Raw genomic sequence first — 57,671 nt, 5'->3', positions numbered from 1 at the left:
GCGGGGGCGCGACCGGTAGGAGAGCGCGAAGAGCGCGATGAGCGCGACCAGATAGGGCACGGCGAGCACGAGATAGGATGAGATGCCGAGCGTCTGCAGGCGCAGCGACAGCGCGTCGGAGAAGCCGAACAGCAGGCAGCCGAACAGGATCTTCAGCGGATCGCCGTTCGAGAAGATCAGGATCGCCACCGCCATGAAGCCGCGGCCGGACGACATGTTCTCGGTGAACATGGTCGTGTAGCCGAGCGACAGATGCGCACCGGCGAGACCCGCCAGCAGGCCGCAGAGCAGCGACGACACATAGCGGATGCGGACGATCGAGATGCCGAGGGCCTCGGCCGCTTCCGGCTTCTCGCCGACGACGCGGATATAGAGGCCGAGCCGCGAGCGGTTGTAGAACAGGATCAGCACCGGCACGAGAATGAAGGCGAGATAGACCAGCGGCGTGTAGCCGGAGATCATCTGGCCGAACCAGCCGAGATCCTTGACATTGGGCAGCTTCAGCGCCGGCAGACCGACAAGGCCATGGCCGAAGATCGAGCCGCGCGTGCCGAAGATCGCCTTCATCAGAGAGATGGTCAGTCCGCCGGCCAGGATGTTGAGCGCCAGGCCGACGACGACCTCGTTCGCCTTGAAGGTCACCACCATCAGGGCGAAGATCAGCGCCAGCGTCAGCGCCGCGAGGATGCCGCAGAGCACGCCGATCCAGGGCGAGCCCGAGGCGATCGTGCCGATCACGGCGAAGAAGGCGCCGACCAGCATCTGGCCTTCGAGACCGATGTTGAAGATGCCGGCCTTGGTGGTGAAGGAGCCGCCCAGCGCGACGAGCAGGATCGGCGCGGTCGTGCGCAGCGTCGCGACGACCAGCGTGACGTTGAGGAGACGCTCTAGAACTTCCATCGACGCTCTCCCGCGGTCGAATCCGATGCCTTGCGGCGGATGGTGATCTGGGCCGAGACGGCGAGGATGATCAGCGCCTGGATGACGGTGATGATTTCGCGCGATGCGGTGGTGTCGACTTCCAGCAGCAGCGAGCCGCTGCGGAGCGCGCCGAAGAACAGCGCCGTGAAAATGGTGCCGATCGGGTTGCCGTTGGCGAGCAGCGCCGCGATGACGCCGTCGAAGCCGAAGCCGGGCGCGAAGCCCTCCATGAAGCGGTGGTGCACGCCGAGCGCCTCAACGCCGCCCGCGAGGCCGCCGACCGCGCCGGAGGCGATCAGCACCAGGAAGGTCTGCTTCTTGATGTCGATGCCGCCATATTCGGCGAATTTCGGGTTGGCGCCCATCTCGCTGACGGCATAGCCGCGCGCGGTCCGGTTGAAGAACAGATAGACGCCGACCGCGAGCACCAGGCCGATGATCAGGCCCCAGTTCAGCCGCGAGAACGAGAACAGTTCGGGCAGATAGGCGCTTTCGAGGATCGGCGGCGTCTCGGACTGGCCGCCAGGGCGCTTGAACCAGTTGATGGTCAGGTAGGATGTGAACAGGATCGCCACATAGTTGGCGAGGATGGTCGAGACCACCTCGTTGGTCTTGTAGCGCGCCCGGAAGAAGGCGGGGATGGCGATCCAGGCCATGCCGGCGATCACCGCCACCGCCATGGCGAGCAGCAGATGCAGCGCCGGCGGCAGGTTGAACGAGAAGCCGACCCAGGTGGCCCAGAAGCCGCCCATGAAAAGCTGGCCCTCGATGCCGATGTTGAACAGGCCGCCGCGGAACGAGATGCAGGCGGCGATGCCGCAGATCAGGATCGGCGTCGTCTGCAGCAGCGTGCCGGCGATGCGCTCGGGGCTGCCGAAGGCGCCGTTCAGCAGGGTGACGAAGACGCGGGCCGGGCTCTCGTCGACGGTCAAGATGACGAGGGCGCCGAGGCCGAGCGCGAACAGGATGGCCAGCCCCTGGCCGAAGAGACTATCGAAGCGGTCCGACATCAAGCGGCCCCCACGGTGTTGGAATGCGGCTCGGGGACGACGCCGGCCATCAGCATGCCGATCTCTTCCTCGTCGACACGGTCGCCGGAGATCTCGCCCATGATCGTGCCGCCGAACATCACCAGGATGCGGTCGGCGAGCCGGATCAGTTCATCGAGCTGCACAGAAATCAGCAGGATCGCCTTGCCGGCTTCGCGCTGGCGCATGATCTCGCCATGGATCGATTCCTGCGCGCCGATGTCGACGCCGCGGGTCGGCTGGTCGATCAGCAGGCAATCGGCACTGCCGGTGAACTCGCGCGCCAGCACGATCTTCTGGATGTTGCCGCCCGACAGGCTCTTGGCCGGCGATTCCGGCCCCCGCGTGCGGATGTCGAAGCGCTGGATCAGCGCCTTGGTCTGCTCGAGCAGGTAGGAGCGGTTGATGATGCCATGCGTCGACCAGGGGCTCTGGTCCTGGCGCCCCATCAGCAGGTTCATCGAGATAGAGGCGTTGCGGTCGACGCCGCGCACCAGGCGGTCGCCCGGCACATGGCCGACGCCGGCGGCGCGGATCTCGCGCGCCGAGGCTCCGGTGATGGTGCGGCCGTTGAGCTTGATCGAGCCATGGCTGGAGGGCCGCAGGCCCGCAAGCACCTCGGCGAGCTCGGTCTGGCCGTTGCCGGCGACGCCGGCGATGCCGACGATTTCGCCGGCGCGGACGCCGAAGGAGACGCCGCGCAGCGCCGGCAGGCGGCGATCGTCACGCGCCCAGAGATCCTCGACCTCGAGCACGGTCTTGCCGGCGCTGGCGACGCGCGGCAGGCGGTCGAACGAAACCAGGCGGCCGACCATCAGCTGGACGAGATCGGACTTGGTCAGTTCCGCCGTCGGGCGCGAGGCGACGTTCTTGCCGAGACGCAGCACCGAGACATTTTCGGAAACCTCCATCACCTCTTCCAGGTGATGCGAGATGAAGATGACGGTCATGCCCTGGGCGACGAAGCCGCGCAGCGTCTGGAACAGCTCGCGGCTTTCCTGCGGCGTCAGCACGGCGGTGGGCTCGTCAAGGATGATGATGCGCGCGCCGCGCGCCAGCACCTTCAGGATCTCGATGCGCTGCTCGATGCCGACCGACAGCAGGCCGACGCGCTCGGTCGGATCCACCTGCAGGCCGAACTGCTTCGAGAGCTCGGCGGTGCGCTTGATCTGGGCGGCGTGGTCGATCAGGCCGCCCTTGCGGATCTCCATGCCGAGGAAGACGTTCTCGGCCACCGTCAGCGACGGCACCAGCTTGAAGTGCTGATGCACCATGCCGATGCCGGCGGCGATCGCCGCGGCCGGATTGGGCAGTACCTTCTTCTCGCCGTCGATCCAGATCTCGCCCTCGTCCGGCTGCAGCAGCCCGAACAGGACGTTCATCAGCGTGGTCTTGCCGGCCCCGTTCTCGCCGATGATGGCGTGGATCTTGCCGCGCTCGACGGAGAGATTCACGTCCTCGTTCGCGACGAAGGAGCCGAACCGTTTGGTGATCGATTTCAGCTCGATGGCTAATGACATGAGAATATGTCCCTGGTGCCCGTGCGCGCCGCCTCCGGCCCGGGGCCCGACGGATCAGCACGTCGCAGCCAGCACTGGATGCGCCGGCAGCACAAGGGGGCAGCCCGTCACGACGCGCCGCCACCCACTCGATGAGGCTTGGAAGAACCGGGCGGCCGGCCCATCCCGCCCGGGGAGAGCGGGCGGGCGGGACCGGCGACAGCCCGGACCTTGTTACTGCGTGGTGGTCGCGACGGTGATCTTGCCCGAGGCGATGTCGGCGCGCAGCGCTTCCAGCTTTTCCTTGACGTCGGCCGGGATCTTGTCGGCGACGCCCGGGCAGAGCAGCAGCTCGACGCCGCCCGACTTGACGTCGGCGGTGTGGACGCTGCCCGGCTCGATCGTCTTGCCGTCGACCACGTCCTTGACGAGGTCGTAGACGGCGACGTTGGCGTTCTTCAACATCGAGGCCATGACATGGCCCGGCGCGACGTCGCACTGGTTGACGTCGACGCCGATCGAGTACTTGCCGGCAGCGGCGCTGGCCTGCAGCACGCCCTCGCCGGTCGGACCGGCGACGTTGTAGACGATGTCCGAACCCTGGCCGTAGAGCGCCATGGTCAGCTCGCTGCCCTTGGCCGGATCGTCGAACGTGCCGGCGAAGACGGCGTCGAGGCGGACGTCGGGAGCGGCGGTCTTGGCGCCCTGCTCGTAGCCGGCGAGGAAGTCACGGATGACCGGGATGTCGCGGCCGCCGACGAAGCCGACGGCCTTGCCGTCGCCGAGACCCTCGATCTCGCTGCCCTTCTCGGCCATCAGCGCGGCGAGCGCGCCGGCCAGGAACGAGCCCTGGTTCTGGGCGAAATTGGCATAAATGATCTTCTTGGAATCGAGCACGCCGTCGATGAACACGAACTTGGTGTTCGGATAGGCCTCGGCCGCCTTCTGCAGCGCGTCGACCAGCTCCCAGCCCATGACGAAGACGAGGTCGTACTCGCCGCCCTTGGCCAGGTTGTTGAACTGCTCTTCATAGTCGAGGGCGCGGTTGCCGGTATCGACCAGCTTGACCTTCACGCCGAGATCCTTCTCGGCCTTCTTCAGGCCCTCGACGATGGCGACGCCAAAGCCCTGCGAGAAGTAGCCGGAGATCGCCGCGACGGAGACGTCCTTGGCGAGCGCAGCCTGGCTGGCGAGCGCGATGACGGAGGCGCCGCACAGCGCGACGAGACGACGAGACCAACTGGACATGATGAAACCGACCCTCTGGAGTGAAACAGGCGTTCGTTGTCGATGCCCATCCTCGACTCGACGCACCCGACAGTTTCCCCTGCACCGGTCACTCGAATATCGTTGATGGCCGTATGAGATTGCGGTGAACGCATCGCGCTGTCAATGCGGAAACGTTTGCGCGAATACGCCCGGTACGGCTGGACTGAAAGATGATGGTGGCAACCCACAAGAATCGAACCGCCGCGATCCAGTTTGGATGATCACCAACGATTTTTTCGGATGACGACGGCAAAGAAGGCGGCAGCCGCGCGGCACCGAAACCCGGCGAGCCACCCTGTCACGGCCAGGACTGCAGCCCGGCGCGAGCCAAGCATGCCTCGTGCCAAAGCCAGCCGAGGCCGCCCATGCGATGGGCAGGTCCCCCAGAGCCTATGGAACAGGCAACGACACGCCTTGGCGAGTCATTCCGTCATCCGGGCATGAGAATTGCGCGCGCCGCCCCGTCCGGGCGGGTCGAATGGATATGCGTTCAGCCGTCTTCAGGCGCGGGCGATCCTGCGCGCGGCCTTGCGCCCCATGCGCTCAGCAAGTTCACGCTCGACTTCCGCTGCACCGAGCGACAGCAATTCGGCGCGATGCTCGATGAGGATCTTCTGGACCAGGGGATTGGCGAAATAGAGCTCCACCGGCTGCCCGTCCGCGGCGGCGGGCGCGTCCATCAGCTTCCAGAACCGCCCGGGCGCCAGTTGCTGGAAGGCGCGCGCCCGGGAAGCCAGCGCCAGGGTGATGTCGCGCCGGCGCACCGCCGATCGATTGACGCCGGAACGAGTTCCGATCGTCAAGCCGGCGACCGACGGCATGGCGCCATACCGGTTGCGGCCGTGATGCCGGTAGGCCGACAGCGGCGTCAGGATCTGAGCAGAGCCCGCGATGGCGTGGTTCAGCCACATGAAATAATTGTCGGTGGCGCCAACATAGGCCTCGGCATGGCCGATCGGCCTCGTCGCGCGGACCAGCGACAGGTCGTGCATATTGGCGGTGCCCGGCGACCATCTCCACTTGGGGTCGTCGCGATCGACCAACCGGATGGCCTCGAGGAGCAGCGCCCGGTCGGTCGCGCCGACGCCCTCGACGGCGTTCGCCTCCCCATCCGCCAGGCGGGCCTGGACGACATTCGAGAGAAACGGGTCATAGCCGGCCGTCAAAACACAGCCGGCGCCATCGACCTCGACGACGCAGGACGAGGTGAACGCCAGCCCGCGCGGCGCCATCTCGTGCGCCAGCACATGCTGGGAGGCGTAGTTCGGAAAAATGAAGTCATCGGCGTCGACGATCGTCAGATACCTGCCCCGGAGATCGTCGAGGATCCTCAGCAGGGCCCCCATCTGATTGAGGTTCCTGTCGAAGCGGCGGATGCTCAGCCGGGCGTCCACGCCCTCGTAGCGAGCCAGCACCTCGCGGCTTCCGTCCGTCGATGCGTTGTCTATGACCACGCATTCGATGTTAGGGTAGTCCTGGGCAAGGACGCTGTCGATGGCCTCGGCCAGATAGTCCTCGTAGTTGTAGTTTATGACCACGAAGCTGACGAGCGGAGCCGCCATCAATGCAGCAGCGCCTTCATGCGCTTCCTGTTTCTGCAGAGACGGAAAATCTTGAGCTGAAGCCGGGCCGGCGCGCGACCGCCAAACCCTTTCGCGATGATCCTTCGCGCATCACGGAAGCCGAACCGGGCGCAGATGTTCTGGATGAAGGCCCTGTCACCCACCGCTTCGCGCAGCGTCGCCGCGTGGCGCTCGAAGATCTCCACGCCCGACGGCGCGCCGTAATAGGCCTTCAGATCGTCCGAATGTACCCGCGTCGAAATATCGACCACGCGCCAGAACGACTCCCTCAGGAGCCAGGCATTCTGCCTGGCGTTCTCAAGGATCGACGCGACCGATTCATAGGATTCGCGACGGCTCTTCGCCGCATACTCGGGCGTTCCGTTGGGAATGCCCAGAAGCGACTCCCGATTGACGAAATAGTTCTCGCCGTGGATGCGGTAGGCCGAGAGCGGAACGTCGATCAGCGCCGTGCCAGCGAAGGCATGGCACAAGGGCAGGAAATGCCCGTCCGCCGAGCGCATGTAGGTGGCGTTCCGATCGTTGAACGCAACCATCTCCAGAACCGAGCGCCGGATCATGTTGCCGGTCCCCGGAGCCCACAGCCAGCCCTTGGTCCAGCGAGGGACGACGGCCGTCAGCGCATGCAACGTCCTGAACTGCTCGTCCGAGATGGTCGACAGCCGGATCACCGTCGACGCGTCGCGAAGGCCTTTCGCCACGCCGTGCCGATCGAGCTGAATCGTGGCGTATTGCGACGTCAGCACGACGCCGGCTCCATCGACCTCCGCCACCCCGCTCGTCGTGACCGCGACGCTGCGCGGCGCGGAGAGATGAACCTGGAGATGCGTCGATGCGAAATCGGGAAAGAGCAGATCGTCGGAATCGACGAAGGTGACGAAGCCGCCCTTCACCTCGCCAAGCGCGACCAGCGTGGCGCCGAGTTGGCCCAGGTTTTCCGGCAGGTGGATGACGCGGAAACGACGGTCGCCGCGCACATGGCGGTCGATGACGACCCGGCTGTCATCGGTCGATCCATTATCGAGAATGACGCATTCGAAATGCGGGTAGTCCTGGGCGAGGATGGAATCGATGGTCGCGCCGATATATCGACCATAGTTCCAGTTGACGAGGACGAAGCTGACGATGGGCGGCCGAAGCTGGGCGGCGGACCGCCCGGCCAGGCTGAGCCCGACCTGGGCCGTCGCGGCGACCTCCGGGATGCGTATCTCCTGATCGGCCCGGCCGTGAAGAACCCGCCCCCATTCGGGCTGGTGGGACGATATCCCGCCTCGCGCACGTTCACTGTCAGAAGATCGATCCATATCCAGTTGCCGTTTACCCCGCCCCTGCGAAAAGGTTTAGAGACTTAGCAATCCAAGCTCAACTGGATCGACGCCACGCATCGGAGAATGTTCTGGCGCCCGCGTTGCGGAGGCTGGAGCTCGACCGGATTTTGCTAACACTTCAATGCTTGTTGCTTCGGGCATGCACCGCCCCGTCCGGGGCGGCGGAATGGATGTACGTTCTGCCACCATCGCCGGTGGCCGAACGCTTCTAGTGGCCGCCGAGTTGGTCGATCGCGGCGCGGATTGATTCGAGCGAGGGGCGGATCACCCCTTCGGTCGGGGCGGCCAGTTCCAGGATCATGAAGATGCCGCCGGCAACCGCGAGCGAGCACAGCAGGAGCGCGGCGAGCGCGGTGGCATTGCGCGGCGCGAACAGGCCGAAGCTCGCGAACAGGATCGACAGCCAGAAGATCAGAAGCACCAGGAACGGCCCCGGCACGGCGCTCTTGTCGTTCTCGATCAGCAGCCAGCGGGCGGTGGCGATGTTGTTCAGGAACTCCAGCGACTGCTCCTGGATGTGGCGCATGCGATCATCGGCGGGACGCAGGTCGAGGATCTGGTCGCTGATCGTCTCGAGCATGGCGAGCGTCCGCATGCCCATTTCATCGCCGCCGACCCCGGCCGCCAGTTCGTCCACCTTGGCCTTCGCATAGGCGTGCAGCGCGTGGCGGATGCCGTCGGCGTCGGGGCCGTAGCGGGCAAGCGAACGATCGAGCCGGACGATGTCCACGGCAAGGTTGCTGATCGCGTTGGTGCGGGCGGAAAACGACGTGCTCGCGGTCGAGATCAGGAGGCCGATCACCAGCGCCGACAACGTGCCGACGACCGCCATGGATATGGTCACGGCATTGCGGGTCTCCGTGTTCAGATGCGGCTCGGGAAGCAGGCGGGCAGCCGCAATGCCGAAGAGCACGCCGCCGAAGATGGCGACGAAGGCGGCGATGCCGACCGTGATCGAAGTCATTCCCACTCCCCTCGGTACCCCCGGAATGCGCCGGGCCGGTTCATCGCGGCGCCTCGGCCAGGCGCCAGGCCGAGGGCGCCAGCCCCGACCAGCGCTTGAAGGCGCGAGTGAAGGCGGCGCTGTCGCCATAATCGAGCGCCGAGGCGATCTCGCCGGCCGTCAACGACGTGACGGACAGCAATTGGCGGGCGATCTCGAAACGCACCTCGTCGACCAGCGCGCTATAGGTCGTGTTCTCTTCCTGCAGCCGCCGGCGCAGCGTCCTCGGATGCAGGTCGACATGGTGCGAAATATCCTCGATCGAGCATTTCTCGCGCAACAAGGTCCCGCGCAGGCGCGCCCGCAGCCGGTCGCTCAGGCTTTGCGGCGCCTCCGTCTCCAGTTCAGCCACCCGGCGTTCGAGAATTCGCCGCAGAACGAGATCGGCGCCGGCAATCGGCCTCGACAGCCAGTGGGCGGGAAAGACGATCGCCGCGCTCTCCTGGTTGAAACGGACGCCGGCGCCGAAGAACTGGCGAAACGGTGTCGGATCGGCAGGAACCCGCCGTTCCAACAGGACCTCGCCGGGTTGCCAGCCGGGGCCGCAGATCGCCCGCAGCAGATTGCACGCGGCCGCGATGACGCTGTCGGCCAACTGGTCGACCGCCTCGACCTCCGGCACGAAGACGGCATAGCCGAGCATCGCCACGTCACCCCGGAAGCGCAGGCTCGGCGCGGCGCCGCGATCGTGATGATGGAAGTGGCGCACGAGCGTGTCGAGCGCATCGCCGACGGTCGGCGAATGCTGGGCGAGGCAGCCGATCGCGCCCAGCGCCGACGGACCCGCGCCGCGCCCGACCAGCAACCCGAAATGCTCGCAGCGCGTCGCCTGCTGGCAGAGACCGAAAAGACGGCCGAGCCGGCCGATCGCCACCCTGTTGTCGGGATCCTCTATCTCGACGCGATCGAGGCCGGCCGCGGCAAGGAGAGGGTCTGGGTCTATGCCGCGCCCCCGCACCAGACCGGGAATCGCGGTCGCCATGCCGACCCGGATCCAGCCGCGCGGAAACAATTCCGCCGGCAAGCGATCGCGGCGATCGGATCGCGCCCGCGGCGCGTCCTCGACCTCCCGGCCTGCCCGTGCAGACAGTTCCCCCCTGGCCCCGACGTCCGCCATAGACCCCCGCCACCCTGGCTTCCCTGCAACGCTAGCATGAAATCCGGCCGCGTCCCGCCGCAGTTTACGCTAGGGCAGAGTGCTTGTCCCGCGAAGACAAACGGCTGTCCTCCAAAAACAAGCAGCCACCCTCGAATTCGGGGATGATTCCGGGCGGATCGCGCTCCGGGGCGCGGCAAGGAGCGTGCGCGGCGTGCCGGATCGGGCGTCGCTGCGGCCGGAGCGAAGTCCGCGGCAACGAAGGAGGGGAAATTGCGATCAAGCTGCCTTTACGTCCCGCTTTTGCTGGTAGCGACCGCCGGGGCGGCCCTCGCCGCGGATCTCGAACCGACGCCGGTCGAGCCTATCGCTCCCAAGCAAGACTGGCGCTTCCAGGCCACCTTCTATGGCTGGGCCTCCGGTGTCTCCGGCGACGTCGGCGTGCGGGGACTTCAGCCGCAGCACATCGACGTGACGCCCTGGGACGCGCTCCAGCATCTCAAGGGCGCATTGATGGCGTCGTTCGGCGCGGAGTACGGCGACTGGCTGTTCCTGACCGACGTGATGTGGGTCAAGATTGGCGACGATGAACAGGTCGGCCGAAACGGCGCCGCGCTCGACTTCGTCCAGAAGCAGCTGACCGCCTCCGCTCTCGTCGGATATCGCCTACCGATCAATGTTCCCAATCTCAGCCTGAGCGCGACGGCGGGCTTCCGCTATCAGCGCCTGACCGCCGAACTCGATCTCGACGCGGCAGACCCGGCATTCTCCTTCGACGAGGAAGGAACCAAGCACTGGATCGATCCGACCATCGGCCTCGCCCTGCACTATGACATCAACGACCGCTGGTTCATCAACGCGATCGGCGATGTCGGCGGCTTCGACGTCGGCTCGAAATTCACATCCCAGGGCTTTGCAACCCTCGGCTACAACTGGACCAAGACGATCTCGACCGCCATCGGTTATCGTGTCATCTATACGGACTATGAAAAGGACGGATTCGTCTTCGATACAACCCAACAAGGTATTTTCACCAGCCTCGGCGTACATTTCTAGAGGGCGTCGGGGCACGAACTCAGGGCTATTGAGCATGGTATTCTCTGCTTTCTCGCGGACCGCGATCGGCGCGGGCATCGGCGTCGCCGCATCATTGTTGCTGTCCTCGGGCGCCATGGCGCAATCCGCGACCAAGATCGGGACGCTTACCTGCGACGTCTCTGGCGGCGTCGGTCTTGTCGTCGTGGAGAAGCAGACGATGACCTGCCAGTTCAAGCCGGAACAGGGCGACGGAACCAACGGTTATACCGGCAAGATCGAGACCTTCGGCCTTGCGCTGGGTGGCCTGGAGAAGAGCCACCTGATCTGGGGCGTGATCGCGCAGACCAACAATGCGCCCGCCATCGGCGCGCTCGCCGGCAAATATGTCGGCGCCAGCGCCGACGCCGCCTTCGGCCCCGGCCTCGGCGCGAACGTGCTGGTCGGCGGCTCGGACAACGCCTTCGCTTTGCAGCCGATCTCGGTCGAGGGCGAAATCGGCATCAACATCGCGGCCGGCGTCACCCAGCTCACGCTGGCGTCCAGCCCCTGACGGGACCCGGGCGAGCGGAAGCGCTCGCCCGCACCATGGCTGCGTGGCGCAGGCAGGACCACGCCCCCGGCTTGCGGGTCGCGCCAGCCTGCGCCCGCTCCGCCGCATGGCAGAACGGCCACGGATGGCGAGGAAAGCGAAGCGAACGCCAGGGCTTCCCATGTCCGGCGCCATCACCGGTCGCTCGACCCTTCATTCTGCCCGAGGAGCCGTGTAACAGTTCCGTCAGAACGCTGGGTTAGGGTGCTGGCGGGTCGGTGTTGCTTGCGGGGGCCGCGTGTCGTCTGTTGCCTGTTTCCTGTCCAGGGCCCTGCTGATCCTCGGACTAGCCCTCGGACTGAGCGCCTGCGCGTCTCGGCCGCAGGGTGTGCTTGCCCCGGTCCAAGCAGATCCCGCCGCCGCCAGCAAGGTCGATCTCCTCGTTGCCACCACCCGCGCCCCCGATCCGGCGCCCGGCGTCTACTTCAACGGTGAACGAGGCCCGAACCTCTCGCTCGACAACATCGTCGTCTCGGTTCCGAACCAGCGCGAGGTCGGCAGCATCCAGTGGCCCAACCGGGTGCCGGGCGACCCGGCGCGCGACTTCGTCACCACCAAGGTGTCGTCGATGCAGCCAAGCGAAGCCAAGGCGTGGTTCAAACGCACGGCCGGCAAGCCGCGGCGCGTGCTGATCTTCGTGCACGGCTTCAACACGCAGTTCGCCGACAGCGTCTTCCGCTTCGCCCAGATCGTGCATGACACCGACGCCAATGTCGCGCCGATCCTGTTCTCGTGGCCATCGCGCGGCAACATCTTCGACTACAACTACGACCGCGAGAGCGCCAACTATTCGCGCAGCGAGCTAGCCACGGTGATCCGCGCCGCCGCCTCCAGCCCGGCCGTCTCCGACGTCACCATCATGGCCCATTCGATGGGCGGCTGGCTGGCGGTCGAAGCAGTCCGGCAGATCGCTTTGCAGGACGGCCGCGTCCCGGCCAAGGTGTCGAACCTGATCCTCGCCTCGCCGGATCTCGATATCGACGTGTTCCGCAAGCAGGTGCTGGAGATGGGCCCGCAGCGGCCGCACATCACGCTGTTCGTGTCGCAGAACGATCGCGCGCTGCGGCTGTCGCGGCTGCTGTCCGGCCGGATGACGCGGCTCGGCGCCGTCGACATCACCAAGGAACCCTATCTGTCGCAGATGGAATCGGCGACCGGCATCACCGTGCTCGACCTGACGGCGCTGCAGAACGGCGACCGCCTGAACCACAGCAAGTTCGCCACAAGCCCCGAAGTGGTGCAACTGATGGGCGACCGGCTGATCAAGGGCCAGCGCGTGACGGATTCGAGCCTCAGCGGCAGCAATTCGCTGGGGGCTACGACACTCGGCGCCGGCCAGGTGCTGGGTTCGGCCGCCGGCGCTGTGCTCACCGCGCCGATCCTCATCTTCGAACGCAACTAGGCCGCTCTTCGGCCTCCAGAGACGCCGGCCCGAGCCGCGCCGACAGCCGCCCGGTCGATCCCGTCGGCCCGTCCGGGCGGCGCCGCGTCACCGCCTGCCCGCTTCGCACCGGGTCTGGATCGGACAAGGCATCGGATCGATCCCGCCTCCCCAAGCGGGGGCTCCAGCGCCTTCGCCAGCCACGCCTTCGGCGGGCCAAGAGCCTGCGCCGCGCTGGTCCGCGTACCTCGCTCGAGCAGCCACAGCGCAAAAAAGAAGGCCGCGGAGTTCCGCGGCCCTTGTTCTTCAAGCAAGAGGTCCGACCCACGCCCGAGGCGCAGGTCGGAGGCTCGATTCAGGCCTTTGCAGCCGGCAGCGGCGCGGCCGGGGACGCGTCAACGGCCGCCGGCGCCGGCTCGCCCTCCTTGCCACGGTAGAACGTGACATAGAGGGTTGGCAGGAACACTAGCGTCAGCAGGGTTGCGACGAGCAGGCCGCCCATGATGGCGAATGCCATCGGACCCCAGAAAATCGTCGCCGCGATCGGGATCATGCCGAGAACGGTCGAGATCGCCGTCAGCATGATCGGCCGGAAGCGCGACACCGTCGCCTCGAGCACCGCATCCCAGATCGACAGGCCGCGGCGCCTTTCCGCCTCGATCTGCTCGATCAGGATGACCGCGTTCTTGGCGATCAGTCCGAGCAGCGACAGGATGCCGAGGATGGCGACGAAGCCGAGCGGCCTGTTGAACAGGAACAGCGACCCGACGACGCCGATCAACCCCATCGGCACGACGCAGAGCACCAGGAACAGCCTGCCGAAGCTCTGCAACTGCGCCATCAGGAACGACACCATCAGGAACAGCATGATCGGTACGACCGCCATTACCGAGGCGAGCGACTGGGCGCTCTCCTCGACGACGCCGCCGACGACGATGTCGTAGCCGAGCGGCAGGGTGCCGCGCAGCGCTTCGACCGGCTTCTCCAGCGCCTCGACGACCGCCTCCGGCGAGCCGCCGGGGACGACGTCGGCCTGCACCGTCAGCGTCGGCACGCGGTCGCGACGCCAGATCACGGGATATTCCTGGCCATACTCGAAGGTCGCGAACTGGCGCAGCGGCACGGTGCGGCCATTCGGCAGCGGCACCTGCAGGGTCTGCAGGTTGGCCAGCGAGATGCGCTGCTCGTTGGTGGCGCGGGCCACGACATCGACGAGGTAGATGTCGTCGCGGACCTGCGTGACCGTCGTTCCCGTCACGACAGAGTTCAGCGCGGCGGAAAGCGCCTGCGAGCTCAAGCCGAGCAGGCGGGCCTGGTCCTGGTCGATCTTGACGCGCACCATGCGCGCCGGCTCCATCCAGTCGAAATTGACCCGGCGCGTATCGGGATTGCCCGAAACGATCTGGGCCAGGCTCATCGAGATGTCGCGGACTTTGTCTACATCCGGACCGCTGACGCGATACTGCACCGGCCAGCCAACCGGCGGGCCGAGTTCAAGCGGCGCAACGCGCGAGACCGAATCCGGGAACTGTTCCGCCAGCTTCTTTTCGAGACGCTCCTCGAGCCGCAGCCGGGCATCGACGTCCTTGGCGATCACGACGGCCTGCGCGAAGAACTCGTTCGGCAGCTCGACATTGAGCGGCAGGTAGAAGCGGATGGCGCCGCGGCCGATATAGGTGCTCCAGCGGGCGACGTCCGGGTCGTCCTTCATGATGGCGTCGAAGCGCGCCGACACATCGCCGCTCTCGTAGATCGAGGCATTCTGCCGAAGGCGGAGATCGACCATCAGCTCGGTACGGTCCGAAGCCGGGAAGAACTGGCGCGGCACGTGAGGCGCAAGCAGGATCGCGCCGACGAAGCAGGCGAGGGTCAGGCCGATGGTGACCCAGCGCATCCGCATCGCCGTCAAAAGGATCGCGCGGAACACACGTACGATCACGTTGACCTTGTTCGGATCCGCCTTCTCCTTCGGCGCCTTCAGCAGCACGGCGCCGATTAGCGGCGAGAAGATCACCGCGCCGAGCCAAGACACCACCAACGCGATACCGACGACGGCGAAGATCGAGAAGGTGTACTCGCCGGCCGAACTGCGCGCGAAGCCGATCGGCACGAAGCCGGCGGCGGTGACGAGCGTTCCTGTCAGCATGGCGAGCGCCAGCGTCTGGAACGTGTTCGCCGCAGCGGCTTCCTTTGTCTCGCCGGCCGCCAGCCTCGATGTCATCGAGTCGACCGTCGTCATCGCGTCATCGACCAGCAGGCTGAGCGCGATGATCAGCGCGCCGAGCGATATTCGCTGCAGGTCGATGCCGACGATGCTCATCACCACGAACACCATGGCGAGCGAGATCGGGATGGCCAGCGCCACCACCGTGCCGGCACGGATGCCGAGGCTGACGAAGCTCACCACCGCGATGATGGCGATCGCCTGCCAGAGCGAGGTGGTGAAATCGCCGATCGCCTCGTCGACGACGACGGCCTGGTCGGCGACCAGCGTCGGCTGGATGCCGAGCGGCAGGTCGGCCGTGATCTCGGACATGGCGGCGCGGATATTCTTGCCGAGCGCGAGGATGTCGCCACCGTCGCGCATGGCGATCCCGAGGCCGATCGCCGGCTGGCCGTTCACGCGGAACTGCGGCTGCGGCGGGCTGGCGTAGCCACGGCGGACTTGGGCAATGTCGCGCAACCGGACGAGCCGGCCATTGGCGACGAAGTTGATGTCGAGAAGGTCCTGCTCGTTCTCGAAGGCGCCGGAAACGCGCAGCGAGATGCGCTCCTCGCCGGTCTCGAGCACGCCGGCCGGGCTGACGACGTTCTGCGCGCGCAGCGCATTCAGGAGCGCCGAGCGATCAATGCCCATCCCCGCGAGTTGCTCGGTCGAGAACTCGACATAGATCTTCTCGTCCTGCGCGCCGATGATCTCGATCTGCGAGACGTCGGGGACGTGCAGCAGGCGAGAGCGCGCGGCCTCGACGTAGTCGCGCAGTTCGCGATGCGTGAAGCCGTCGGCGGTGAAGCCGTAGATGATGCCGAAGGTGTCGCCGAAGCTGTCGTTGAAGAAGGGTCCGAGGACGCCGGCAGGCAGCGTCTGGCGGATGTCGCCGATGCCCTTGCGCACCTCGTACCATACTTCGGGAACCTCGGCCGAGGTCACTTCCTGGCGCAGGTTGACGAAAAGCGTCGTGCTGCCGGCGCTGGTCGAGGAACGGACGTCGTCAACCTCGGGGATTTCCTGGATCTTGCGCTCGAGCCGCTCGGTGACCTGGTTGAGCGTGTCCTCGATGGTCGCGCCCGGCCAGACGGCGTGCACGATCATTGTCTTGATGGTGATCGGCGGATCTTCGTTGCGGCCGAGATTGATGAAGGAGGCGATGCCCGCCACCATCACCGCGATCATCCAGTAGACGACGAAGGAGCGATGGTTGAGCGACCAGGCAGAGAGGTTGAGGCCACTCATTGCGCGGTCGCCCCAAGCAGACGGACCTTCTGGCCCGGATGAAGCGCCTGCACGCCGGCGGTGACGACGATCTCGCCCGTATCGAGGCCCTGCGAGACGACGACTGTAGCCGGATCATGCCGGACGATATCGACATTGCGCAGCGAGACGGTCGAGGTGGCGGGATCGACGATCCAGACCGCCGGATTCTGCTCCGAGGTGGTCAGTGCCGTCGCCGGGATCGCGATCACGGGCGAGGAATCCATCACCATCGTGCCGGTAACGGTCGAGCCGAGCAGCAGGGCCGCCGGCGGATTGTCGAGGCCGACGCGGACGGGGAAGTTGCGCGTCTGGGCATTGGCCTGCGGCGCGACCTCGCGAACGCGGCCAACGGCGGAGACCGAGGGATCGTCGGTCAGGCGGACGCTGATGATCGGATCGGCCGGGGCGGCGCGCAGCACCTGCGCCGGCACGTCGAAGACAGCGTCACGGCCATCGCGCCGCGCCAGCTGCACGATCATCTGTCCGGCCTGCACCACTTCGCCCGGCTCAGCGCCGCGCGCGGTGATCGTGCCGGAAACGTCGGCCTTGAGCTCGGTGAAGGCGACGCGGTCATGCGCGATCTCCAGCTGCGCCTCGGCGTCGTCGACCTGGGCCTGCGCGGTCTGCTGCGCCTGCGCGGCCTGGTCGTAATTGGCGCGCGTGGTGAAGCCGTTGCGCAGCAGGTGCTCCTGCCGGCCATAAGCGTTGCGGGCCTGGGTGAGCTGGCCCTGCGCCGCGGCGAGCGCCGCCTGAGCCGAGCGAAGCGCATTCAGCTCGTTGACGGGATCGAGTCGGGCCAGCAGCTGGCCGGCCTCGACATGATCGCCAACATTGACGGGACGCTCGATCATGCGGCCGCCGATGCGGAACGCCATGCTCGCCTCGTTCTGGGCCTGAACCTGGCCGGTCAGGACCACGGTCTCGCCGACCTTCTCTCGCGCTGCGACGACGGTCCGCACGGGACGCACTTCGGGAGCCTCGGCCTCGCTCTCGCGCTGGCATGCCGCCAGGATCGGCGCGGCCACGAAAAGGACCGCGGCGATGCCGATCACGCCACGCCCACTCGTCCGACGATCAGTCCTGTTCGTCACGAAACATCCCCCGAACCAGAATGTCCGGAGGACGATGGCTCGGGCGGGATCGCACCTCGAAGCCACGCGTCACCCGGAACTCGCGCGCCCTTGCGCGCACCATGGACTCTTCTCTGAAGCCAGACCCAAGGGCAGTCAAGTGAGGAACACTCGCCGCCATCGCGCCTCTCCGGGCCGAATGAGCCGCCCCGAAAAACTCCAGATTCTCGCGGCGGAAGCTATCCGCTCGACATGTCAAAGTGATGAGCGCTGTGTCTCGTCACTATGCATTGCATCCCAATCGGCGGACAATTTTGGTGCGTTGCAATATCAGCACGCCGGGCCCGCCTTCCCGGCCCGGTCTCAAGCGCAGAGCCGCCGAAGCATTTCGCCGAAATCGGCGCCCGCGTCGCCGCCCGCGCGCCGCATGGCGGAGGGTAGCGGCGCACCAACGACAGCGGCGAGGCGCGCTTCGCTCGGGCTGTGGCCGAATTCCTGCTTGAAGGCGCGGCTGAAGCCGGAGGCGTCGCTGAAGCCGAGCGCCTCGGCGATCTGGATGATCGGCGTCTTGTTGGCGACATCGGAGAGGGCGGAATGCGCCGCCACCAGCCGCTGGCGATGCACATAGCGGGCAACGCCTCCGAAAGGCTCGAACATCCGGTAGAGCTTCGAGCGCGACACGCCGAGCGCCTGGGCGAGCCGGTCCGGCCCGAAGGTGACGGAGCCGAGATTCTGACGGATGACGACGCGGGCACGCTCCATGAGCGTCGCGACGATCGCATCATGAGCGACCTCCACGCGCTCCATCGACGGGCGGACGCAGGCGGCTATCATCGCCCGCGTCGCCTCGACGACCTGCGGCAGATCCGCCACGCCGACACCCGGCAGGCGCTTTTCGAGATTGAGGAAATAATCGCCGAGCAGCGCGCCTAGGCCGACATCGGCGATCACGCCCGAGCCGCGGCCGATGCCCATCAGCCCCTCGCCAAACAGTTCGCGCGGCGCATAGAGCGTCAGCACGCTGGTGTCCCTGGCTGCCCCGTCGAACGGCTCGGCCAGGGAGCGGAAGAAGATCTGGCGCGGCTCCGGACGGCTCGACGGCACCGCCGGGCCCGTACCGTCATTCACCAGCACGAAGCACCAGTGATCGAGCGGATTCTTGCGGATGTGCTGCCAGACGCGCAACTGGCCGTCGGCCGGCATGCGGGCCCGCGTCAGGGCGAAACCACCGACGTCCCACACCCTCTGCTCGGCCGGGAACCCGCCCTCGCGTCCGTCGGGAACATCGAAGTCGATCACCGGCGACATTAGGTTGCGCCAGGCTTCGAACTGGCTGCGAGCCGGCAATGCGGCGGTGCTGAATACGATCGGCTGGATCAAAGGGGACGGCGCCGACACGGGCTCCACAACATCGGTCATGCGCACTCCTCGTCACCCGATCCGGCGCCAGCGGCGGCACGGGAACTCATCTCTTCTTACTAATGCAGGTTGCACGTGACAAATGATCTGGATCAATATCGCAGTGCAGCAATACCGTTAGGTCACAGTGTGCGGCCGCGCGTTGCGATTCGCACACACCCTGCCCCCTTCGTCGTGAGCCCAGAGATGCCCTCTACCGCGCCGACCCGTGCCAAGCCCGCCGCCTCCCGCATCACCCCCGTTCCGATCGACCTCGCGCTCCAGGGCGGCGGATCGCACGGCGCGTTCACCTGGGGCGTGCTGGAACGCCTGCTGGAAGAACCCTCCCTGACGATCGAGGCGATCTCCGGCACTTCGGCCGGCGCCATGAACGCCGCAGTGCTGGCGGACGGCTATGCCGCCGGCGGCGCCGAGGGCGCGCGCGCGGCACTCGAATCCTTCTGGCGCGCCGTCGCCGACTCGGCGCGCTTCAGCCCGTTCCAGCGCAGCCCTCTCGACATTCTGCTCGGCCGCTGGACCCTCGACCATTCGCCCGCCTATGTCGCCGTCGACCTGATGTCGCGCGTTTTCTCGCCCTATGACCTCAATCCGACCGGCAAGAACCCGCTGCAGGACCTGCTGCTCGAACGGATCGACTTCGAACGGCTGGCGAAGTCGCCGGTGAAGCTGTTCATCACGGCGACCAACGTCCATACCGGCCGCGGCCGCATCTTCCGCAATGCCGAAATCACCGCCGACGTGCTGCTCGCCTCGGCCTGCCTGCCGACCATGTTCCAGGCGGTCGAGATCGACGGCGTGCCCTACTGGGACGGCGGCTTCGCCGGGAATCCGACCATCACGCCGCTGGTGCGCGAGAGCGACGCCTGCGACACGATCCTGGTGCAGATCAATCCGCGCGAACGGCCCGCAACGCCCAGGACGGCGTCGGAAATCATGAACCGCCTCAACGAGATATCCTTCAACGCGCCGCTGATGAAGGAGCTTCGGATGATCGCGCTGCTGCGCCAGGTCGCCGACCCCGGCAGCGGCGAAGGCGCACGCTGGGCGGGAATGCGGACGCACCGGATCATGACCGACATGATGGTGGATCTCAGCGCCTCGTCGAAGCTGAACGCCGAATGGGCGTTCCTGTCGATGCTGCGCGAGGAAGGGAACCGCGCCGCGAGCGCGTTCCTCGACGAACATGGTGGAGACATCGGCCAACGCTCCTCGGCCGATATCGACGTCCTGCTGGCGGAGTGCTGAAAGATGGGCTTGCTCGGCATCCTTCTCGGCCTCGGCCTGCTGATCTGGCTGGCCTTTCGCGGCTGGAGCATCCTGCTGCTGGCGCCAATCGCGGCGCTGATCGCCGCGCTCTTCTCCGGCGAGCCGCTGCTCGCCCACTGGACGCAGACCTTCATGGCGAGCGCGTCGCAGTTCGTGATGCAGTTCTTCCCGATCTTCCTGCTCGGCGCGCTGTTCGGCAAGCTGATGGAGGATAGCGGCTCGGTCACGTCCATCGCCAATGCCATGGTGGCGAAACTGGGCGAACGGCGGGCGATCCTCGCCGTCGTGCTCGCCGGCGCGCTTGTCACCTATGGCGGCGTCAGCCTGTTCGTCGCCTTCTTCGTGCTGGCGCCGATGGCGATCGCCCTCTTTCGCGCCGCCGCCATCCCGCGCCGGCTGATGCCGGCGGCGATCGCGCTCGGCACCTCGACCTTCACCATGTCGGCGCTTCCCGGCACGCCGGCGATCCAGAACGCCATCCCGATGCCGTTCTTCGGCACGACCCCGTTCGCCGCGCCCGGCCTCGGCATCATCGCCTCCGCGATCATGCTCGCTTTCGGCCTCTGGTGGCTCGGGCGGGCAGAGGCCAAGGCGCGCCACGCCGGAGAGGGCTTCGGCGACGAGGACGCAAACCCGATCACGGTCGACGACGGCCTGATCCGCGAACGGGCGACAACGGCGCGCGAATTCGACCCGGCCGAAATCAGCAAGGGCAAGCCGAGCCCGAAAAGCCCGGCCGTCTGGGCAGCCGCCCTCCCCCTCGTGGTGGTGATCCTCGTCAACCTGCTGATGAGCTTCGTCGTGCTGCCGCGCCTCGACACGGCCTATCTGGCCGAGCCTGTCTGGGGCTCGACCTCGATCGCCGCCGTCGGCGGCGTCTGGTCGGTGATCGTGGCGCTCTCGGCTGCGATCCTGACCCTGCTCGCGGTCAGCGGGCATCGCCTGCCAACGCTGCGCGCCACCATCGATGCCGGCGCCAATGCCTCGGTGCTGCCCGCCTTCAGCGTCGCCAGCCTGGTCGGCTTCGGCGCCGTGGTCGCGGCGGTGCCGGCCTTCGCCCTGGTGCGCGACTGGGTTCTGTCGATCGATGGCGGTCCGTTGGTGTCGCTCGCCTTCGCCACCAACATCCTTTCCGCGCTGACCGGCTCTGCCTCGGGCGGCCTGACGATCGCGCTCGACGCGCTCGGCGAAACCTACATGAAGCTCGCCGCCGAGCAGGGCATCGACCCCGCCCTGCTCCACCGCGTCGCCGTCATCGGCGCCGGCACGCTCGACAGTCTTCCCCACAACGGCGCCGTCGTGACCCTGCTCGCCGTCTGCGGCTCGACGCATGGCAAGAGCTACTTCGATATCGTCATGGTTGGTATTGTCGGTGCATTAATCGCCCTGGCGGCAGTGATTCTGCTCGGCTCCGCTTTCGGATCGTTCTGAATACCGCCAAAGATCGACCGAGCGCTCAGAGGGCTCGAGCAGAACAGGTGTTTGCCTAAGTGACGACCGTTACCGTTCCCGGATTCCTGAGCCTGACAATCGCCATCGTCGTCTTCTTCGTCGGCACCGGTCTCAATCGCTGGATCTCGCCGCTGCGGCGCTGGAACATCCCGGAGGCGGTGACTGGCGGCATGCTGGCGGCGCTCGCCACGCTGATCGCCTACACGGTGTTCGACACGTCGATCACCTTCGAACTCGCCGCGCGCGACATGCTGCTGCTCTATTTCTTCACCGGCATCGGCCTGAATGCCCGGCTCGACGATCTGCTCGCCGGCGGCAAGCCGCTGGTAATCCTGCTGGTGCTGACGATGGTCTTCCTCGTCATCCAGAACCTGATCGCGGCCGGCAGCGTCGCCCTGCTCGGCCTGCCGGACGGGATCACCGTGCTGCTCGGCTCCGCCTCGCTGATCGGCGGCCATGGCACGACCATCGCCTGGGCGCCGATGATCGCCAAGCAGTTCGGCCTGCAGAACGCGCTCGAGGTCGGCATCGCCGCGGCGACGCTCGGCCTCGTTGTCGCCAGCCTCGTCGGCGGCCCTGTGGCGAAGCTGCTGATCGCCCGCTACAATCTGAGCGGCCCTAGCGGCAGCAAGCCGATGGTCGGCCTGCCGAAGACCACGGAGCCGGCCGTCACCGACGACATCAGCCATATCAGCCTGCTGCGCACCATCCTCGTGCTCAACGTGGCGGTGCTGATCGGCTTCACCGTCGACGAGATCTTCACCGAACTCGGCATCAAGCTGCCGCTTTTCGTAGCCTGTCTGCTGGTGGCGATCGTACTGACCAATACCGTCCCGCGCATCCTGCCGCTGAAGGTCTGGCCGACGCGGACGCGCTCGCTGGCGCTGATCTCCGACCTGTCGCTGAACATCTTTCTCGCCATGTCGCTGATGAGCATGCAGCTCTGGACGCTGGAGGATCTCGGCCCGTCGCTGGTGCTGGTGCTCGGCGTCCAGACCATCGCCGCCGTGCTCTACATGCTCTTCGTCGTGTTCCCGGCCATGGGACGCAATTACGAAGCCGCGGTGATTTCGGCCGGCTTCAGCGGCATCAGCCTCGGCGCGACGCCGACGGCGATCGCCAACATGACGGCCGTCACCAAGGTGCATGGCGCGGCGCCGATGGCCTTCATCATCCTGCCGTTGGTCTCGGCTTTCTTCATCGACATCGCCAACGCCTTCGTCATCGGCTTCTTCCTGCGCTGAACCGAAGTTCGGGACGTGATGCATCGGTCCGGGACGGAGAGCCGGTCCCCTCTCAGACCCGCCATGCTAGGCTGGCGCGTCGACGCGGCGGATTGCGCCCGTCGCGCGCATGCGTGGCCGGTCCTGTCCCGCGGAATGCCGGCATGAAGACAGGAAGCCGCCCCTCCAGGAGGAAGACCTTGAAATGCTGACCCGACGCTCCCTTCTAGGCGGCCTGCTGGCCGCCGGCGTCCTCGCCCCGCTCGCCGCCGTCGTCGCCCCGGCCGACGCCGAGGCACAGGGCCGCCCGAACAACAACAGCCGGCCTCCCAACAACCATGGCCGGCCGAACCGGCCGCCGCCGCGCGCCCGCCAGGAGCGCCGGCCGCCGCCGCGCCGCGGCTATATCTGGGTCCCGGGCTACTGGACCTGGAGCCATCGCCACCGGAACTATGTCTGGGTCCCCGGCCGCTGGGAGCGCAACCGTCCCGGCTGGCACTTCCGCCAGCCGACCTGGGTGCTGCGCGGCAATGGCTGGGAATTCCGCGCCGGCGGCTGGTATCGCTGACCGCATGAAAGGCCGGGCAGTCCGCGCCTGAGCGGATTGGCCCGATCACGCCACTGCGCCGCCACCTTCGGCGGCGCAGACGCCTTTCTGCAGCTTGGTTCTTGCGCCTCGCGAGACTGGGCTCCGGAGCCGCGGGCCCCGGGTCCGACGCCGCTAGGGCGATGGCGCCTGGGCCGTCGGCGCAGAGGGAAGCAGGCTTTCGATCCGCTCTCCCACGTAAGGGAAGAAGGGGTTCGACGACATCCGCATCAGCGTGTCGAGCCCGACGATCAGCGTGCCACGCTCGCCGCGCGAGGCGATGTCGCCGAGATGAATACCAAAGTCGTCGGCGGGATCGGGATGGGTGCCGTAGAGACCGTCGTTGACGGGGAACGGCAGCGCCACATGCGACAGCGAATAGATGTCGGGCGGATAAACGAGGCCGATCGGTTCCGCCTTTGGCTGCGTCTGGCCCGCCTCCACGATGCGCGCCTCGACCGCGTCGCTGCCCGGTGCTTGGTTCGTGATCACGGTCGTCCGATAGCGCCGCGGCCCGGGCGGCAGGATGCGCTCGACCGCCGTTTCGGCGGCGCTGCTCAAGAGCGGCCCGAGATCGGCGTTGCGGTTGATGTCGAACAGCACCAGCTCGCTGCCGTTGTCGGGCAGGTTTCCGTAGAGCGCCGAAACGATGGCGGGGGCGCTGACGGTGAAATCGACGATCGACTGGAAGGTCAGCACCGGCGCCAGCGTACCGAGCCTGCCATCGCGGGCGAGCCGGGTGATCCGGTCCTGCAGGGCGGCGGTCAGCTCGTAGGACTGGCGGGCGGCGTTGACCGGAAACGAGTTGTACTTGAACGGATTGAATTCCGGCACGATGCCGAGCCAGGCCGTCTTGGCGAAGGCCGGGAAGATCGCCGGCAGACCGGCGAGGCCGGCGAAGCGGGCAAAACGCGTCACGCCGACCATCGGCGAGAACAGCACCAGCCGGTCCGGGCGGGCCAGCGTGCTGTCCTCGACCGCGTCGAGCGCATACATCAGCGCCAGCGCGCCGCCATTCGAATAGCCGACGACATGCAGCGGCGCCGTGCCGCCCGCCAGTCGCCGCGCCTCGCGCACCGCCAGCCTCGTCGCCGCCAGCCATTGCTCCCAATGGACGTTGGTCAGCCCGGCCGGAATCGTGCCGTGGCCCGGCACGCGCAGGCCGACCGCGACGAAGCCGTGATCCCGGTAGAGTTTCGCGATGTGGCGAAGGCTGTAGGGGGAATCGGTCAAGCCGTGCAGCAGCACCACCGCGCCGACCGGCGGACCATCCGGCATCAGGACGAAGGAGCGGTTCCAGTCGGTCTGGAAATTCGGCGTGTAGAGCGGGCTGCCGGCGAAATAGCGATTGGAGGGCTGCTGCTGCGCCGGCTTCAGCTTGTCGGTCACATTGACGCGAACGTCGTCGAAAACAACCGTCTCCGCCTTGAGATAATCCTCCCAGCTGGCGCTATCGAGCTGCTTGACCGACGGCTCGTGCGTGGCGTGCTTGTGCCAGAGCTGCAGCGGCGGGCCGCGCAGCACGTCGACCACCCGGGCGGTGAGCAGCGTCAGCGCGATCACGGCGACGATGATCGTGGCGCGCTTCAGGTAGCGCAGGAGCCGGCGGGTCATGAAGCGGGATGTCTCCGAGGAAGGCAGCCATCAGATCCCGCCCCCCATGGCGGCGCGGCCATGGGGACGGTTTCCCCTTCAATGGGCGACAATCGAGGCGGACGCAACCACGGATCACAGCGCCAGTGAGACCGCAGCGCGACGTCAGTAGTCGACCGCGTCGCGGATATAGAGCGCCACCAGCGCCAGGAACATCAGGGCCGGGTCGCTCGCGAAGATCTGCATGTCCTGCCCCTCGCGCCGGACGAATCGGCGCTACCTGCCCAACATCGCATCAACTATTCCGCTGCAATGCCCGACATGCAGCGTCACGCCGAGGCAGCGCTCCGCCACGATCGGCGAACCGCAGGCGGCGGGCGCCATGGCGCGAGACTTGCTTGCTGGATGGCAGGCTGCGTCGTGAAATCCGTCATGTCCGGCTGCCCACCTCCAAGCCGGAAGCGTCCTGTGTTCGACCTCGTCCTCCGCGATGCCACCCTCCCCGATCGAGGCTCCGGCCCGCTCGATATCGGCGTGATCGACGGCCTGATTGCCGCGATCGGACGGGATCTCGGCTCCGCCCGACTGGACGAGACGGCAGGCGGCCGGCTGGTGCTGCCCGGTTTCGTCGACAGCCATTTGCATCTCGACAAGTCCTGCATCCTCGACCGCTGCACCGCCGAGGGAGCGCTTGCCGACGCCATCGCCGAGGTGGCGCGGCTGAAGCGCGACTTCAGCGAGGAGGACGTCTATGCCCGGGCCGAGGCGACGCTGGTGAAGGCGATCCTGCAGGGCACGATGCGCATCCGCAGCCATGTCGAGATCGATCCCCGCATCGGGCTGCGCTCCTTCGCGGCGCTGAAGCGCCTGCAGCGCGACTTTGCCTGGGCGGTCGATCTGGAGCTCTGCGTCTTCCCGCAGGAAGGCCTGCTGAACGACCCCGGCACGGAGGAACTGCTGGTCGAAGCCTGCGAGATGGGCGCCGACCTGATCGGCGGCTGCCCCTATACCGACAGCGACCCGCAGGCCCATGTCGACCGCATCTTCGCCATCGCCCGGCGCTTCGATCTCGATATCGACTTCCACCTCGATTTCGACCTCGATCCGAGCTGGATGCATCTCGACGCGGTGATTGCCGCGACCGAAAGGAACGGCTGGGCCGGCCGCGTCGCCGTCGGCCATGTCACCAAGCTCTCCGCCATTCCGCCCGAGGCGCTGACGACGATCGGCAACCGGCTGGCGGCGGCCGGCATTGCGGTCACCGTGCTGCCGGCGACCGACCTGTTCCTGATGGGGCGCAGGCACGATCACAACGTCCCGCGCGGCGTCGCGCCGGCGCACCGGCTTGCAGAACTCGGCGTTACCTGCTCGCTCGCCACCAACAATGTGCTGAACCCGTTCACGCCGTTCGGGGACGGATCGCTGAACCGCATCGCCAATCTCTATGCGAATGTCGCGCAGCTGGGCCGCAAGGCCGAGATGATCTGCTGTCTCGACATGGTGACGGCCGGCGCGGCACGGCTGATGCGCTGCGCCGACTATGGCATCGACATCGGCAAGGCGGCCGATCTGGTGGTCATGGACGCGACCGATCCGGCGCTTTCGGTCGCCGAGATCGCGCAGCCGCTGATGGGCTTCAAGCGCGGCATCAAGACATTCGAGCGCGCCGCGCCCCGCCTGCTCCGGCCCTGACGGACGGAGGCCGCGGCCGCCCGCGAGGGCCGGCCGCGCATTGACAAGCAGGCCGGGCTCCTGTCCGATCCGCCGACGGACAGGACGGAGTGGCTCGCGTGGCCGGAGAAATACGCCTCGGAACGATGGCGACGATCGCGATGCTGGTCGTGCTGGCGAGCCTCGGGCTGGTCGATGCGCTCGACCGGTTCGGCGCCTGGCCGGTGCTGCCCGCACTGTTCCCCATCGTGCCGCTGGCGATCGCCGCCGTGGTGGCCGTCCTCATGCGCTCGCTCGATTTCGACGACATTCTCCGCGGCGGCAACATCCAGTCTTCAGGCGTCGGCTGGGCGCTGGGCGGGACCGCTTTGTCGACCGTGGTGCTGGTCGCGAGCCCGGTCGGCACGGCACTCGGCGGCGGACGCGGCATCCTGCTGATCGCCGCCTTCGTGGTCGGCCTGGCGCTTGCGAGCCTGCTGGTCGCGCCGGCGCTGCGCAGCACGCGCGCCACGACGCTGGCCGAGGCCTGCGGCGCGCGGTTCGGCGCGACGACGCGGGCGCTCGCCGCTTTCGCCGTCATGCTGACGCTGCTGCCGCTGCTTGCCGCCGAGACGACGCTGGTAGGCACCATCGCGTCGCGCATGCTGGGACTGTCGCCCCGGCTGGCCGAAGACGTCATCCTCGCTCTGGTGGCGCTTGGCTGCATCGCCGGCGGGCTGCGCGCGGCGATCGCGCTCGCCGCCGTGCTCGGCCCGATCGTGGCGCTTTCCTACCTCGTTCCCGTCGCCGCCGTCTCGCTGGGCGAAACCTGGCTGCCCATGCCGTGGATCGGCCTGGTCGAGCCCGGGACGCTGACGGCGGCGTCGCGCATCCCGAACTTCGTCATCGTCGCCTTCGCGATCTCGCTGGCGGTCGGCGTCGCGGTGATGCCGTCGCTGCTGTTTCCCGCCTGGACCGCGGCAAAGGGGCTGCCGACGCGGCGGCACCTGCTGCTCGGCGTCGGCTTCGCGGCGGCCATCCTGCTCGCCGCGCCGAGCTACGCGGTCTATGGCCGGCTCGCCGGCATCGATGCCGCCGGCGATCCGCTGGGGCTCGTCGTCAATTTCCCGAACCGGGTCGGCCTTTCCGCCATGCCGGCCGTGCTGCTGATCGGCGGTCTGCTCTCGGCCGCGCTGATCACCATCGCCATGGCGCTGGCGACGACGGCGACGACGATCGGGCAGGATCTCTATGGCGGCCTCCTCGAAAGGCGGGCGCCGGCAGGGCGCCGCATCTTCATCACCCGCCTCGGCATGATCCTGGTCATCGGCGCGATCCTCGGCATCAATCGCCTGTCGCTCGGCAGCGTCGCCATGCTGGCCGGCGTGTCGCTGTCGATCGCCGCCGCCAGCCTCGGCCCCCTCCTGCTGGTGGGCTGGCGCCTCGCCGCGACGACGCGGACCGCCGCGGTCGCGGCCATCGCGGTCGGCCTGTGGCTGACCGTCGCCGACGTGCTGCTCGCCCGTTTCGCGCCGGCGTTTTCGAGCGCCTATCTCGGCATGGGCACGGTGACGCCGACCGTGCTCGGGCCGACGGGGTGGTTCGGCCTGCCGGTCGGGCTTTCCGGCCTGATCGGGCTCGTCTGCGGGCTGGCGACGCTCCTCGCCGTGTCGCTGCTGCCGGGCATCCACTGGCCGCTGGTGTGGCTGCGGCTGCGCTATCTGGCGCGCCGGCTGAAGCGGAAATTCGCGGACTGGCGGCAGCGCATCGCGACCCCACCGCCCGTCGCGACGGCCGAAGCCGCCGCCGAGCCGGTGATAGCCGAGGCCGAAAGCGCGCCGGAAGCGCCACCGCCGGCCGCCGACATTCCGATGTTCGGGCCGTTCCCGGAGCTGGAGAACCCGGCGCCGGGCGACACCCGAACGATCCGCCACCTCCCCGGAGTTTGACATGCCGCCCGATTCCTCCGCCCAGGTGCGCCTGCAGCTCTTTCCGCCCGTCGAGCCCTATGCCGTCTATCGGCTCAAGGTTTCGGAGCTGCACGAGATCCATGTCGAGGAATGCGGCAATCCGAACGGCAAGCCGGTGCTGATGGTGCATGGCGGCCCCGGCGCGGGCTGCGGCCCCAACATGCGCCGCTACCACGATCCCGCCGCCTACCGGATCATCCTGTTCGACCAGCGCGGCTGCGGTCGCTCGACGCCGCATGCCGAGTTGCGCGAGAACACGACCTGGGACCTGGTCGCCGACATGGAGCGTATCCGCACCCATCTCGGCATCGAGAAATGGCAGCTGCTTGGCGGCTCCTGGGGCTCCTGCCTCGCCCTCGCCTATGCCGAGACACATCCCGAGCGCGTCAGCGAACTGGTGCTGCGCGGCATCTTCACGCTGCGCCAACGCGAACTCGCCTGGTTCTATCAGGAAGGCGCTTCCTGGCTGCTGCCGGAGGCTTTCGAGACCTACCAGGCGCCGATCCCCGAGGACGAGCGCCACGACATGATCGCGGCCTATCATCGCCGCCTGACCACCGGCGACGAGGCCTCGCAGACCCGCTTCGCGCGGACCTGGGCGATGTGGGAGGGGAATGCGCTGTCGCTGCTGCCGGACCCGCTGCGCGTCTCTGCCTTCGGCTCGCCCTACTACGCGCTCGCCTTCGCCCGGATCGAGGCCCATTATTTCGTCAACAAGGGCTTCTTCGACCGCGACGACCAGCTTCTCGCCGACGCCCATCGCATCGCCGACATTCCCGGCGTCATCGTGCATGGCCGCTACGACCTCTGCACGCCGGCGGCCATCGCGTGGGACCTGTCGAAGGCGTGGCCGGGCGCCGACCTGCACATCGTGCCGGATGCCGGCCACGCCATGTCGGAGCCGGGCAACGTCCACGAACTGATCGCGGCGACGGAACGCTTCAAGTCCCGCTAGCGCCACGGCCATGCGTGGATGGCGGCGTCAGGTCCTGTCGCCGTCCGTCTCGCGCTTCATCTCGCGCACCATGCCGAAGAAGCGGCTCATCAGCTCCTCGCTGAAATTCAGCGCGCGGTCGAGCTCCGGGTCGCCGGAGGACTGCGCGGTTCCCTTCGCCTTCAGCCCGCCCTCGACCGCATCGAGGCGACCGCGCAACGTCGCCACCTCTCGCTCGAGCGCATCGACCTTGCCGGCCAGCGCCACGGCCGGATCGGGCGTGGAAAGCACGTTTTCGGGAATTGCGGCACAGGTCCAGACCGAGCCGGCGGCCGCGTCGCCGCGCCGGCAATGCGAAACAGTCCCGGTCTGCGTATCGAGCCGGACGAAACCGCCCTCGGCCGGCACCATGGTGTAGCGTCCGACGCCGGCTTCATCGGCGGCGGACGAAGCGGCCGGTGTCTGCGCGTTGGGAGCGGCCTCGGCTGTCTGCGCCGAGGCGGAGGCAGCCGACATCGACGCCAGCAAGCCCAGGATCAGGGCGACACACCAGACCGGGCGCGGGCCTTCGCCGGCGCGCCCCGGGGTAGAGATGATCCGCATCGGCTTCCTCCCTAGTTTTGTCCCGTGAGCCCCAAGAGGCAAGCATAGCACGGGAGGAAGGGGGCGCGAACCCGGAGGGTCGTCCGACCAGCGGCGCCGCGCCGCCCGCCTTCCAGAAAACAAGGCCGGCGCCCGCGGGGGAGGAGATTTCCGGGCACCGACCTCGATGGCGCGCCGCCGGAGCGGCGCAGCCAGCCAACCTCGTTCGGCGCCTCAGGCGGCGCCGGCTTCCTTCTGGCGGAGCAGGCCGGCGACGACGTCGACCGTGCGGCGCAGCTCGTCGAGCGCCTGCTCGATATCGACCTTCTGGCGTTCCAGCACGTCGATCTGCTCGTTGAACTTGCGGAGCGCCAGCCGCATCTGCAGCACCTGGCCGTCCTTCAGATCGTAGAGATCGAGCATCTCCTTGATCTCGGTCAGCGAGAAGCCGACCTTCTTGCCCATCAGGACCAGCTTGAGACGCGAACGGTCGCGGCGCGAATAGATGCGGTTGAGGCCTTCCCGGCGGGGGTTCAGAAGGGCCTTGTCCTCGTAGAAGCGCAACGTGCGCAGCGTGACGTCGAATTCACGCGACAGATCGCCAATGGTGAAAGTGGTCTGCTTGTTGCCATCAGAGGCGCCGGCACCATCGATATCGTCGCGGGAAATCCCCGCCAGTTGGGCCATGCTCATCTTGTCATCCTTGTTCTTGTTCGGCGCGAAAGCGGCGGACCGGCGTCGGCCCGCCGAAATGCGTTCCTCAGTCATGATGGTGTCGCTGCGTCAGGTAAAGCGCTTTATCGTCACCTAACGGAAATCTCTTTCCTCATAACTGTTAAGTGGGGCTTCAAAAATCGGATTCCAAGCGGCGAAACCGCGCAATCCGGAGGGGATTGGTTAAGTCTCGTTACCGAAGCGTTGCGGATTGTCCTGCGGGTTAACCCGTTGTTTACCATGATGCATCGAAGCTCTAGGAACACGCCGGAGTGGAATCACGCGGCGCGGCAGCCGGTTTGCAACGGCGCCGCGACGCGGCTGGAACGGGGACGATGCCGATGGTCGGGGCATCCAGGGGTCGGAAGTCATGAAGACGGGCAGCAGCAGGTCGGGCTATGGGGCGAGCCGGCCGGGCGCCGACGCACCGTCGCGTCCCGCGGTCGAATTTCCGCGCCGCGCCGAGCCGGATGGCGCCGAACGCCTCGCCGCGCTTTCGGCCCTGGTCGACAGCCTCTCGCAGCAGATCGAAGTGATGGAAGGCGCCGCGATCCGCGCGCCGGTCCGGCGCGAGCCGCCGCAGCCCGCGTCGCCCGCCCCGGCGTCCGCTCCAGCCGCGACCCATGGCGATCCGGATCCGCGCCACTCGCTCGAAGGCCGCTTCGACGCGCTCGGCCGCCAACTGGACGACCGCCAGTCCGAGCGCTTGAGCGGTATCGAGACGCGGCTCGCCGCCATCGCCTCGCAGCTCGCCGCGGTCAAGGCGGCCCCCGCCGCCGCGCAGCCAGCGCCCGCCGTCGAGCCGCCGCAGGCCGTCCGCGCCCCGGCGGAAGAGCCCGCCCGCCCGCAGCAGAAGCTCACCAGCCTGCAGGCCGCGATCGCCGAGATTTCCAGCCGGCAGAAGGCGATCGACCATGAGGCGAGCGCCCCGGCCAATCATTTCGACGCCATCGCGATCGAGGACGCCATCGCAGCGCTTCGCGACGACATCGCCCTGCTCGGCCGGCGCGTCAGCGCCGAGGCTCGCCGCAACGACGAGGCAAGCCAGACGCTGAAGACCGAACTGGCCGCGCGCATGGAAGCGCTGACGAGCCGCAAGGCCGCCGACCCGGCCCCCGCGCCCGACGCGATCGCCCTTTTGCGCCAGGACCTGGCCGAGATCCGCCAGTCGCTCGACCTGGCTGCCCGCGAGACGACGCTCGCCAGCATCGAATCCGGCTATGGCCACATCATCGAGCGGCTGGACGACATCGTCCGCCGCGAGCCGGAAACCGACCGCTTCGAGCGCCTGGCGCACGAGATCGCCCAGCTCGCTGCGTCGATCGAGACCAGCGCGCCGTCGCGCGAGGTCGAAACCGAACTGGAAGACATCCGCAACGCCGTCGCCTCGCTGTCGATCTCCCGCTCCGACGCGGTCAGCGCCGCCGTCGAGCGGCAGATCTCCAGCCTGCACGCCGCGATCGACACGCTGGCCGCCCGACCGGCGCCGCCGGTCGACCTTTCCGGCATCGAACGCGAGATCGACTCGCTCCGCCGCGACCTCGACGGCCTGTCGCGCGGCGCCGACCCGCTGGCGCTGATCCGGCTGGAAAAGCAGATCGCCGGCATCCGCTCGACCATCGACGAGATCGACCCGCGCCCGGCCGGCCTCGACCCCACCGCCCTGTCGCGGCTGGAAGACCGCATTGATGCTCTCGCCGGCCGTTTCGACGCCCTGGCCGAGCTGCCGACCCTGCGGGCGCCCGACGCGCTGGACGGGCTGCGCACCGAGATCACCCAGCTTCGCGAGGACTTTGCCCGGCCGAGCCGGCTCGACGCCATCGAGGAGCAGATGCAGGCCCTCGTCCGTCGGCTCGACGCGAGCGCCCGCCGCGACGATCATCAGGCGCTGGCGCAGCTCGAGGCCCAGGTCGGTGCGCTCGCCGAACAGTTCTCCGCCCTGCCCGGCATCGATGCGATCGGCCGCGTCGAGGACAATCTCGACCGGCTGCAGGACCTGATCGGCCACGGCCGCCAGGACACGATCGAGGCGGCGCGCGACGCCGCCCGCTCTGTCGTCCACGAGCTGGCCAACAGCCTGCCCGCCCGCAACGACGAGGCGCTGATCCGTGGCCTGCGCGAGGACATGCGCCAGCTGCAGGAGGCGGCGGCCCGCTCCGACCGGCAGACGCACGAAACGCTGGAAGCAGTCCACAACACGCTCGCCAAGGTCGTGAACCGCATCGCGCAGCTCGAGTTCGGCGACGCCGCCGAGGCTCCGTCCGTTTCCCGGCGCGAGCTTCACGAGACCGTCTCGTCGCTGCCCTTCGGCCTGCCCGAGGCGGACCGCCCGCTGGCGCCCGGTTCCGGCCAGCCGGTACTGCCGCCCTTCGTCGAGCCAGACGCCGGCCTCGCCCGCACCCAGGCGACGACGGCGCCGCAGCAAGGCCGGCCCGGCGACCGCAAGGCCGATTTCATCGCCGCCGCCCGCCGCGCCGCCCAGGCCGCGCAGACGGAATCGGCCGAGGCCGTCGCCGAAGGAGGCGATGCCCGGCCGAGCACGCTCTCCCGTATCGGCGACGCCCTGCGCTCGCGCCGCCGGCCGATCGTGCTGGCGATCGCAGCCATCGTGCTGGCGATCGGCGCCATGCAGCTGTCGCCCCTGCCTTCGCGCCAGGCCCGGGAGAACGCGGCGCCAACTGATCCGGTCGCGACCGGCTCCGTCCCGGCCAAGCCGGCGCGTGACGTAACCCCGTCGAGCCCGGCGCCCGCCGCCCCGTCGGCGCCCGCCCCGCATGCCATGATCGCCCCGTCCGCCGATGGCGCCGGCGCGCTCGCCTTTACCCCGCCCGACGCAGCCGATGGCCAGATCGCGGCGCTGGCCAGCGATCCGCCGCCGGCATCGGGCTTCACCAGCTCGATTCCGGACGGCGCGATGGCAGGTTCGGCGCTCGAGACCGCCGCCGCCAAGGGCGATGCGGTCGCCGCCTTCGAGGTCGCCCGTCGCCTCGCCGATGGCAGCAACGGCCAGCCGCGCGACGCGCGCCTCGCGGCCGAATGGTACGAGCGCTCGGCCAAGGCCGGCTTCGCGCTGGCGCAATACCGGATCGGCAGCCTCTACGAGCGCGGCGAAGGCGTCCCGCGCGACCTTTCCGCCGCCCAGGCCTGGTATGCCAAGGCCAGCGAGCAGGGCAATGCCCGCGCCGCCCACAACCTCGCCGTCCTGCTAAGCGAGGGCGCCACGGCCGAGCCGGACTATGTCCGCGCCGTGCAGTATTTCACCCAGGCCGCCAACTGGAACGTAGCCGACAGCCAGTACAATCTCGGCGTGCTCTATGCCCGCGGCCTCGGCGTCGGCGTCGATCTCGTGCAGTCCTACAAGTGGTTCGCGCTCGCTGCCCAGCAAGGCGATCGCGACGCCGGCAAGCGCCGCGACGAGGTCGCCAAGGCGATGACGGCCGACGCACTCGCCGCCGCCCGCGCCGCCGTGCAGACCTTCAAGCCGAAGCCGCTCGACACCACCGCCAATTCCGAACCGGCGATCAAGCCGGAATGGAAGCCGGCGAGCCCGCAGACGACGATGCGCGACACCAAGGCGGGCAGCGCGACGCGCGGCTGACGGATGCCCGGACGGCGGCGACAGCCGCAGCCGTCCGCGCGACACCCAGCCGCTGCTGTTCCCTGGCCCCGCGCCCTGGACCGTCCATGGCCGATCTGTCGTTGACAGAGCGGGTGCAAGCGGCTTTATCGGCCGGGTCGGCGGCGCTGAGGATTGGATCGGCGTGGCCGCGCGCGGTCCTGCCGGGGGATTTTCCGGCAAGGCCATCGGTCCGCCTCGGCCTCCGCCTCCACCCTTCGCCAATGGTTCTGTCGTCGTGCAGATCTATCTCCCCATAGCCGAACTGCCGGTGAACATGTTCATCATCTTCGGCATGGGCGGCGCCGTCGGTTTCCTGTCGGGGCTGTTCGGGGTGGGCGGCGGCTTCCTTCTGACACCGTTGCTGATCTTTTCGGGTATTTCGCCGGCCGTCGCCGTCGCCAGCACCACGGCGCAGGTGGTCGCCTCGTCCTCCTCCGCCGCGATCACCTATTATCGCCGCCGGATGATCGACATGAAGCTCGCCGGCGTGCTGGTTGCCTCGGGCGTGCTCGGCTCTACCATCGGCGTCGGAATCTTCAGCCTGCTGCGCCGCTGGGGCCAGCTCGATTTCGTCATCGCGGTCTGCTACGTGACCTTCCTCGGCCTGGTCGGCGGACTGATGCTGACGGAATCGATCCGCGCCATCATCAACGCCCGCCTCGGCCGTCCGGCGCCGCTGCGCCGCCCCGGCCAGCACAACTGGGCGCATGGCCTGCCGTTCAAGATGCGCTTCAAGCGCTCCAAGCTCTATGTCAGCGTCATCCCGGTGATCGCCATCGGCGTCGGCATCGGCATCCTCGGCTCGCTGCTCGGCATCGGTGGCGGCTTCATCCTGGTCCCGGCGCTGATCTACCTTCTGCGCGTGCCGACCAACATCGTCATCGGCACCTCGCTGATCCAGATGACCGGCACCATGGCGGTGGCGACCGTGCTGCAATCGACCACCAACCACACGGTCGATGGCGTGCTGGCGCTGATCCTGATGGTCGGTGGCGTCATCGGCGCGCAATTCGGCGCCCGCGTCGGCGCGCATGTGCGCGGCGACCAGCTACGCGCCATGCTGGCGCTGCTGGTGCTCGGCGTCGGCATCCGCTTCTTCGTCGACCTCGTGCACGCGCCGGCGGACCTGTTCTCGCTGGCGACACTGGCGGGCGACACGCGGTGACACGGCTCGCCGCCCTGCTGACCCTCTGGGCGATCGCGCTGGCGGCGGCGCCGGCCCGCGCCGAACAGCTGATCGTCGCGCTTTCGGCCGAGGAGGTGCGGATCACCTCCAACTTCACCGGCACCAGCATCACCGTCTTCGGCGCCATCGAGCGCGACGCCGCCACCGTGTCGCGCGCCGAGTTCTACGACGTCGTCGTCACGGTCAAGGGGCCGTCGGAGACCGTCGTCACAAGGCGCAAGGCGCGCTATGTCGGGCTCTGGCTGAACAGCGCCTCGCGCACCTTCGTCAACATCCCGTCCTTCTACGCGGTCAATTCATCCCGCCCGCTCTCCGAGGTGACGACGCCGCAGATCCAGAAGCGCTTCCAGATCGGCGCCGAGGCCCTCGTCTTTCCTGTGTCCGCCGATGACGACGCCGAGACCGCCGGGCCGGACGACGAATTCCGCCAGGCCTTCATCCGGCTGAAGCAGCAGGACGGTCTCTATCGCAGCGAAGCCTATGGCGTGAAATTCCCGGGCACGGAGATCTTCCAGACGGCGGTGCAGATTCCGGCCAACGTTCCCGTCGGCCGCTATCTGGTGACGGTCTACCTGTTCCGCGACGGCGCCATGCTCGCCTCCGACCAGTCGGAGATCCGCATTTCGAAGATGGGCTTCGAGCAGTTCACCTTCGACCTCGCGCACAACCAGGGCCTGATCTACGGCCTGATCTGCGTCATCCTCGCCGTCTTCACCGGCTGGCTCGCCGGCGTCATCTTCCGCAAGGACTGAGCCGCCTCACAGGCTTTCGAGGAAGGCGACGAGCGCTTCCCGTTCGGCCGGCGAAAGGCCGAGCGGCTTCAGGATCGGCGATGTGCGGCCCGCGAACGGCATCAACGGGTTCCTGGCCTCGGCCGCGTTGCGCGGCAGAGTGTGTCCGCCTCCGGTCTGGTAGAGCATGATGACATGCCGAAGCGTCGGCACGATGCCATTGTGCATGTAGGGCCGCGTCTCGCCGACATGGCGGAGGCTCGGCGTGCGGAAGCGGCCGACATCGTCGAGCACGCCGGTCACGCCATAGCGGCCGACATCCTCCTTGGGACGCCCGAGCAGCGACAGGCCGAGATTGTGGAACTTCTCGTCCGTCATCAGCGGCCCGTTGTGGCAATTCATGCAGCCGGCCTTGGTGCGGAACAGATGCAGGCCGTAGACCTGCTGATCCGTCAGCGCCCGCTTGTCGCCCTGCACGAAGCGGTCGAACCGGGTCCGCTCCTCGAGCGTCGCCTCGAAGGCCGCGATTGCTTCGAGCACCTGTTCCGGCTCGATCCGATCGGTTCCGAACACGGCGGCGAAGCGGGCCGGATAGGCGGGGCTGGCCGCGAGCCGGCCGACCACGCCGGTCAGGTCGTGGTTGGCCATCTCGACCGGATTGACCAGCGGCTCGGCCGCCTGCGCCTCCAGATCCGGCGACCGGCCGTCCCAGAACAGGCTCCGCCGCAGCGAGGCGTTGAACAGCGGCATGGCGTTTCGCCGGCCCTGCGCGCGATCATGACCGAACGAGGTCTTGAGGCCGTCGCCCCAGCCGAGCTCGCGATTGTGGCAGCTCTGGCAGGCGATCTGGCCCGAGGCCGACAGGACCGGATCCTCGAACAGCGCCTTGCCGAGCGCGACCTTGGCCGGCGACGGATTCTGCTTCGGAAGCTCCAGCGCGGCCAGTTCGCGGAACTCGACGCTCGGGTCGAGCGTCGGCTGCGGCCAGGCCGCCGGGATGACCTCGTAGTAGCGCCGGAGCGCCGCAAGGGCCTCGCCGTCGGGCTCGCCCGGCAGATCCGAAAGCACCATGCCGCGCTTCTCCAAAGCGCGCGGCACGGCGGCGCTGACGAGCGCCATGCCGCCGCCGGCGACGAGGCATCCCGCCAGAACCACCCAGAAGGGACGCCATGCCGTCGCCATGCTCAGAACGTCGCCGCCGCGCCGAGCCAGACGCTGCGCCCGCGCAGCCACGGCGTTTCATCGGACGCGACCGCATTGGTGGTGTCGTCAAAGACGTTCTGCACCGACAGGTTGACGTCATAGGCACCGAACTTCGTTTCGGCCAGGCGATAGCTCGCGGTCATGTCCAGGGTCAGGCGCGGCTTGAAATCATAGTCCTCGAATATGTAGTGGGTCTTGCCGACGCCATCGCCGGATGAAAGCGGACATTTGGTCGAGGTCGCCGAAGCCGTGCAGGTGCTGTCCGTGTCGCGGACGCCCTCGAACCCGAGATTGAGGTTCACCGTCGCCCCCAGCTTCAGACGCTTCTCGAACCAGGCCGTGCCGACATCCATCGCCAGGCGGACGGGAATGTCCATGTTGCCCGTGACGAGCCCGAACTCGGACAGGGAATAGGACTGTCCATTGTACCAGATGCGATTGTCCCACTCGTCGTCGACATAGCCTTGCGAGGTCGTCTTCTGCTCCGACCACACGGCCGAGGCCACCAGCGAGAGGCTGTCGAGATTGCGCACGGGCAGCTTGTCCCACGACTTTCCATATTCCAGCGTCGCCGAGCGATAGGCGTTCGTGCCGCCATTGGTGAGGCCCAGATTGGTCGAGGTGCTGTCCTCCGCGACCAGGTACTGATCATGGCCCCGACGATCGATGTACCGGAAGCGGAACTCGCCGTCGAAAACAGGTTCCTTCCAGCGGACCGCGCCGGTGAACTCGTCCTTGTAGGGCGTGGTGAGGTCGGAGCCGGAGAAATTATAATAGCGCTTGGTGGTCGGGGTACTCCAGGTATCCGAGACATTTCCCTCGGAATCATGCGTCCGCGTCACGGTGTAGCCGAGCGGCTGGCCGTCGCGAACGGCGTAATAGACCGCATCGGCGTTGTAGTAGCGGTTGGCGCCCGCGACGAAAGACAGTCCCTCGAACGGGGTGTAGGTTGCCGCCAGGCGCGGCGCGATGTTCAGATTGCCGAAGAAGTCCTCATAGTCGGCGCGCAGGCCGGCGCGAACGTCGAACCAGCGCCACTTCTGGTCGAGTTCGGCATAGGCGCTGAGCGAATTCAGCGAAACATCGTTCCGGTAGGCCTCCAGAACGCTCTTCGAGTAGTTGTACTGCTCGCTCGTGCAGGCGGTATCCCCGGCCGGGCAGGTCCAGCCCGAGACGCCGGTCGGCAGGTTGAGCGTCGTGCGGTTCAGCGAGCGCAGGATGTATTCCTCACGCCCACGGAATGCGTCGATGTGCTGATATTCAGCGCCGGTGCTGAACTTGCCCCAGCCGATGTCGCCTTCGAGCGATCCGATCAAACCCGTCTCGGTCTGGCCCTGCTCCTTGTTGCCATATCCGCCTTCCCGGCAGGTGGCGGCGGTTCCGCTGAACGTCACCGGTTCGCGGCACCAGGCGAGCAGTTCCGGATCGGTCGAATGGAACCAGAGGTCCGGGTTCGTCACGCTTGTCGAGGTGCGGGCCAGGATGGTTCGGTAGATGGTCTCGTTTCCACCGCCGTCATTGACCGTCTTGGAGTCGTTGTAGTAGCCGCGGGCCGTCATCTTGACGTTGCCGAGTCCGATTGCCGGAACGACCAGCGCCCCAAGTTCGCGCTCCCACTTCAGTTGAGAAGTCAGGCCCTTCGTTTGGGCGTCGATCTGCGTGTCGCGATAATAGATGCCGTCCCAGACCTTGCTGAAGTCGGTATAGGCACCCTCCAGCGTGAAAACGCCGAAGTCCGTGTCGAGCCGGCTCGACAGGCGGTAGAAGTCATTCGAAGATTCGTCGGATGCCGCCTCGTTATAGAGGACATAGGTCTTCTGCTTGTCCGACGAGCCTGCGCTCCGGCTGTATTGCGCCAGGATCGACCAGTCGCTGGTGAGAGGAATACCCACCGAGGCGGCAAACTGATATTTCTTGAAGTCCGGCTTGGCCTTGTCTTCCGGATTCTCCCCGTCCTCTGTGCCGAGCTTGTAGTGGACGAAGTCGTTGGTCTGGCCGCCGAAGCTGACCGAGCCGCGGATGCGGTCCTTCGGCGCCTCGGCCAGCTTGTAGTCGACGACGCCGCCCTGGAAATCGCCATAGCGCGCCGAAGCGTTGCTGTCGATCACGGTCGCCTGCTCGACGAACTCGGACGGCACGAAGATCGTCTGGGGGTGCAGGCCGAAAATCGCGTTGATGTTGGGCGTCTGCTCATCCGCCGAGAGATCGGACGCGAAAGACTCCTGACTGCCCGTGACGTTATTGATGCCGATGCCGTTCAGGCGGAAATTGTTCTCATAGACAAGGCCTCCGGAAATCGACACCAGCAGAGGCTGCGAACCGATCTCGTCGAACCCGTCCACGCCGGCATCGGTGCTCGCATAGTCCTGATACTGGACGTTCGGCAGATTGCGCAGGAAGCTGTTCGCGTCCTCGCTTCCGCCCGTCATGATCTGGAACGCTTCGCGCGAGACGACCGTCGTACCCGAATTCGTCGACGATCCGTCGCCGAGGCCGACGAAGAAGCGATTGGCGTAGACGACAATCGCCTCGAGCATGGTCGGCTGGGTTGTCGCGGCGGCCTCCTCGGCGACCGCGGGGGCCAGGCCGACTGCCATAAGGGCGGCGCCGACCAGGGCGCACGTTGCTAACTTCGGAATCCAGACACGGATCTCCGAACCGAATCCAACCACTCGCATGTTCAATCCCGCTCAGAATGGACGGATCGCCGGGTCGCGGTCCGCTGGGCAAGCGCGTGGTGTACGTATGTCCGATGGGCGCGTTGGTAATATAACCTGAATATTTGTGTCAACATATAGTCGACAGGATTTACGCCGCCTCGTCAGGGCTTTCACGCGCGAGGCGGTCACGCAACAACACGCGCCAGCGTCCCGCTACGCGCAGGATGCCAAGCCGCAAAGGCCGATGGACCGAAAAGCGCGGCGGCTCAGCCGCCCTTGCCCATGTTGAGCAGGCGGATGACGATCCAGACCGGGATGACGATGACGGCGCCGAGCAGGAAATACTTCCAGATCCACTCGATCGCGCCGAAACCCATGTTCCAGATGCGCCAGACCAGTTGCTGCGCCTTCTCGACGATGTCGTAGGGCGACAGACCAAGCGCCGAAAGCACGATGCCGACGATCAGCGAGATGACGACCAGCCGGAGCAGGACCTGGGCGGGCGAGCCGCCCATGAAGCGTTGAAGACCGTTCATCGTCATCTCCTGTGACGCCGCGCCCGACACGGGCCCGACGCTCGATTCGGTCGGATGATAGCGGAACAGTGCGGCCGGAAAACGGGCTAATTCTTTTGCCGTGCGTCATCCACCTATGGCTCGAGCAGCGCCTCCAGCGTCTCGATCCGGTCGGCCTCGCGCGGCGGTTTGTCCCAGCGCAGCCGGCTGACGCGCGGAAAGCGCATGGCGACGCCGGATTTGTGCCGGGCCGAGCGGTTCAGGCCCTCGAACGCCACCTCCAGCACCAGCCCGACCTCGGCATTGTGGGTCACCTCGCGCACCGGCCCGAAGCGGTTCAGCGTGTTGCGGCGGACGAAGCGGTCGATCTCGACCAGTTCGTCGTCGGTGAAGCCGAAATAGGCTTTTCCCACCGGCACGAGTTCATCGCCGCCCTCGCCCGCTTTCCAGACGCCGAACGTGTAGTCGGAATAGAAGGACGAGCGCTTGCCATGGCCGCGCTGCGCATACATCAGCACGGCATCGACGGTGTAGGGATCGCGCTTCCACTTGAACCACGGTCCCTTCGGCCGGCCCGGCTCATAGACCGAATCCCAGCGCTTCAGCATCAGCCCCTCGATGATGGGCACCGGCGGCAGGCTGCGCTTTTCCATCAGATCGTCGGTCGTGTCGTAGGCAACCAGGGGCGACAGGTCGATGCGCCCGGCGAGCGAGCCGGCGACCAGCCTCTCCAGCCGCGCCCGCCGCTCGCGAAACGGCAGGCTGCGGACATCCTCGCTGCCGTCGACCAGGCAGTCATAGGCGCGGATGAAGGCGGGGTGGCTGGCGATCAGCTTGCCGGAGACGGTTTTGCGGTTGAGGCGCTGCTGCAGCTCCGAGAACGAACCCGGCTCGATCGCCTCGCCCGCGCGCCTTCCAACCAGCAGTTCGCCGTCGATCGCGCCGTCGAAATCGAGCGCATCGAGCATGTCCGGGAAGGTGTCGCCGATATCCTCGCCGGTGCGGGTGTAGAGCCGGCGCACGCCATGGTCCGACACCCCCTGGACGCGGATGCCGTCCCATTTCCATTCCGCCGCATAGACGTCCGGCGTGATGCGCGACAGGTCGCCCTCCTCCAGCGGCTGCGCCAGCATCACCGGCCGGAACGGCGCGCGCGCCGAGGAGACCGGCTTTTCCGCCCGTCCTTCCAGCCAGGCGAACAGCGGCAGGTAGGGCGGCTTCACGCCGTGCCAGAGTTCCTCGATCTCGTTGACCTGCAGCCCATCGACCTTTTCCGCCCCGAAATCGGCCAGCGCCTGCTTGGCGAGCCGGGCCGAGACGCCGATGCGCAAGCCGCCGGTGACGAGCTTCAAGAGCGCCCAGCGCCCGTCGGAATCGAGCGCGTCGAGAAAGGCCGCCACCCGCCTCGGCCCGTCGGCGCGCGACGAGGCGAGCAGCGTTTCGACGATCGCCGAGAGGGAGGGAATGTTGCTGCCATTGGTGGCTGCCGGGGCGGCGCGCATGGTCGGGCCGCCGCCCTCGTCCCAGACCAGAGCGATCGTCTCGGCGAGGTCGCCGACATAGTCATAGGAATAGGCGAACAGCACCTCGTCGATGCGCTCGGCGACCAGCGCCCGCAGCATGGCGGGCTTCACCGATGGCACGTCGAGCCCGCCGGTCAGCGCCGCCAGCGCCCAGCCGCGATCGGGATCCGGGGTAACACGAAAATATTCCGCCATCAGGCGCAGCTTGGCGTTGCGCGACGGCGTCAGGATCAGGCGGTCGAGGAGAGCGGCGAAATCCTGCATGGCGCCAATCTAGGTTTTGCAATCGCCGGCGAAAAGCCCCGGCAGCGTAGCGGGTTGCGCCAGGCGGCCGGAAGTCCTAACTGTGGCTCGCTCGGCCTTGCGGCCGGGACTCGTTCTCAGGGCGGGGTGCAACTCCCCACCGGCGGTAAGAAGGTTTTCCTTCAAGCCCGCGAGCGCCTTTCCGTTCCGACGGAAAGGGTCAGCAGATTCGGTTAAATTCCGAAGCCGACGGTTATAGTCCGGATGGAAGAGAACGGCGAAGACGATGCGAACCGGCCCCCTGCGGCCGGTGCGTGCGTATTTGCTATGCCCTGATTTCGTGTTGTCGAACCCGATGGGAACCAACATGAGTCAGTCTACCCTCACCAAACCCTCCGCTCTCGGAGCGCCCGTCGCGGGCGCCTTCTGGATGATCCTCGCCGGCGTCGCGTTTGCCGGCGTCAACACGCTCGAACAGATCGCCACCGTCAACCTGCACCTGCCGGCGCCGACAGCGGCCTTCCTGCAATATGCCATAGCGCTGATCGTGATCCTGCCCTGGGCGGCACGGCGCGGCCTGCCCTCGCTGAAATCGCGCCGACCCGGTCTGCAGGCGCTGCGCGTGCTGTTCGCCGCCGTCGGCGTGCAGTTCTGGGTGCTCGGCCTCTCGCATGCCGTGCCGATCGGCCAGGCCATCGCGCTGGTCATGACATCGCCCTTCATCGTCACGCTCGGCGCCGGATTGTTCCTCGGCGAAAAGGTATCGCTAGAACGCTGGCTCGCCGTCATCGTCGGCTTTGCCGGCGGGCTGATCATCCTCGATCCGTTTTCCGCAAGCTTCACCACCGCAAGCCTCTATCCGCTGGTGGCGTCGGTTCTCTGGGCCGGCGTGTCGCTGATCCAGAAGAAGCTGCTCGCCGAGGACAGCCCCGAGACCGTGACGGCCTGGCTTCTGTTGTTGCTGGCGCCGGTCAATCTGGTGCTGGCACTTCCGACCGGCATCGCCATTCCCTCGGGCGATGCCTGGCTGGCGATCGTCGCGGTCGGCGTGCTCACCGCCGCGGCGCAGGGGTTTCTCGCGCTCGCCTATGCCAGGGCGGACGCCGCCTATGTCCAGCCTTTCGACCATGTGAAGCTGCCGCTGAACGTGCTCGCCGGCTGGCTGGTGTTCGGCTGGGTACCTTCCAGCCAGCTCTGGCTCGGCGCGGCGCTGATCGTCGGCGCGTCGATGTTCCTGCTCTGGCGCGAGACCCGGCAGCAGGGCGACTACTCGGCCTCGTCCTCGTAGCCGACCATGTGCAGGGGGCGGGCGCGGATGCCGGCCAGTTCGCACCAGCGCACCAGCGCTTCCTCGCGGCCATGCGTGACCCAGACCTCGGCGGGAGAAATCTCGGCGATGGTCTCGGTCAGTTCCGCCCAGTCGCAGTGATCGGAAATGATCAGCGGCAGTTCCACGCCGCGCTGCTTGGCGCGCTGGCGGATCGACATCCAGCCGGAGGCGAAGCAGGAGACAGGATCCGGGAAGCGCCGCGCCCAGCGATCGGCGAAGGCGGATGGCGGCCCGACCACGACGGCGCCGGCGAAATCGACGCCGCTGCCCGACTTGCGTCCTGCCTCGACGGTCGCCTGCTCCAGCGGGCCGAGATCGATGCCTTCCTCCGCATAGAGGCGGCAGAGCCGCTCCAGCGCGCCGTGGATGTAGATCGTCCGGTCATAACCCTCCTCGCGCAGCCGCTTGATCACCCGCTGCGCCTTGCCGAGCGCATAGGCGCCGACCAGATGCGCCCGTTCGGGAAAGGCGGCGAGCGAGGCGAGCAGCTTGTGGATCTCGTTGGTGTCATCGGGATGGCGGAAAACCGGCAGGCCGAAGGTCGCCTCGGTGATGAAGACGTCGCATTGGACCGGCTCGAACGGCGCGCAGGTCGGATCGCGCCGGCGCTTGTAGTCGCCCGAGGCAACGATGCGCATGCCCTTCGCCTCGACGGCGATCTGCGCCGAGCCCAGCACATGGCCGGCCGCATGAAAGCTGACCGTGACGTCACCGATCCGCATCGCCTCGCCGAGCGGCGCCACGGCCTCGCTGCCGGCGAAACCGGCGCCATAGCGCTCGGCCATGATCCGCAAGGTCTCGCGCGTCGCCATCACCGCCTGATGGCCGGGCCGCGCGTGATCGGCATGGCCATGGGTGATCAGCGCGCGCGCCACCGGCCGCACGGGATCGATGTGGAAGCCGCCGAGCGGGCACCAGAGGCCGTCCGGCGTCGGGCAGAGCAGTTCTTCAGGGCGGATCATCTCCCTAGGATAGGGATGGATGCTCGCAATGAAAGCCCCTCACCCGCCCCCTCCCTTGCAGGCCAGTCTCCGTCATTCCTGCGAAAGCAGGAATCCATGCGGCTTGAGGGGCCAGGACGATGGCGCCTCCACCTCCCAATACGGCGGCTGAATGGATCCCGGATCCAGTCCGGCATGACGGCGGAGGGTGTATCGAACGTCGCGCGCAGCCTGCTCGGCAAGCCCCCTCTACCGCGCGCGGGAGAGGGCTGGGGTTAGGGTTTTGCTGCATCACGCCCCCAACATGCCCCTCGACTTCCACATCGGGCGCTCCTACCTCTATGCCGTGACCGAGAGCCTCGACGCCGGAATCTCCCACGATCTTCTGCCCGCCCCCTTCCGCGACTGGTTCGCCCGTCGCGGCTGGTCGCCGCGGCCGCATCAGCTCGCCCTGCTGGAGAAGGCGCGCGAAGGGAAATCCGCCCTGCTGATCGCGCCGACCGGCGCCGGCAAGACGCTCGCCGGCTTCCTGCCGAGCCTCGTCGACCTCGCGACCCGGCCGCCGGCCGGAAAGGGCGGGCGCGGGCCGCACACGCTCTACATCTCGCCCCTGAAGGCGCTCGCCGTCGACATCGCCCGCAATCTCGAGGCGCCGGCGGTGGAGATCGGCCTCAACATCGCCATCGAGACCCGCACCGGCGATACGCCGGCGCACAAGCGCCAGCGCCAGAAGCTGAAACCGCCCGAAATCCTGCTGACGACGCCGGAGCAGCTGGCGCTGCTCCTCTCCAACCCGGACGCCGGCCGCTTCTTCGGCGACCTCAAGACCGTCATCTTCGACGAACTGCACGCGCTGGTGACGGCGAAGCGCGGTGAATTGCTGTCGCTCGGCCTCGCCCGGCTGCGCCGCCTCGCGCCGGAGCTCCGCGCGGTCGGCCTGTCTGCGACGGTGTCGGAGCCCGACGACCTGCGCGCCTGGCTGATGCCGCAACGGGCCGATGCGCCGCCGCAGCTCGCCGATCTGGTCACCGTCGCCGGCGGCGCCAAGCCGGAGATCACCATCCTCGACACCGAGGAACGGCTGCCCTGGGCCGGCCATTCCGCCGTGCACGCGATCGGCGAGATCTACGCGGCGATCCAGGCCAACGGCATGGTGCTCGTCTTCGTCAACACGCGCAGCCAGGCCGAACGCGTCTTCCAGGAACTCTGGCGGGTGAACGAGGACGTGCTGCCGATCGCGCTGCATCACGGCTCGCTCGACGTCGGCCAGCGCCGTCGGGTCGAGCAGGCCATGGCGGCCGGCAGTCTCCGCTGCGTCGTCTGCACCTCGACGCTCGATCTCGGCATCGACTGGGGCGATGTCGATCTCGTCGTCAATGTCGGCGCGCCGAAGGGCGCCAGCCGGCTGGCGCAGCGCATCGGCCGCGCCAACCACCGCATGGACGAGCCGTCGCGCGCCCTGCTGGTGCCGGCGAACCGCTTCGAGGTGATGGAATGCACGGTGGCGCTGGAAGCGAGCACGAGCGGCGCTCAGGATACGCCGCGGCCGATCGGCGGCGCGCTCGACGTGCTGGCCCAGCACGTGCTCGGCATGGCCTGCGCCGCGCCGTTCTCGGCCGACGACCTGCATGAGGAGATCGTTTCGGCCGCGCCCTATGCGACGCTGCCCCGCGAGACCTTCGACCGGGTCGTCGATTTCGTCGCCACCGGCGGCTACGCGCTCAGGAGCTATGAGCGCTTTGCCAAGATCCGCAAGGTTGCCGACGGCACCTGGCGCATCACCCATCCCTCCGTCGCGCAGCAATACCGGCTGAATGTCGGCACCATCGTCGCCGACCCGATGCTGAAGGTGCGGCTCGCCTCGCGAAAGCGCGGCGGACCGATCGGCATGGGCGGGCGAGTGCTCGGCGAGGTGGAAGAGTATTTCCTCGAGACGCTGGTGCCCGGCGACACCTTCCTGTTTTCCGGCCTCGTGCTGCGGCTCGAAGGCATCCGCGACAACGAGGCGATCGTCAGCCGCGCCATCAACGAGGCGCCCAAGGTTCCATCCTATCAGGGCGGCAAGTTCCCGCTCTCGACCTATCTCGCCGAGGGCGTGCGCGGCCTGCTCGCCGACGAGGACGCCTGGGGCCGGCTGCCGCACCAGGTCGCCGATTGGCTCGAGCTGCAGAAATGGGCGTCGGTGCTGCCGAAGCGCGACGAACTGCTGGTCGAGACGTTTCCGCGCGGCGACCGCTTCTACATGGTCGCCTATCCGTTCGAGGGCAGGCTGGCGCACCAGACGCTCGGCATGCTGCTGACGCGGCGGCTGGAGCGGGCGAAGCTGAAGCCGATGGGATTCGTCGCCTCCGACTATGCGCTCGCCGTCTGGGGCCTCGGCGACATGGGGGCAGCGTTCGCGAAGAGGAAACCGGCGATCGGCGACCTGTTCGACCAGGACATGCTGGGCGACGATCTCGACGCGTGGCTCGCCGAAAGCCATCTGCTGAAGCGGACCTTTCGCGGCTGCGCGCTGATCTCCGGCCTGATCGAGCGCCGCCATCCCGGCAAGGAGAAGACCGGCCGGCAGGTGACGATCTCGACCGACCTGATCTACGACGTGCTGCGCTCGCATGAGCCCGACCACATCCTGCTGCAGGCGACCTGGGCGGATGCCGCCACCGGCCTGCTCGACGTGCGTCGCCTCTCCGACATGCTGGCGCGCGTGAAGAACCACATCCTGCACAAGCCGCTCGACCGCATCTCTCCGCTCGCCGTGCCGGTGATGCTCGACATCGGCAAGGAGCCGGTCGCCGGCGAGGCGCAGGAGGAGATTCTGCGCGAGAACGCCGACGACCTGGTGCGCGAGGCGATGGGCGAGGTGATGAAGGTGGAGTGAATTCCGTGTGGCGGAGGGATCTGGCGCGACCGGCCCAATCTCGGCCGCCTCCGCGGTTCGGCGAAAGTGCCTCGCCCTGCCCCACCCTCGCCGTCATCCCTGACTTGATCCGGGATCCATCCAGCTACACCGCCGGGAGTTGCACGCGTCAGGCCTCGGCGGCATGGATCCTCGCCTTCGCGAGGATGACGGCGGGGGTGGGAGCGATACCGCGACAGCTTTCGCCAAGATCAGAGCCATCCTGCGGCGATCGGAATCACGACTTCGGGGTGTCCCGGGCGGCTTCGGGTGCTAGAGTCGCGCCTGAATCGGATGCTTCGGGCGGAATCGCCCCGAGACGAAGGCTGGAATGCAAAGCGCGGCGACGACAGGAAGCGGAACGGAGACGGCGCGGGCCGGGCTTTCGGTCGCCTCGGTTCCGCTGGTGCCGCTCGTCGAGGGCGCGCTCTGGTGGCCGGACGAAAGCACGCTCATCGTCGCCGACCTGCATTTCGAAAAGGGCTCCTCCTTTGCCAGGCGCGGCCAGATGCTGCCGCCTTACGACACGATGGCGACGCTGAAGCGGCTCGCCGCCGTGATCGCCCGCATGACGCCCGCTCGCGTGATCGCGCTCGGCGACAGCTTTCACGATCGCCGGGGCGGCGACCGGCTGAACGAGGCCGACCGCGCCTCGCTCTGCGCGATGACAGCTTCGGCAGAATGGATCTGGATCGCCGGCAACCACGACCCGGAGCCGCCGCGCGATCTTGGCGGCCGGGCGTTCGGCGAACTCACGATCGGGCCGCTCACCTTCCGGCACGAGCCGCGCCCCGGCGAGAACACAGGCGAGATCGCCGGCCACCTGCATCCCGCCGCCCGCGTCGCCGGCCGTGGCCGCTCGATCCGGCGGCGCTGCTTCGCGGCGGACGGAAGGCGGCTGGTGCTGCCCGCCTTCGGCACGCTCGCCGGCGGCCTCAATGTTCTCGACGACGCCTTCCGCCCTCTCTTCGACGGCCGCGCCTTCCATGCCTGGGTGCTGGGCGACGCCGTCCACGCCATCGCCGGCCGCCGCCTCGTCGACGGCTAGCGCCCATCCTCCCAATTCAGAAGGACAGAGCCCCTCCCCATTCGTTTGACCGCGCTCGTCCGAGCGCGGGGCGCCCGCCCTCGCAGCCGCGTTTCCCTACCGGACACGCGCCGGCGCCGCCAACAAGATGCCATGAAAGGAATGCCGCCATGCGCCTGGCCCCGTGCCTGTTCGCCCTGATCGCCGCCGCCCTCTCCGGTCCCGCCTTCGCCGCCGATGCCAGGCTCGAGGAAAGCCTCAGGGAGCTCGACGACACGACGCGCCTGATCCAGGTCTGCGATCTCGCCGTGATGGACAAGACCTCGAGCCGCAAGGAGGGCGTCACCGACCGCGCCTTCATCGACATGCTGCATCGGCCGGAAATCCATGGCGACATCGCGATCGGCGATGGCGGCGCCTTCCGCCGCAAGGGCGAATGGTACGAATTCTCCTATCGCTGCGCCGTCACGCCGGACCATATGCGGACGACGAAACTGAGCGTGAACGGCATCCGCCATGTGCCGCATTCCGAATGGGCGGCGAAGAACTTCTATCCCTGAGCGGCCGGCCCTGCCCGAAACGCGACGACGCATGTATGGTGCCGGCGATTTTCATGAAATGACGGAAGCGCGCGCTTGATACCCTGGGTCCGGCTCGACACGGCAACCATTCCCGATGGCGGCGGCGAATTGCGGCTGATGCAGCGCGGCGCCGAATTCTCCATCATGATCGGCTCCAACGAGCTGATGAACAGCCGCCTGAGCGGCTCGGAGGAGGCGCTCGCCTCCCTGTCCGCCGCGAAGATCGCCGGTCGGCCGAAGGCAAACGTGCTGATCGGCGGCCTCGGCATGGGCTTTACGCTGCGCGCCGCGCTCGCTGAATTCGCTGACGACGCGACGATCACCGTGGCGGAGCTGGTGCCGGCGGTGGTCGCCTGGGCGCGCGGCCCGATGCAGCCGGTCTTCGGCACCTGCCTCGACGATCCGCGCGTGAAAATACATGAGGGCGATGTTGGCCAGCCGATCCGCGCCGGCCGCGGCCAGTTCGACGCCATCCTGCTCGACGTCGACAACGGCCCGGAAGGGCTGACGCGCGAATCGAATGACGGTCTCTACACGATGCAGGGCCTCGGCGCCGCCTTCGCGGCGCTGCGCCCCGGCGGCGTCCTCGCCGTCTGGTCCTCGGGGCCGAACGCCGCCTTCACGCAGCGCCTGCGCAAGGCGGGCTTCGCGGCCGAGGAAGTCGGCGTGCGCGCCCATCGTGGCAAGCGCGGCGCCAAGCACGTCATCTGGATCGCCGTCCGCCCCGGCGGCTGACCACGCTCCAGCCTGGCCGCGCGCTCACGGCGCCGGGTTCGGCTGCATCGGCAGGGATCGCCGGCCGCGCGCCTCACCGGAGTCCACGCTCCGCCGGCGCGGCTCCTGGCCGTGGTGCTGCGTCTTTTCCCAGCGATGCGGCGCGACGAGAAGCTGGAAGAAGGCGCGGTAGCAGGCGAGCGACAGCAGCAGCCAGTAGCCCGGCAGGAATGGCAGCACGCCCGGCTGCCGTTTCTTGCGCCGGAGCCTCAGCGTCGCCCGCGACAGCAGGGCGAAGACGACATAACCGGCGACGAAGTTGAACACGTTCAGGAAGATCACCGCCGCCGCGAGCGGACTCCCGGCGCGCCAGATGACGGTCGGATCGATCGCCAGCGCCACCGCCGAGGCGATGTAGACCGGGTGGATCGCCGCCGCGACGATGGTGCCGAAGCCAGTCAGCAGGAAGCCCAGCATCCGCCGCGAGCCGATCGAGCGCCAGAGCCGCACCGGGTGGCGCATATGCACCAGGAAGGTCTGCATCCAGCCCTTGAGCCAGCGCGTGCGCTGCTTGAGCCAGAGCCGCATAGTGCGCGGCGCTTCCTCGTAGGTGGGACGGGTGATGGTGCCGGAGCGATAGCCGTGTAGCGCGCAAAAACACATGGCATTCCGCGCAAGAACAGATGGCACCACTTTTCGCAGCTAGCCATCCGGGCCTCGAATGATCAGTTCAGCCGCCTTGGTGGCACCGCCGGCCGACACCGAGTAGGTCGTCTCCACCGCCTCGATCGAGAAGCCTTCGAAGGCCGTTCGAACTGTCGGCGTATCGTTGATCGACAGAATGAACCGCCCGGCGATAGAGCCCAGTTGGTCGGCCAGGCGCTCGAAGTCAGTCGGGCTGAAAACGCCCTTGCCGTAGTCGTCCTCTGAACCAGCATAGGGCGGATCCAAGTAGAATAGCGTCCCCGGCCGATCGTAGCGCCTGATGAACTCCGCATAGGGCAGGCACTCGATGACGACGCCGGCCAAGCGCTCGTGGACCGCCTCCAGCAGCGGCACAAGCTTCGTGACATCGAAGGCGCCCGGTCGAGTGACGGACACGCCGAAATTCCGCCCGCTCACCTTTCCGCCAAAGGCGGTCCGCTGCAGGAATAGGAAGCGGGCCGCGCGTTCCAAATCTGTCAACGTTGCAGGGTCGGTTTTGGCCAGCCGCTCGAACTCCCTGCGCCTCGTGATCTGGTAGCGAAGCATGTCCAGAAAAGCGACGTAGTGGCGTTGCAGTACGCGGAAGAACCCGGCGACGTCGCCGCTGATGTCGTTGATGACCTCGGCTTTCGGAGCCCGGCCGCGCCGGAGAAAGACACCCCCCATGCCCACGAACGGCTCGGCATAGGTCACATGCGGCGTGGCATCGATGAGGGTGATCAGCCTTGCCGCGAGATTGCGTTTGCCGCCGATATAGCCGGCGACTGGTTTGACCGGGTCGACCAGTCGGAAACCTTCTTCCATATTCGTTTACTCGAATCGGCCACGTTGCCCTGGCTGTGCACAGCAGCGGCGGGCGTGGCGTTGAGCTGATTGACGTCATGCGGGTTCATGGTTGGTGCCTGTCCCGCAGTTCGGAGTGTTCGCGCACTCCGGGCCGCCCGCTCCTTACAGATACTCCTCGCCTGTGAAGCCGTCGGCGAAGCCGCCGCCGTCCGATCCGCCTCCGCCTGTGTCATTATCGGAATCGCTATCACTGGGTTTCGGCCGACCGTCCTCGGCCGCCTCGAAATCGACGGTCGTCTGGTAGCCGTCACCGGCGAAGACATGTTCAAGCGAGGAGGCGCGCCATTTGCCGTTTGCCCCGTCGCCGAAGCCAATCAGTTTGACATCGGCTTCCGCCCGCGCACTGGGCCGGCCGATGGCCAAGGTCAGGCTGCCAGAACCGGTCGCCCGGTTGAGTGCCGTCAGCTTCGATTGAGCGGCCGCCTGGGCCTCTTCCTTGGTCGCGAACAGGGGACGCAGCATGCTGAAGGGACCATCGCCGCCTTCAGTGCGCTCCTCCATGCGAATGCCTTTCTCTCGATCGAGCCAACCGGCACGCACACCACCGAACTGCGGGCGCGGCTTGGCTTCGATCCGCCATTCCGAGCAGTCCGTTTCCCGCACGACGATGGCCGGCAGGGATTGGCCGGATGCCGTGGTACCGCCGCGCTTCACGAACACCAGGCGCCCGCCAGCAGGCTTTGCGGTGGCGCCGTATCTATCGGCCAGACGGGTCACCAGATCGATTGCCGATTGCTCCACGCGGGCCAGATAAGGGATCTCGACCGACGCCAGCGCCTGGTCGATTGCAAGGGTCAGGCCGTGGCGCTCGGCCAACTCGCCCAACACGCCACCAAGGGTCTGGTCGTCCCAGTGCTCGGAAAGGGGTTCCTTTAGGTCCTCGCGCAGGTCGGCCGGCCGGGCGGTCATACGAAGGTAGCGGCCATCCGACGGCGAACGGCCAATCTCGTAGCCGGCAACCTTGAAGTCGCCGAAGCTCGTGTATGCCTGGCCGAGAAATCCGCCGGACGGCGAGAGGATCGTGCCCTCGCGAGGCAGGGCGATCGTCGCAGCCGCGTTGTCGAACTCGACCTCGAAGCTGTCCGATTCCTGCCCCGCCTCATCCCGAATGGTTGCTTTTTTCAGGGCGGAGTAGAACAGCCCGTTAACCGGGCGGCCGTCGGCCAAGACCTGGAGATATGGCTTCATCTAGGCTCAATCCCACAGGCTTCGCGTCGTCTTGGTCGGCGTGCTGGTGATCTCCGGCAGCCAAATATGTGTTCCCAGTGGGATGAACGGCCCCAGGGCCGCAAGGCCGGGGTTTTCGTTCAGGACGCGCTCCGTCGTGCCGCGCGTTCGGCCATAGTGGCGATGGCAGACCAGATCGACGGTCATCCCTTGGCTGCGAATTTCGATGAGCGGCATTGATCCTCCTCAGAAGAGCCCGAACAGGCCGGCGCCCGGACCGTCCCCATAAGGCGCAACCTCAATCTCGTAGCTGAGAACTTCGCCGGCGCCATTGCGAGCGATCGATTCCTGCCGATCGTGAACCGATAGAATGATGACCCGCCCCCATACGCGGCCGACCGACTCCGTGCCGAAGCCAACCAGCATCACCGGCTCTGCCGCAGCTTGGGTCGCTCGGATGGCCTCGAAGGCGCCCCGGCCACCGAGCGCCTCCGGGAAGAGAACGCCCGAGATCACGAGGACATCGTCGCCATAGCCAACGAACTGGCGAGCCGGGCGTGTGCCGAGGCGCGGGATGCTGGCCCACACCGCCTCGGTGGTGCGCTCCAGCTCTTGGTAATTGAGAGGTAGAACCTCGAACACATGAGGTCCCAACGCCATGAGGGCGTTCATGGTGTCACCCCGTCGTGCAGGGCGCCATCGAGCGAGCGGTCAACGGCTCGAGCCGTGGCGCGCGCCGCGCCGACGACCGGCGCCGGGATGTAGGGGGCAGCAATGCTGAGCGCAGCCTGGACCTTTTGGGCGAGCTGGCTAGCGGCAGCGACAGCCACCGGCGTCGCCTTGATGATGCCTTGGGCCAGATCATTGGCGAGCTTTTCGCCGGCCGGCCCTGCCGCAGCACCGTCGACCGCACCACTCAGATCTGGACCGGGGACGGTCAAGCCCGCTGTCGCGCGCTGCTGCTCCCAGGCGCGCTGGGCGCTCTGCCTGCGATCCAGCATTTCAGGCGTCAGCTCAGTTGTCGTCAGATTGGGAGAGGATGCCTTGCCGCCTTCTCCACCTGCCCCCCACCCCCAACCATCGGCGCTGTAGAGCCATCTCGGGATAATGCCCTCCAGCGTCTCATTCCAGCGCTTGCTTCGCTCGGCACCGGCGCGAAATGTCTCGATCAGATCCTGCTTGTTCTTCGGTAGGTTATTGAGGGCGTCGACCGCAATGATGCCCGTCAGGGTCGCGCCACCGACATTCCGCACACGCGGCCGCGGCGACTTACCGCCTCCGTTTTCGCTCGATTTCGACGGACCCGCATCACCCACGGCGTCCGCGAGTGATCCCGCGACAGACTCGGCTTTCGCTGCCGCGAACGCGGCGGCGACGGCCTTTCCAAGCCCGAAGAGGGCTCCCGCGAGAGCGATCGCCCCGCCGGCGACAGATAGCAGCCAAGGGGCGAGCGCCAGCCCCACGATGTATTTGACTAGGTTGCCCCAGCCTCCGGCTAGCTCCTTCAGGCTCGTCAAACCGTCGGCGATCCCCTGAATCGAGGCACGAACATCCTCCCATGGCACAGCCTTGATCGCCGCGATGATGCCGTCGACCAGGGAAGTGACGGCGGCGGTGATCTCAGGCCGGCGTTGCACAAGGATCGTGCGTAGATGCTCGATGAGCCCCGTCAACGACGGGATGACGGATTGGCCGATCTCGTCACGAACGCCGACCAAGGCCGCTTTCATCCGGTCGATCTCGTCGTTGAAGGCAGCTGCCGCCTGGGCGGCTTCGCCAGTCACGTTGCCCATCAGCTCGCGCCCTTCGGCGCGACGCTGCTTGGTTGCTTCTGGACCATCCTGCGACATCAGAAGCATGTCATCGGCCTGTCCCCCGAACATGGCCTTTGCAGCCGCCTTGCGCTTGGCGATGTTCTTCTCGGACGCGAGCGCCGCGAGTACCATTTCCAGAGCCTTGGCGCTGCCGTCCTCTTGGGTCAGGTCGACCTTTTTCAGGGTCTTCAGCAGCTTCGGGTTGTTCTTGCCGAGATAGTTCTGGATAGGCCCGCCGGGCTTGCGGCTTTTGGCCTTGCCCAGGTTCTCCAGCAACGTCTTGGTTGCCTCGTCCATCGCATCCGGCGAGGCACCCCCGAGCTGAGCGGCGTAACCAAGCTCTCGATAGGTCTGCAGCTTCATCCTGAGGCCGGCAGCGCGTTCCTGCTGGCCGTCGATGTCGTTGGCGTAGCTCCGAGCGATCGCTACGGCGCCGCCGAGTGTAGCGGCACCGGTAAGGCCTGCCCCCACAGCGGCCTTCCGCCCGATCCGGACAGCGCCCATGCCTGCGCGAGCGTAGAGGCGTCCGAGACCGAGCATGATGTCGTACTGGCCACGAAGGACCCGGCCGACCCGACCGGCCGCCTGTTCGACCTTCACAAGCGATCGAGCGAAATCTTGCGATCCGCGCGCCGCCTTCTGGATGTCGCGCGCCATTCCGCCGCCGGCTGCGCGACCGGCGTCCTTTGCGGCTTTGGCCGCATCTTTGAGATTGTCCGTGAGGTCTTTGGCGCCCTTGGCGGCCTTCTCCAGACCCTCGCCGAGCTTGCCGTCCTCGACGCCCTTGCCGACGCCCTTGAGGGCGTCGGCAGCTTCTTTCGCGGGTTTGGTCAGCTTATCGACGAGGGAGAGAATGACCTGAACATCGAATGCGGCCATGTCCTATCTCCGTTTCGCCGCCAGGTCGGCCCACCACTTCAAGTCGACGACGTCGAGCCCGTCGATCTCCGACGGCTGGAAGCGCCAGCACTGCGCCATGGCCTCGACCATCAGATCGAGGTCACGGCACGTCACAAAGGGAGGAAGTCGACCTCGTTCAAAAGCTCGATCAGCTTGTTGGTATCGGCCGTTTCGAGCGCATCGATCACGGCTTCATCAACGCGACCAAGCACCGCCAGGACCGGCACGATGTCGTCGTAGATGGAAAGGAAGTCGAGGTCGGCCTCCTCGCTCTCCGCCGCGCCCGCTTCTGCCTTCTCGGCCTTTTCGCCCAGCGCGATCAGCTTGGCGAAGGCTCCTGTCCGATGCAGCTTGCGGATCTCGCCAGTGCGGGGCCGCGCCAGGGTGATGGCCGCGTAGAACTTTCCGCCGACTTCGACGGGTTCCGCCAGGGTGTGGGTCACAGACGTGAGCTTGGTCATGTCAGATGCCCAGATTGCCGTTGCGCGTGGCCGTCACGTCGACACCGTTGATGATCCGGCGGTTGGTGCGGAAGTAGAAGCCATTGATCAGGCGCCCGTCGAACACGTCGGTATAGGTGTGGATCGAGCGGACCCGATACTGGTAGCCGACGAGGTCGGGGCTCTTGTGCTCCTGGCTCTCGACCGAGCTGAGTCGGCCGATTGCCGTGACGACCCGGCGTGTCGTGTCGCCGGTGAACTCGTCGACCAGGTTCTCGTACAGGGTGTAGGTGCGATACTGGCCGGCGTTGAGCCCGAAGAGCGACAGAAGCTGTGGCGATCTGTTGACCAGGTTGAACCCGATCTCGACGGCGTTGATGGCCGAGAGCGGAACAGCGAACCCCATATGGCCACCGCCTGGCGTGAAGTCGCGCGTGCTCTCTTCGAGACTGGGAAGCTGGGCGGTCTCGGCGACGAGCGACTGGGGCACGCCATCCGCGAACAGGTTCCAGCCGTGCAGGATCGAATTCATTTCCATGATGGGCCTCACACGACCTGCTGCTGAAGAGCATTGAGGATGTCCTCGGAGAGGACGTCGAAATAGGCGACGTTTCGCCGGGAGCCGAACTGCAGATCCTGCAGCGGCGGGGCTTCCTCCATATCGAATTCGACGCGGAGGATGCCGTTGCGCAGATCGGTGTTGTTGTTCATTTCCCGCAGCCAGTAGGCGCGGCCACCGAGCACGGCGCCCACGGCCACCAGGCCGTCGATGAACTCGTCGAGCGACTGGATGATCGCGACCGGCAAGTGCTTGCCGAGGTTTCGGTCCAGCGCCCAGCGGAAGGCGCGGACGATGCTCCGCTCGGCGGCATCACGGGTGCGTCGCACGTTGACGAAGCGCCAGAGCGGATCCGCCGAAAGCGTCTCGTTGCCCCACAGGATCCGGTTGTCGATCACGGTAGCGAGCTTTCGCTCATTCAGCCAGTTCGCGTCGTGGTCGGTGTCGCCATCGTAGTAGGAGACCGGCAAAGCGGTGCCGGCGATGCCGCCGACGGCTTGGTTGGAGGGCGACCAGTACGGGCCACCCTTTTCCTTGTCGCGCTTCACGAACAGACCAGCCGCGCGAGCTGCCAGCGGCCTGGAAACGACGCCACTCGTAACGGTGTCCCAGACGTTTACCTGCGGCCAGGTCGCATAGATGCGCTGGCCGTCTGTGAAGTCTTCGGCCCAGGCGAAGGCCCCAGCCTTATCCGTGCCGCCAGCGTCGGCGACGACGATGGATTTAAGCCGCTTCGCAATCCCTTCGAACTCGGACACGACGGGGTTGGCGGCGTTGGAGATCCGCTGCGTCGTGTAGCCAGGCGCGATCAGAAGGCCGGGATCTTCGCCGAACTTCTGCCGGCACAGCTTGAAGGCGTGGACGCCCGAGAAATTTGCGCCACTGCCGACGAAATTGGAGATGGTCTGTTCGAGCTTGGTCGCCGGCGTCTCGGAGACGCCCTCGGCGACCCGCACGCCATAGACCCGCGCGACGATGCCCTGATCGTCCAACGCGTCGAAGATGTCGCCGCCGGTGCCGCCGGTGCCCAGCGCAGTGCGCTTGGCAGCGTCGTTCGAGAAAAGGTCGATGGGCTCGTTCAGCGGCCAGACGTCGTCGTCGGCCGCCGGGGCCGTAAAGACCGCTGCGATCGAGGTGGTATTGTCGAGATCGACGCCGCGTGGTGTTTCGCCAGCGTCGAAGATCCGGGTGCCGTGATTGTAAGACGCCGTCGCCATGGCTTGACCTCCGATAGAGTGGAGATCAGGCTAGGTTTCGCGCGATGCCCGAGCATTGCGGACGCATGTCCGCAGGAAAAGCAAAATGCCCCGGAAGAGCTTCCGGGGCATCGGTTCAAAGGGGCTTCGACGCGCTGATGAAACCTGTTCGAGGGGCTTTTGTCGAGCCCCTTGATACACTCGTC

Annotated in this window: 47 protein-coding genes and 1 riboswitch (1 of these 48 running past the window's edge); of the genes, 18 read left to right on the top strand and 29 right to left on the bottom strand. The window is 67.2% G+C overall.

Annotated features, from left to right (window positions below; all coding sequences use genetic code 11):
- The 8 genes from WFK98_RS00235 to WFK98_RS00200 form a co-directional block, all read right to left on the bottom strand.
- On the bottom strand, positions 1-900 hold the 5' portion of the coding sequence (locus WFK98_RS00235; protein WP_266337339.1) for an ABC transporter permease. The gene continues 96 nt to the left of window position 1, outside the view; only the first 900 of its 996 coding nucleotides appear in the window; its start codon is at positions 898-900; its stop codon lies off the left edge, out of view.
- Positions 888-1,931, bottom strand: a complete 1,044-nt coding sequence (locus tag WFK98_RS00230) for an ABC transporter permease (protein ID WP_336798891.1) — start codon at positions 1,929-1,931, stop codon at positions 888-890. The genes WFK98_RS00235 and WFK98_RS00230 overlap by 13 nt, the downstream gene beginning before the upstream one ends.
- Positions 1,931-3,469 carry an ABC transporter ATP-binding protein gene (locus tag WFK98_RS00225; protein ID WP_336798890.1) on the bottom strand — a complete coding sequence of 513 codons (1,539 nt, stop codon included), beginning with the start codon at positions 3,467-3,469 and terminating at the stop codon, positions 1,931-1,933. Before WFK98_RS00225 ends, WFK98_RS00230 begins: the two co-directional genes overlap by 1 nt.
- A 213-nt stretch (positions 3,470-3,682) precedes the next feature.
- Positions 3,683-4,696 (bottom strand): BMP family lipoprotein, encoded by a 1,014-nt coding sequence (locus WFK98_RS00220; protein ID WP_266337336.1) that lies wholly within the window; start codon positions 4,694-4,696, stop codon positions 3,683-3,685.
- Between the two features lie 521 nt (positions 4,697-5,217).
- Entirely contained in the window at positions 5,218-6,279 is a 1,062-nt protein-coding gene (locus tag WFK98_RS00215) for a glycosyltransferase family 2 protein (RefSeq protein WP_336798889.1), read from the bottom strand.
- A complete protein-coding gene (locus WFK98_RS00210; protein ID WP_277614113.1) occupies positions 6,279-7,604 on the bottom strand; it encodes a glycosyltransferase family 2 protein in 1,326 nt (441 codons plus the stop codon). Before WFK98_RS00210 ends, WFK98_RS00215 begins: the two co-directional genes overlap by 1 nt.
- A gap of 232 nt (positions 7,605-7,836) precedes the next feature.
- Positions 7,837-8,592 carry a bestrophin-like domain gene (locus WFK98_RS00205; RefSeq protein WP_336798888.1) on the bottom strand — a complete coding sequence of 252 codons (756 nt, stop codon included), beginning with the start codon at positions 8,590-8,592 and terminating at the stop codon, positions 7,837-7,839.
- Between the two features lie 40 nt (positions 8,593-8,632).
- The gene (locus WFK98_RS00200; protein WP_266337333.1) at positions 8,633-9,613 is read right to left on the bottom strand and encodes an AraC family transcriptional regulator; all 981 of its coding nucleotides are present in this window, start codon (positions 9,611-9,613) and stop codon (positions 8,633-8,635) included.
- Between the two features lie 387 nt (positions 9,614-10,000).
- Here WFK98_RS00200 and WFK98_RS00195 point away from each other — a divergent pair, with 387 nt between their 5' ends.
- The 3 genes from WFK98_RS00195 (at position 10,001) to WFK98_RS00185 (ending at position 12,756) form a co-directional block, all read left to right on the top strand.
- Positions 10,001-10,783 (top strand): hypothetical protein, encoded by a 783-nt coding sequence (locus WFK98_RS00195; RefSeq protein WP_336798887.1) that lies wholly within the window; start codon positions 10,001-10,003, stop codon positions 10,781-10,783.
- Positions 10,784-10,817: 34 nt separating this feature from the next.
- Positions 10,818-11,315, top strand: a complete 498-nt coding sequence (locus WFK98_RS00190; protein ID WP_266337331.1) for a DUF992 domain-containing protein — start codon at positions 10,818-10,820, stop codon at positions 11,313-11,315.
- Between the two features lie 277 nt (positions 11,316-11,592).
- Positions 11,593-12,756 (top strand): alpha/beta hydrolase, encoded by a 1,164-nt coding sequence (locus WFK98_RS00185; protein ID WP_336798886.1) that lies wholly within the window; start codon positions 11,593-11,595, stop codon positions 12,754-12,756.
- Positions 12,757-13,090: 334 nt separating this feature from the next.
- Here the strand turns inward: WFK98_RS00185 and WFK98_RS00180 are convergent, their stop codons facing one another.
- From WFK98_RS00180 to WFK98_RS00170, 3 genes are all read right to left on the bottom strand, one after another.
- Positions 13,091-16,189 carry an efflux RND transporter permease subunit gene (locus WFK98_RS00180; protein ID WP_336798885.1) on the bottom strand — a complete coding sequence of 1,033 codons (3,099 nt, stop codon included), beginning with the start codon at positions 16,187-16,189 and terminating at the stop codon, positions 13,091-13,093.
- Entirely contained in the window at positions 16,186-17,262 is a 1,077-nt protein-coding gene (locus WFK98_RS00175; protein WP_420909590.1) for an efflux RND transporter periplasmic adaptor subunit, read from the bottom strand. Before WFK98_RS00175 ends, WFK98_RS00180 begins: the two co-directional genes overlap by 4 nt.
- A gap of 381 nt (positions 17,263-17,643) precedes the next feature.
- Positions 17,644-18,699 (bottom strand): helix-turn-helix domain-containing protein, encoded by a 1,056-nt coding sequence (locus WFK98_RS00170; protein WP_336798884.1) that lies wholly within the window; start codon positions 18,697-18,699, stop codon positions 17,644-17,646.
- Between the two features lie 186 nt (positions 18,700-18,885).
- Here WFK98_RS00170 and WFK98_RS00165 point away from each other — a divergent pair, with 186 nt between their 5' ends.
- The 4 genes from WFK98_RS00165 (at position 18,886) to WFK98_RS00150 (ending at position 23,208) form a co-directional block, all read left to right on the top strand.
- The gene (locus WFK98_RS00165; protein ID WP_336798883.1) at positions 18,886-19,944 is read left to right on the top strand and encodes a patatin-like phospholipase family protein; all 1,059 of its coding nucleotides are present in this window, start codon (positions 18,886-18,888) and stop codon (positions 19,942-19,944) included.
- Positions 19,945-19,947: 3 nt separating this feature from the next.
- Positions 19,948-21,396, top strand: coding sequence for a GntP family permease (locus tag WFK98_RS00160; protein ID WP_336798882.1), 1,449 nt, complete (start codon positions 19,948-19,950; stop codon positions 21,394-21,396).
- A 59-nt stretch (positions 21,397-21,455) separates the two neighbouring features.
- Positions 21,456-22,661 (top strand): sodium/glutamate symporter, encoded by a 1,206-nt coding sequence (gltS, locus tag WFK98_RS00155; RefSeq protein WP_336798881.1) that lies wholly within the window; start codon positions 21,456-21,458, stop codon positions 22,659-22,661.
- Between the two features lie 184 nt (positions 22,662-22,845).
- Positions 22,846-23,208, top strand: a complete 363-nt coding sequence (locus WFK98_RS00150) for a hypothetical protein (RefSeq protein ID WP_266337324.1) — start codon at positions 22,846-22,848, stop codon at positions 23,206-23,208.
- A gap of 153 nt (positions 23,209-23,361) precedes the next feature.
- On the opposite strand, the gene WFK98_RS00145 is transcribed toward WFK98_RS00150, so the two are convergent.
- Positions 23,362-24,840, bottom strand: a complete 1,479-nt coding sequence (locus WFK98_RS00145; protein ID WP_336798880.1) for an alpha/beta hydrolase — start codon at positions 24,838-24,840, stop codon at positions 23,362-23,364.
- 447 nt (positions 24,841-25,287) lie between these two features.
- Here WFK98_RS00145 and WFK98_RS00140 point away from each other — a divergent pair, with 447 nt between their 5' ends.
- From WFK98_RS00140 to pip, 3 genes are all read left to right on the top strand, one after another.
- The gene (locus tag WFK98_RS00140) at positions 25,288-26,511 is read left to right on the top strand and encodes an amidohydrolase family protein (protein WP_336798879.1); all 1,224 of its coding nucleotides are present in this window, start codon (positions 25,288-25,290) and stop codon (positions 26,509-26,511) included.
- Positions 26,512-26,609: 98 nt separating this feature from the next.
- Positions 26,610-28,418, top strand: a complete 1,809-nt coding sequence (locus tag WFK98_RS00135; protein WP_336798878.1) for a hypothetical protein — start codon at positions 26,610-26,612, stop codon at positions 28,416-28,418.
- 1 nt (position 28,419) lies between these two features.
- Positions 28,420-29,394: a prolyl aminopeptidase gene (gene pip / locus WFK98_RS00130; protein ID WP_266337320.1), complete on the top strand. Its 975-nt coding sequence runs from the start codon at positions 28,420-28,422 to the stop codon at positions 29,392-29,394.
- A gap of 27 nt (positions 29,395-29,421) precedes the next feature.
- On the opposite strand, the gene WFK98_RS00125 is transcribed toward pip, so the two are convergent.
- Both WFK98_RS00125 and WFK98_RS00120 read right to left on the bottom strand, forming a co-directional pair.
- On the bottom strand, positions 29,422-29,976 hold the full coding sequence (locus WFK98_RS00125) for a hypothetical protein (RefSeq protein WP_336798877.1): 555 nt from the start codon (positions 29,974-29,976) through the stop codon (positions 29,422-29,424).
- 213 nt (positions 29,977-30,189) lie between these two features.
- Complete coding sequence (locus WFK98_RS00120) at positions 30,190-30,648, bottom strand: MerR family transcriptional regulator (RefSeq protein ID WP_266330781.1); 459 nt, start codon at positions 30,646-30,648, stop codon at positions 30,190-30,192.
- 391 nt (positions 30,649-31,039) lie between these two features.
- Between WFK98_RS00120 and WFK98_RS00115 the strand changes: the two genes are divergently transcribed.
- From WFK98_RS00115 to WFK98_RS00105, 3 genes are all read left to right on the top strand, one after another.
- Positions 31,040-34,267: a hypothetical protein gene (locus WFK98_RS00115; RefSeq protein WP_336798876.1), complete on the top strand. Its 3,228-nt coding sequence runs from the start codon at positions 31,040-31,042 to the stop codon at positions 34,265-34,267.
- A 256-nt stretch (positions 34,268-34,523) separates the two neighbouring features.
- Positions 34,524-35,453 carry a sulfite exporter TauE/SafE family protein gene (locus tag WFK98_RS00110; protein ID WP_336798875.1) on the top strand — a complete coding sequence of 310 codons (930 nt, stop codon included), beginning with the start codon at positions 34,524-34,526 and terminating at the stop codon, positions 35,451-35,453.
- Complete coding sequence (locus WFK98_RS00105) at positions 35,450-36,226, top strand: TIGR02186 family protein (protein WP_336798874.1); 777 nt, start codon at positions 35,450-35,452, stop codon at positions 36,224-36,226. Before WFK98_RS00110 ends, WFK98_RS00105 begins: the two co-directional genes overlap by 4 nt.
- Positions 36,227-36,232: 6 nt before the next feature.
- On the opposite strand, the gene WFK98_RS00100 is transcribed toward WFK98_RS00105, so the two are convergent.
- From WFK98_RS00100 to WFK98_RS00085, 4 genes are all read right to left on the bottom strand, one after another.
- The gene (locus WFK98_RS00100; protein ID WP_336798873.1) at positions 36,233-37,387 is read right to left on the bottom strand and encodes a cytochrome-c peroxidase; all 1,155 of its coding nucleotides are present in this window, start codon (positions 37,385-37,387) and stop codon (positions 36,233-36,235) included.
- A 2-nt stretch (positions 37,388-37,389) separates the two neighbouring features.
- A complete protein-coding gene (locus WFK98_RS00095) occupies positions 37,390-40,005 on the bottom strand; it encodes a hypothetical protein (protein WP_336798872.1) in 2,616 nt (871 codons plus the stop codon).
- A 329-nt stretch (positions 40,006-40,334) separates the two neighbouring features.
- Positions 40,335-40,604 (bottom strand): DUF6460 domain-containing protein, encoded by a 270-nt coding sequence (locus tag WFK98_RS00090; RefSeq protein ID WP_420909589.1) that lies wholly within the window; start codon positions 40,602-40,604, stop codon positions 40,335-40,337.
- Positions 40,605-40,717: 113 nt separating this feature from the next.
- On the bottom strand, positions 40,718-42,370 hold the full coding sequence (locus WFK98_RS00085) for a cisplatin damage response ATP-dependent DNA ligase (RefSeq protein WP_336798871.1): 1,653 nt from the start codon (positions 42,368-42,370) through the stop codon (positions 40,718-40,720).
- A 108-nt stretch (positions 42,371-42,478) separates the two neighbouring features.
- Positions 42,479-42,629, top strand: a riboswitch (FMN riboswitch).
- A gap of 87 nt (positions 42,630-42,716) precedes the next feature.
- On the opposite strand from WFK98_RS00085, the gene WFK98_RS00080 reads away from it, so the two are divergent.
- Complete coding sequence (locus WFK98_RS00080) at positions 42,717-43,637, top strand: DMT family transporter (protein WP_336798870.1); 921 nt, start codon at positions 42,717-42,719, stop codon at positions 43,635-43,637.
- Here WFK98_RS00080 and WFK98_RS00075 read toward each other — a convergent pair.
- A complete protein-coding gene (locus WFK98_RS00075) occupies positions 43,616-44,638 on the bottom strand; it encodes a ligase-associated DNA damage response exonuclease (RefSeq protein ID WP_266337383.1) in 1,023 nt (340 codons plus the stop codon). The genes WFK98_RS00080 and WFK98_RS00075 overlap by 22 nt on opposite strands.
- A gap of 286 nt (positions 44,639-44,924) precedes the next feature.
- On the opposite strand from WFK98_RS00075, the gene WFK98_RS00070 reads away from it, so the two are divergent.
- The 4 genes from WFK98_RS00070 to WFK98_RS00055 all read left to right on the top strand — a co-directional run bounded on the left by WFK98_RS00070 (position 44,925) and on the right by WFK98_RS00055 (position 49,859).
- Entirely contained in the window at positions 44,925-47,498 is a 2,574-nt protein-coding gene (locus WFK98_RS00070) for a ligase-associated DNA damage response DEXH box helicase (protein WP_336798869.1), read from the top strand.
- A 349-nt stretch (positions 47,499-47,847) separates the two neighbouring features.
- The gene (gene pdeM, locus WFK98_RS00065) at positions 47,848-48,564 is read left to right on the top strand and encodes a ligase-associated DNA damage response endonuclease PdeM (RefSeq protein ID WP_336798868.1); all 717 of its coding nucleotides are present in this window, start codon (positions 47,848-47,850) and stop codon (positions 48,562-48,564) included.
- A 149-nt stretch (positions 48,565-48,713) separates the two neighbouring features.
- Complete coding sequence (locus WFK98_RS00060) at positions 48,714-49,103, top strand: DUF930 domain-containing protein (RefSeq protein ID WP_336798867.1); 390 nt, start codon at positions 48,714-48,716, stop codon at positions 49,101-49,103.
- A 75-nt stretch (positions 49,104-49,178) separates the two neighbouring features.
- Positions 49,179-49,859, top strand: a complete 681-nt coding sequence (locus tag WFK98_RS00055; protein WP_336798866.1) for a spermidine synthase — start codon at positions 49,179-49,181, stop codon at positions 49,857-49,859.
- Positions 49,860-49,883: 24 nt separating this feature from the next.
- On the opposite strand, the gene WFK98_RS00050 is transcribed toward WFK98_RS00055, so the two are convergent.
- From WFK98_RS00050 to WFK98_RS00005, 10 genes are all read right to left on the bottom strand, one after another.
- Positions 49,884-50,501 carry a glycosyltransferase gene (locus tag WFK98_RS00050; protein WP_336798865.1) on the bottom strand — a complete coding sequence of 206 codons (618 nt, stop codon included), beginning with the start codon at positions 50,499-50,501 and terminating at the stop codon, positions 49,884-49,886.
- A 39-nt stretch (positions 50,502-50,540) separates the two neighbouring features.
- Positions 50,541-51,347: a DNA adenine methylase gene (locus WFK98_RS00045; protein WP_336798864.1), complete on the bottom strand. Its 807-nt coding sequence runs from the start codon at positions 51,345-51,347 to the stop codon at positions 50,541-50,543.
- A 144-nt stretch (positions 51,348-51,491) separates the two neighbouring features.
- The gene (locus WFK98_RS00040; protein ID WP_336798863.1) at positions 51,492-52,577 is read right to left on the bottom strand and encodes a phage late control D family protein; all 1,086 of its coding nucleotides are present in this window, start codon (positions 52,575-52,577) and stop codon (positions 51,492-51,494) included.
- Positions 52,578-52,583: 6 nt separating this feature from the next.
- Positions 52,584-52,793, bottom strand: a complete 210-nt coding sequence (locus WFK98_RS00035; protein ID WP_442907350.1) for a tail protein X — start codon at positions 52,791-52,793, stop codon at positions 52,584-52,586.
- A 9-nt stretch (positions 52,794-52,802) separates the two neighbouring features.
- Complete coding sequence (locus WFK98_RS00030; RefSeq protein ID WP_336798862.1) at positions 52,803-53,228, bottom strand: phage tail protein; 426 nt, start codon at positions 53,226-53,228, stop codon at positions 52,803-52,805.
- A complete protein-coding gene (locus WFK98_RS00025; protein WP_336798861.1) occupies positions 53,225-55,249 on the bottom strand; it encodes a hypothetical protein in 2,025 nt (674 codons plus the stop codon). Before WFK98_RS00025 ends, WFK98_RS00030 begins: the two co-directional genes overlap by 4 nt.
- Before the next feature lie 3 nt (positions 55,250-55,252).
- On the bottom strand, positions 55,253-55,384 hold the full coding sequence (locus WFK98_RS00020) for a hypothetical protein (protein WP_336798860.1): 132 nt from the start codon (positions 55,382-55,384) through the stop codon (positions 55,253-55,255).
- Positions 55,381-55,731, bottom strand: a complete 351-nt coding sequence (locus tag WFK98_RS00015; protein WP_336798859.1) for a phage tail assembly protein — start codon at positions 55,729-55,731, stop codon at positions 55,381-55,383. The genes WFK98_RS00020 and WFK98_RS00015 overlap by 4 nt, the downstream gene beginning before the upstream one ends.
- 1 nt (position 55,732) lies before the next feature.
- Positions 55,733-56,248, bottom strand: a complete 516-nt coding sequence (locus WFK98_RS00010) for a phage major tail tube protein (RefSeq protein WP_336798858.1) — start codon at positions 56,246-56,248, stop codon at positions 55,733-55,735.
- Between the two features lie 8 nt (positions 56,249-56,256).
- Entirely contained in the window at positions 56,257-57,486 is a 1,230-nt protein-coding gene (locus WFK98_RS00005; protein ID WP_336798857.1) for a phage tail sheath family protein, read from the bottom strand.
- Between the last annotated feature and the right edge of the window lie 185 nt (positions 57,487-57,671).

Source organism: Kaistia sp. MMO-174 (assembly GCF_037147815.1).
Lineage (GTDB): Bacteria > Pseudomonadota > Alphaproteobacteria > Rhizobiales > Kaistiaceae > Kaistia > Kaistia nematophila.
The sequence above is the reverse complement of the archived record's forward strand: the minus strand, read 5'-3'. Positions and strand labels throughout refer to the sequence as shown.

What these genes read in the sequence shown, in the direction of transcription:
- WFK98_RS00230 (WP_336798891.1), bottom strand. Translation starts at nt 1,931, where the DNA reads ATGTCGGACCGCTTCGATAGTCTCTTCGGCCAGGGGCTGGCCATCCTG.
- WFK98_RS00225 (WP_336798890.1), bottom strand. Translation starts at nt 3,469, where the DNA reads ATGTCATTAGCCATCGAGCTGAAATCGATCACCAAACGGTTCGGCTCC.
- WFK98_RS00220 (WP_266337336.1), bottom strand. Translation starts at nt 4,696, where the DNA reads ATGTCCAGTTGGTCTCGTCGTCTCGTCGCGCTGTGCGGCGCCTCCGTC.
- WFK98_RS00215 (WP_336798889.1), bottom strand. Translation starts at nt 6,279, where the DNA reads ATGGCGGCTCCGCTCGTCAGCTTCGTGGTCATAAACTACAACTACGAG.
- WFK98_RS00210 (WP_277614113.1), bottom strand. Translation starts at nt 7,604, where the DNA reads ATGGATCGATCTTCTGACAGTGAACGTGCGCGAGGCGGGATATCGTCC.
- WFK98_RS00205 (WP_336798888.1), bottom strand. Translation starts at nt 8,592, where the DNA reads ATGACTTCGATCACGGTCGGCATCGCCGCCTTCGTCGCCATCTTCGGC.
- WFK98_RS00200 (WP_266337333.1), bottom strand. Translation starts at nt 9,613, where the DNA reads ATGGCGACCGCGATTCCCGGTCTGGTGCGGGGGCGCGGCATAGACCCA.
- WFK98_RS00190 (WP_266337331.1), top strand. Translation starts at nt 10,818, where the DNA reads ATGGTATTCTCTGCTTTCTCGCGGACCGCGATCGGCGCGGGCATCGGC.
- WFK98_RS00180 (WP_336798885.1), bottom strand. Translation starts at nt 16,189, where the DNA reads ATGAGTGGCCTCAACCTCTCTGCCTGGTCGCTCAACCATCGCTCCTTC.
- WFK98_RS00170 (WP_336798884.1), bottom strand. Translation starts at nt 18,699, where the DNA reads ATGACCGATGTTGTGGAGCCCGTGTCGGCGCCGTCCCCTTTGATCCAG.
- WFK98_RS00165 (WP_336798883.1), top strand. Translation starts at nt 18,886, where the DNA reads ATGCCCTCTACCGCGCCGACCCGTGCCAAGCCCGCCGCCTCCCGCATC.
- WFK98_RS00160 (WP_336798882.1), top strand. Translation starts at nt 19,948, where the DNA reads ATGGGCTTGCTCGGCATCCTTCTCGGCCTCGGCCTGCTGATCTGGCTG.
- WFK98_RS00150 (WP_266337324.1), top strand. Translation starts at nt 22,846, where the DNA reads ATGCTGACCCGACGCTCCCTTCTAGGCGGCCTGCTGGCCGCCGGCGTC.
- WFK98_RS00145 (WP_336798880.1), bottom strand. Translation starts at nt 24,840, where the DNA reads ATGACCCGCCGGCTCCTGCGCTACCTGAAGCGCGCCACGATCATCGTC.
- pip (WP_266337320.1), top strand. Translation starts at nt 28,420, where the DNA reads ATGCCGCCCGATTCCTCCGCCCAGGTGCGCCTGCAGCTCTTTCCGCCC.
- WFK98_RS00125 (WP_336798877.1), bottom strand. Translation starts at nt 29,976, where the DNA reads ATGCGGATCATCTCTACCCCGGGGCGCGCCGGCGAAGGCCCGCGCCCG.
- WFK98_RS00120 (WP_266330781.1), bottom strand. Translation starts at nt 30,648, where the DNA reads ATGAGCATGGCCCAACTGGCGGGGATTTCCCGCGACGATATCGATGGT.
- WFK98_RS00115 (WP_336798876.1), top strand. Translation starts at nt 31,040, where the DNA reads ATGAAGACGGGCAGCAGCAGGTCGGGCTATGGGGCGAGCCGGCCGGGC.
- WFK98_RS00100 (WP_336798873.1), bottom strand. Translation starts at nt 37,387, where the DNA reads ATGGCGACGGCATGGCGTCCCTTCTGGGTGGTTCTGGCGGGATGCCTC.
- WFK98_RS00095 (WP_336798872.1), bottom strand. Translation starts at nt 40,005, where the DNA reads ATGGCAGTCGGCCTGGCCCCCGCGGTCGCCGAGGAGGCCGCCGCGACA.
- WFK98_RS00090 (WP_420909589.1), bottom strand. Translation starts at nt 40,604, where the DNA reads ATGAACGGTCTTCAACGCTTCATGGGCGGCTCGCCCGCCCAGGTCCTG.
- WFK98_RS00085 (WP_336798871.1), bottom strand. Translation starts at nt 42,370, where the DNA reads ATGCAGGATTTCGCCGCTCTCCTCGACCGCCTGATCCTGACGCCGTCG.
- WFK98_RS00080 (WP_336798870.1), top strand. Translation starts at nt 42,717, where the DNA reads ATGAGTCAGTCTACCCTCACCAAACCCTCCGCTCTCGGAGCGCCCGTC.
- WFK98_RS00070 (WP_336798869.1), top strand. Translation starts at nt 44,925, where the DNA reads ATGCCCCTCGACTTCCACATCGGGCGCTCCTACCTCTATGCCGTGACC.
- pdeM (WP_336798868.1), top strand. Translation starts at nt 47,848, where the DNA reads ATGCAAAGCGCGGCGACGACAGGAAGCGGAACGGAGACGGCGCGGGCC.
- WFK98_RS00060 (WP_336798867.1), top strand. Translation starts at nt 48,714, where the DNA reads ATGCGCCTGGCCCCGTGCCTGTTCGCCCTGATCGCCGCCGCCCTCTCC.
- WFK98_RS00050 (WP_336798865.1), bottom strand. Translation starts at nt 50,501, where the DNA reads ATGTGTTTTTGCGCGCTACACGGCTATCGCTCCGGCACCATCACCCGT.
- WFK98_RS00045 (WP_336798864.1), bottom strand. Translation starts at nt 51,347, where the DNA reads ATGGAAGAAGGTTTCCGACTGGTCGACCCGGTCAAACCAGTCGCCGGC.
- WFK98_RS00040 (WP_336798863.1), bottom strand. Translation starts at nt 52,577, where the DNA reads ATGAAGCCATATCTCCAGGTCTTGGCCGACGGCCGCCCGGTTAACGGG.
- WFK98_RS00035 (WP_442907350.1), bottom strand. Translation starts at nt 52,793, where the DNA reads ATGCCGCTCATCGAAATTCGCAGCCAAGGGATGACCGTCGATCTGGTC.
- WFK98_RS00030 (WP_336798862.1), bottom strand. Translation starts at nt 53,228, where the DNA reads ATGAACGCCCTCATGGCGTTGGGACCTCATGTGTTCGAGGTTCTACCT.
- WFK98_RS00025 (WP_336798861.1), bottom strand. Translation starts at nt 55,249, where the DNA reads ATGGCCGCATTCGATGTTCAGGTCATTCTCTCCCTCGTCGATAAGCTG.
- WFK98_RS00015 (WP_336798859.1), bottom strand. Translation starts at nt 55,731, where the DNA reads ATGACCAAGCTCACGTCTGTGACCCACACCCTGGCGGAACCCGTCGAA.
- WFK98_RS00010 (WP_336798858.1), bottom strand. Translation starts at nt 56,248, where the DNA reads ATGGAAATGAATTCGATCCTGCACGGCTGGAACCTGTTCGCGGATGGC.
- WFK98_RS00005 (WP_336798857.1), bottom strand. Translation starts at nt 57,486, where the DNA reads ATGGCGACGGCGTCTTACAATCACGGCACCCGGATCTTCGACGCTGGC.